The organism is Chryseobacterium pennae (genome assembly GCF_003385515.1).
GTDB classification, from domain to species: Bacteria; Bacteroidota; Bacteroidia; order Flavobacteriales; family Weeksellaceae; genus Chryseobacterium; species Chryseobacterium pennae.
In genome coordinates, this window is the sequence record NZ_QNVT01000020.1 from 57,672 (window position 1) to 115,342 (window position 57,671).

Annotated in this window: 51 protein-coding genes (2 of these 51 cut by a window edge); 17 read left to right on the forward strand and 34 right to left on the reverse strand. The window is 36.6% G+C overall.

Annotated features, from left to right (window positions below):
* The 7 genes from DRF65_RS18785 to DRF65_RS18815 form a co-directional block, all read right to left on the reverse strand.
* On the reverse strand, positions 1–1,532 hold the 5' portion of the coding sequence (locus DRF65_RS18785; RefSeq protein ID WP_115972283.1) for a S8 family serine peptidase. It extends 1,240 nt beyond the left edge of the window; the window shows 1,532 of its 2,772 coding nt (coding positions 1–1,532); its start codon is at positions 1,530–1,532; its stop codon lies off the left edge, out of view.
* 382 nt (positions 1,533–1,914) lie between these two features.
* Positions 1,915–2,289: a hypothetical protein gene (locus DRF65_RS18790; protein ID WP_115972284.1), complete on the reverse strand. Its 375-nt coding sequence runs from the start codon at positions 2,287–2,289 to the stop codon at positions 1,915–1,917.
* A gap of 87 nt (positions 2,290–2,376) precedes the next feature.
* A complete protein-coding gene (locus tag DRF65_RS18795; RefSeq protein WP_115972285.1) occupies positions 2,377–2,820 on the reverse strand; it encodes a hypothetical protein in 444 nt (147 codons plus the stop codon).
* 118 nt (positions 2,821–2,938) lie between these two features.
* A complete protein-coding gene (carB, locus tag DRF65_RS18800) occupies positions 2,939–6,121 on the reverse strand; it encodes a carbamoyl-phosphate synthase large subunit (protein WP_115972286.1) in 3,183 nt (1,060 codons plus the stop codon).
* A 58-nt stretch (positions 6,122–6,179) separates the two neighbouring features.
* Entirely contained in the window at positions 6,180–6,533 is a 354-nt protein-coding gene (locus tag DRF65_RS18805) for a four helix bundle protein (RefSeq protein ID WP_115972287.1), read from the reverse strand.
* Positions 6,534–6,573: 40 nt separating this feature from the next.
* On the reverse strand, positions 6,574–7,647 hold the full coding sequence (locus tag DRF65_RS18810) for a carbamoyl phosphate synthase small subunit (RefSeq protein WP_115972288.1): 1,074 nt from the start codon (positions 7,645–7,647) through the stop codon (positions 6,574–6,576).
* A gap of 217 nt (positions 7,648–7,864) precedes the next feature.
* Positions 7,865–8,755: an aspartate carbamoyltransferase catalytic subunit gene (locus DRF65_RS18815; RefSeq protein ID WP_115972289.1), complete on the reverse strand. Its 891-nt coding sequence runs from the start codon at positions 8,753–8,755 to the stop codon at positions 7,865–7,867.
* A 239-nt stretch (positions 8,756–8,994) separates the two neighbouring features.
* On the opposite strand from DRF65_RS18815, the gene DRF65_RS18820 reads away from it, so the two are divergent.
* A complete protein-coding gene (locus DRF65_RS18820; RefSeq protein ID WP_045495405.1) occupies positions 8,995–9,456 on the forward strand; it encodes an Lrp/AsnC family transcriptional regulator in 462 nt (153 codons plus the stop codon).
* Between the two features lie 292 nt (positions 9,457–9,748).
* Here DRF65_RS18820 and argH read toward each other — a convergent pair whose 3' ends face one another.
* The 8 genes from argH to DRF65_RS18860 all read right to left on the reverse strand — a co-directional run bounded on the left by argH (position 9,749) and on the right by DRF65_RS18860 (position 18,629).
* Positions 9,749–11,053, reverse strand: a complete 1,305-nt coding sequence (gene argH, locus DRF65_RS18825) for an argininosuccinate lyase (protein ID WP_115972290.1) — start codon at positions 11,051–11,053, stop codon at positions 9,749–9,751.
* 315 nt (positions 11,054–11,368) lie between these two features.
* A complete protein-coding gene (locus tag DRF65_RS18830) occupies positions 11,369–12,451 on the reverse strand; it encodes a M20 family metallo-hydrolase (RefSeq protein WP_115972291.1) in 1,083 nt (360 codons plus the stop codon).
* Positions 12,426–13,220 (reverse strand): acetylglutamate kinase, encoded by a 795-nt coding sequence (gene argB / locus DRF65_RS18835; RefSeq protein WP_115972337.1) that lies wholly within the window; start codon positions 13,218–13,220, stop codon positions 12,426–12,428. Before argB ends, DRF65_RS18830 begins: the two co-directional genes overlap by 26 nt.
* A gap of 179 nt (positions 13,221–13,399) precedes the next feature.
* Positions 13,400–14,359: an N-acetylornithine carbamoyltransferase gene (locus DRF65_RS18840; protein ID WP_115972292.1), complete on the reverse strand. Its 960-nt coding sequence runs from the start codon at positions 14,357–14,359 to the stop codon at positions 13,400–13,402.
* 32 nt (positions 14,360–14,391) lie between these two features.
* Positions 14,392–15,531, reverse strand: coding sequence for an aspartate aminotransferase family protein (locus tag DRF65_RS18845; protein WP_115972293.1), 1,140 nt, complete (start codon positions 15,529–15,531; stop codon positions 14,392–14,394).
* A 274-nt stretch (positions 15,532–15,805) separates the two neighbouring features.
* Complete coding sequence (argC, locus tag DRF65_RS18850) at positions 15,806–16,771, reverse strand: N-acetyl-gamma-glutamyl-phosphate reductase (protein WP_115972294.1); 966 nt, start codon at positions 16,769–16,771, stop codon at positions 15,806–15,808.
* Positions 16,772–16,825: 54 nt separating this feature from the next.
* Positions 16,826–18,022 (reverse strand): argininosuccinate synthase, encoded by a 1,197-nt coding sequence (gene argG, locus DRF65_RS18855; RefSeq protein WP_115972295.1) that lies wholly within the window; start codon positions 18,020–18,022, stop codon positions 16,826–16,828.
* The gene (locus DRF65_RS18860; protein WP_228438794.1) at positions 17,994–18,629 is read right to left on the reverse strand and encodes a GNAT family N-acetyltransferase; all 636 of its coding nucleotides are present in this window, start codon (positions 18,627–18,629) and stop codon (positions 17,994–17,996) included. The genes argG and DRF65_RS18860 overlap by 29 nt, the downstream gene beginning before the upstream one ends.
* A gap of 160 nt (positions 18,630–18,789) precedes the next feature.
* Between DRF65_RS18860 and DRF65_RS18865 the strand changes: the two genes are divergently transcribed.
* From DRF65_RS18865 to nhaA, 12 genes are all read left to right on the forward strand, one after another.
* On the forward strand, positions 18,790–19,206 hold the full coding sequence (locus DRF65_RS18865) for an IS1/IS1595 family N-terminal zinc-binding domain-containing protein (protein WP_115972296.1): 417 nt from the start codon (positions 18,790–18,792) through the stop codon (positions 19,204–19,206).
* A 171-nt stretch (positions 19,207–19,377) separates the two neighbouring features.
* On the forward strand, positions 19,378–20,757 hold the full coding sequence (locus tag DRF65_RS18870; protein ID WP_115972297.1) for a porin: 1,380 nt from the start codon (positions 19,378–19,380) through the stop codon (positions 20,755–20,757).
* Between the two features lie 104 nt (positions 20,758–20,861).
* Positions 20,862–22,442: an MFS transporter gene (locus DRF65_RS18875; RefSeq protein WP_115972298.1), complete on the forward strand. Its 1,581-nt coding sequence runs from the start codon at positions 20,862–20,864 to the stop codon at positions 22,440–22,442.
* Positions 22,443–22,485: 43 nt separating this feature from the next.
* Positions 22,486–22,713, forward strand: coding sequence for a DUF6814 family protein (locus tag DRF65_RS18880; RefSeq protein ID WP_115972299.1), 228 nt, complete (start codon positions 22,486–22,488; stop codon positions 22,711–22,713).
* A gap of 65 nt (positions 22,714–22,778) precedes the next feature.
* Complete coding sequence (locus tag DRF65_RS18885; protein ID WP_115972300.1) at positions 22,779–22,973, forward strand: hypothetical protein; 195 nt, start codon at positions 22,779–22,781, stop codon at positions 22,971–22,973.
* A complete protein-coding gene (locus tag DRF65_RS18890; protein ID WP_115972301.1) occupies positions 22,966–25,668 on the forward strand; it encodes an ATP-binding protein in 2,703 nt (900 codons plus the stop codon). Before DRF65_RS18885 ends, DRF65_RS18890 begins: the two co-directional genes overlap by 8 nt.
* A 9-nt stretch (positions 25,669–25,677) precedes the next feature.
* Complete coding sequence (locus tag DRF65_RS18895) at positions 25,678–26,037, forward strand: response regulator transcription factor (protein WP_115972302.1); 360 nt, start codon at positions 25,678–25,680, stop codon at positions 26,035–26,037.
* A gap of 77 nt (positions 26,038–26,114) precedes the next feature.
* Positions 26,115–28,001: an AMP-binding protein gene (locus tag DRF65_RS18900; RefSeq protein ID WP_115972303.1), complete on the forward strand. Its 1,887-nt coding sequence runs from the start codon at positions 26,115–26,117 to the stop codon at positions 27,999–28,001.
* 57 nt (positions 28,002–28,058) lie between these two features.
* The gene (gene acs, locus DRF65_RS18905; protein WP_115972304.1) at positions 28,059–29,966 is read left to right on the forward strand and encodes an acetate--CoA ligase; all 1,908 of its coding nucleotides are present in this window, start codon (positions 28,059–28,061) and stop codon (positions 29,964–29,966) included.
* Positions 29,967–30,368: 402 nt separating this feature from the next.
* The gene (locus DRF65_RS18910) at positions 30,369–30,734 is read left to right on the forward strand and encodes a hypothetical protein (RefSeq protein WP_115972305.1); all 366 of its coding nucleotides are present in this window, start codon (positions 30,369–30,371) and stop codon (positions 30,732–30,734) included.
* Positions 30,735–30,843: 109 nt separating this feature from the next.
* On the forward strand, positions 30,844–33,054 hold the full coding sequence (locus DRF65_RS18915; RefSeq protein ID WP_115972306.1) for a RelA/SpoT family protein: 2,211 nt from the start codon (positions 30,844–30,846) through the stop codon (positions 33,052–33,054).
* Positions 33,055–33,056: 2 nt separating this feature from the next.
* Positions 33,057–34,235 carry a Na+/H+ antiporter NhaA gene (gene nhaA, locus DRF65_RS18920; protein ID WP_115972307.1) on the forward strand — a complete coding sequence of 393 codons (1,179 nt, stop codon included), beginning with the start codon at positions 33,057–33,059 and terminating at the stop codon, positions 34,233–34,235.
* On the opposite strand, the gene DRF65_RS18925 is transcribed toward nhaA, so the two are convergent.
* Positions 34,232–35,245, reverse strand: coding sequence for a YihY/virulence factor BrkB family protein (locus DRF65_RS18925; RefSeq protein ID WP_115972308.1), 1,014 nt, complete (start codon positions 35,243–35,245; stop codon positions 34,232–34,234). The genes nhaA and DRF65_RS18925 overlap by 4 nt on opposite strands.
* Before the next feature lie 323 nt (positions 35,246–35,568).
* Positions 35,569–35,787 carry a hypothetical protein gene (locus DRF65_RS18930; RefSeq protein WP_228438795.1) on the reverse strand — a complete coding sequence of 73 codons (219 nt, stop codon included), beginning with the start codon at positions 35,785–35,787 and terminating at the stop codon, positions 35,569–35,571.
* Positions 35,788–35,938: 151 nt separating this feature from the next.
* Here DRF65_RS18930 and DRF65_RS18935 point away from each other — a divergent pair, with 151 nt between their 5' ends.
* Positions 35,939–36,412, forward strand: coding sequence for a 23S rRNA (pseudouridine(1915)-N(3))-methyltransferase RlmH (locus tag DRF65_RS18935; RefSeq protein WP_115972309.1), 474 nt, complete (start codon positions 35,939–35,941; stop codon positions 36,410–36,412).
* Positions 36,413–36,435: 23 nt separating this feature from the next.
* On the opposite strand, the gene DRF65_RS18940 is transcribed toward DRF65_RS18935, so the two are convergent.
* The 4 genes from DRF65_RS18940 to DRF65_RS18955 all read right to left on the reverse strand — a co-directional run bounded on the left by DRF65_RS18940 (position 36,436) and on the right by DRF65_RS18955 (position 38,759).
* Positions 36,436–36,891: a tRNA (cytidine(34)-2'-O)-methyltransferase gene (locus tag DRF65_RS18940; protein WP_115972310.1), complete on the reverse strand. Its 456-nt coding sequence runs from the start codon at positions 36,889–36,891 to the stop codon at positions 36,436–36,438.
* 150 nt (positions 36,892–37,041) lie between these two features.
* The gene (locus DRF65_RS18945; protein ID WP_115972311.1) at positions 37,042–37,854 is read right to left on the reverse strand and encodes a tetratricopeptide repeat protein; all 813 of its coding nucleotides are present in this window, start codon (positions 37,852–37,854) and stop codon (positions 37,042–37,044) included.
* A complete protein-coding gene (locus tag DRF65_RS18950; RefSeq protein WP_115972312.1) occupies positions 37,851–38,417 on the reverse strand; it encodes a phosphatase PAP2 family protein in 567 nt (188 codons plus the stop codon). The genes DRF65_RS18945 and DRF65_RS18950 overlap by 4 nt, the downstream gene beginning before the upstream one ends.
* A 3-nt stretch (positions 38,418–38,420) precedes the next feature.
* Positions 38,421–38,759, reverse strand: a complete 339-nt coding sequence (locus DRF65_RS18955; protein WP_115972313.1) for a Sec-independent protein translocase subunit TatA/TatB — start codon at positions 38,757–38,759, stop codon at positions 38,421–38,423.
* Positions 38,760–39,092: 333 nt separating this feature from the next.
* On the opposite strand from DRF65_RS18955, the gene DRF65_RS18960 reads away from it, so the two are divergent.
* Both DRF65_RS18960 and DRF65_RS18965 read left to right on the forward strand, forming a co-directional pair.
* Positions 39,093–40,040: a hypothetical protein gene (locus DRF65_RS18960; RefSeq protein ID WP_115972314.1), complete on the forward strand. Its 948-nt coding sequence runs from the start codon at positions 39,093–39,095 to the stop codon at positions 40,038–40,040.
* Positions 40,041–40,149: 109 nt separating this feature from the next.
* Positions 40,150–40,833, forward strand: coding sequence for an alpha/beta hydrolase (locus DRF65_RS18965; RefSeq protein WP_115972315.1), 684 nt, complete (start codon positions 40,150–40,152; stop codon positions 40,831–40,833).
* Positions 40,834–40,927: 94 nt separating this feature from the next.
* Here DRF65_RS18965 and DRF65_RS18970 read toward each other — a convergent pair whose 3' ends face one another.
* The 8 genes from DRF65_RS18970 to secD form a co-directional block, all read right to left on the reverse strand.
* Positions 40,928–41,725 (reverse strand): arylamine N-acetyltransferase family protein, encoded by a 798-nt coding sequence (locus tag DRF65_RS18970; RefSeq protein ID WP_165852271.1) that lies wholly within the window; start codon positions 41,723–41,725, stop codon positions 40,928–40,930.
* Between the two features lie 9 nt (positions 41,726–41,734).
* Positions 41,735–42,199, reverse strand: coding sequence for a DoxX family protein (locus DRF65_RS18975; RefSeq protein ID WP_115972317.1), 465 nt, complete (start codon positions 42,197–42,199; stop codon positions 41,735–41,737).
* 41 nt (positions 42,200–42,240) lie between these two features.
* Positions 42,241–42,897, reverse strand: coding sequence for a hypothetical protein (locus DRF65_RS18980; RefSeq protein WP_228438796.1), 657 nt, complete (start codon positions 42,895–42,897; stop codon positions 42,241–42,243).
* A gap of 72 nt (positions 42,898–42,969) precedes the next feature.
* Positions 42,970–43,872 carry a helix-turn-helix domain-containing protein gene (locus DRF65_RS18985; protein WP_115972318.1) on the reverse strand — a complete coding sequence of 301 codons (903 nt, stop codon included), beginning with the start codon at positions 43,870–43,872 and terminating at the stop codon, positions 42,970–42,972.
* 50 nt (positions 43,873–43,922) lie between these two features.
* Complete coding sequence (locus DRF65_RS18990; RefSeq protein WP_115972319.1) at positions 43,923–45,143, reverse strand: TCR/Tet family MFS transporter; 1,221 nt, start codon at positions 45,141–45,143, stop codon at positions 43,923–43,925.
* Between the two features lie 225 nt (positions 45,144–45,368).
* Positions 45,369–46,640 (reverse strand): hypothetical protein, encoded by a 1,272-nt coding sequence (locus DRF65_RS18995; RefSeq protein ID WP_123947389.1) that lies wholly within the window; start codon positions 46,638–46,640, stop codon positions 45,369–45,371.
* Between the two features lie 88 nt (positions 46,641–46,728).
* A complete protein-coding gene (locus DRF65_RS19000; protein ID WP_228438799.1) occupies positions 46,729–47,115 on the reverse strand; it encodes a hypothetical protein in 387 nt (128 codons plus the stop codon).
* 627 nt (positions 47,116–47,742) lie between these two features.
* Positions 47,743–50,637: a protein translocase subunit SecD gene (gene secD, locus DRF65_RS19005; RefSeq protein WP_115972322.1), complete on the reverse strand. Its 2,895-nt coding sequence runs from the start codon at positions 50,635–50,637 to the stop codon at positions 47,743–47,745.
* 216 nt (positions 50,638–50,853) lie between these two features.
* On the opposite strand from secD, the gene DRF65_RS19010 reads away from it, so the two are divergent.
* Positions 50,854–52,230, forward strand: coding sequence for a PQQ-dependent sugar dehydrogenase (locus DRF65_RS19010; protein ID WP_115972323.1), 1,377 nt, complete (start codon positions 50,854–50,856; stop codon positions 52,228–52,230).
* Between the two features lie 21 nt (positions 52,231–52,251).
* Here DRF65_RS19010 and DRF65_RS19015 read toward each other — a convergent pair whose 3' ends face one another.
* From DRF65_RS19015 to DRF65_RS19035, 5 genes are all read right to left on the reverse strand, one after another.
* A complete protein-coding gene (locus DRF65_RS19015) occupies positions 52,252–53,451 on the reverse strand; it encodes a hypothetical protein (protein ID WP_115972324.1) in 1,200 nt (399 codons plus the stop codon).
* Between the two features lie 3 nt (positions 53,452–53,454).
* On the reverse strand, positions 53,455–54,813 hold the full coding sequence (gene hemN / locus DRF65_RS19020) for an oxygen-independent coproporphyrinogen III oxidase (protein WP_115972325.1): 1,359 nt from the start codon (positions 54,811–54,813) through the stop codon (positions 53,455–53,457).
* 219 nt (positions 54,814–55,032) lie between these two features.
* Positions 55,033–55,401: a hypothetical protein gene (locus DRF65_RS19025; protein ID WP_115972326.1), complete on the reverse strand. Its 369-nt coding sequence runs from the start codon at positions 55,399–55,401 to the stop codon at positions 55,033–55,035.
* Between the two features lie 6 nt (positions 55,402–55,407).
* Entirely contained in the window at positions 55,408–56,418 is a 1,011-nt protein-coding gene (locus tag DRF65_RS19030) for a WD40/YVTN/BNR-like repeat-containing protein (protein ID WP_115972327.1), read from the reverse strand.
* Between the two features lie 56 nt (positions 56,419–56,474).
* Positions 56,475–57,671: the 3' portion of an amino acid permease gene (locus tag DRF65_RS19035; RefSeq protein ID WP_115972328.1), read on the reverse strand. Its footprint extends 318 nt past the window's final position; the window shows 1,197 of its 1,515 coding nt (coding positions 319–1,515); its start codon lies off the right edge, out of view; its stop codon occupies positions 56,475–56,477.

Genomic DNA, 57,671 nt, shown 5'->3' on the forward strand with positions numbered 1-57,671 from the left:
CCTTTTACATATTTACTGGACTGACTATATAATTCAAGAAAATGCTTCTCATTGTTAAAATCTTTTGAACCTGAGCTCTCGAAAGCTTTAAACTCATCATCATAAGCCACTTCCATATTGAGATAAATTTCACTGTCATATTCTGCATGAATAATTTCTTCTAATGAAAGTAATTCTCTTGCAAATTCGTTTGGATTCTTACTTTCGGCAGAAATATTCAGTACAAATAATTCTTCCTCATCTTCTTTTGCGGAAACCGGAGTAGCAAGATAAAGATCGAAGTCTTTTCCATAATTCAGTGTAAGCTCTGTTTCAAGGTTATTAAAATTTTCCGGGTTATTTTTCGCCAGAATAATGAATGGAAACTTTTTTGAGCCATCGGCAGTATCTACAACATTTTTTGTATTCAGCTCCTGATTATCAATTACAGAAACAGGATTTTTCAGTTTTTTTGCTTCATCCTTTACTTGGGTAAGAGAAATCTCCGGCTGATTCTTAACGACTTCTTTGAGTTCTTTTTTGATCTTATTGGTTCTTGCAAGGATTTCGCTTTTCTTTACATTGTGAGCAGGATCATCAAAATTTTTCTTTTGCAGAAATTCCAATATTCTACTGATACGAATTCCGGCATTGGCCACCCATTCAATTTCATCATCCGGTGTATCTAAACTGGCAATGGCCCCTGATTTTGTAAGAGGTCTTTTATTTTCATCCATTTTAGGTACTCCAGTCTGATGCAGAGCAACTATTTCACAAGTACCTAATGCTGTAACCGGAGCGCCTGAGGAACCCGACAAAGAATCTGTTTCATACATAATCAGATCCTGAGTCTCGGAAAAAAAAGAATTATTATTAAGCGAGGTCTTTTTAGGCTGGCCATTAGGATGCTGAATAATAATACACGTTCCTCCTTTAGTTATTTTACCAGCATTACCATCTATTTCTAAAGAAGGAATATCTGCAATTTTTTTTCCTCTGGCATTAAGTTCTTCTAATGCAACCATTGTAAAGTCTAATCCGGAAAATTCATCTTCCGTCTTTTTTTGAATATCTGAAGTAAAAAAGAATGTTTCCGGCTCCAGTCTGAATTGGATGGGATTCAAAATTCTTCCTTCTTCGTCAATTTCATAAAAAAATTCAGCTTTAATACTTGTACATTCTTCCACACTTGAAATCACATGATTATTGGTCATTAAAATATTTCCATTGATTAAAAAGCCAGATCCAAGGGGTTGATTATTATACAAAATCCTGCATACTGATTTGGAAATCTGTAGTACTTTTGAGAGATTTACAATATCTACCAGATCATTTTCTCCGGTTATTTTTTCAATTCCTAAACGGAAATTAAGATCCTCACGGGCAATTCTGGTCTCAAAACGCTTCTGATCATCCTCCAGGTTTATGAGAGGATAATTTAACAAACGTACTTTTTCCAGCTTTTTTTGATCCCTGATCATTTGATCATACTGATTCGCCAGCTTGTCAACAATGACTGCTTTTGTTTCCCCAGAATTTAAAGAATTAAACATAATATTAAGTTTTTAAGGTTATTAATTCAAAACCAGAGAAACTGAAACAACACTAAACTTATCCTAAATAAACTGTAAAGTATATCAGCAACTAACAATTACTCCGATAAATAATATTATTAAAGAAAGCGATAAAAAATTACTGAACAATGCTCAATAAGCTGTAATACCACTATTTCTCAGAATATTTTATTCAAAGTTATCATGAATCATTATAATAAAAAATAGCACTTTTGTGTAATAATCAGGATATAAAAAAACCTAACAGGTTTTTGAAATCTGTTAGGTTTAAGATATTTTAGACACTCAATAAATTAACTTCAATTAAGTGAACTATTTAAAGTACTTTTTTAATTAAATTTCCACTCAAATTCAAAACCTGCTAATCCAATTTTTCATAATAGTGATTTAAATCCGCATTCAGAATGATCCTTGGCTTTCTAAAAATTTTATTTGAAAAATAGGTTTTATAGATAGCTGGTTTGTCAAGTTCCTTATAATGTAGTTCTATTTCAGGATTTATTCCATTCTCAATATGGTATGTTCCAACACTATAAAATTTACTTTTAAATGTACCATTTCTATATAAAATTAGAGTATCTGCTACATGAGGAGCCTCCACACAACAAGTTAGATTATCAAAATTTTTATTGAGGTATTTTCCATATATACTTTGATCATTTAATGGAAAATCGATATTAAAAATAATAATACATGCGATTCCTAATACAGTGAATATTAGAAGTATTTTTTTCATGGAATTTTAGATATGTTAAAATTAAAACGTTCAATCATAGTGCCCAATAGTCTTTTGAACAGATTTGATTTATATTCCACAACACGCTTAGTTAATTTTTAAAATATAATCATTACTAATAAACTTCGTTTTATTTTTTAATTCTGCCGGAGTAAATACCTTCCCATCCATCTCAACACTTTTAATCTTCTCCCTCCAATGTCCATTATGACTTTTATCAATTCTTGTTGTTGAATTGGGATAAATTTCCAGAACAATGGCAGAATCACCCACCACCTTTTTTTCAAGAGACTTTAGGCTTTTGATTTTTTGAAAAGACCGGGGTGTCAATATTTCATTCTCATAATTAAACTCAAAGCTGCCAGGATCATTGGCAATTGCTTTTGAGATCGGATAATTATAATTGATCTTTATTATTTTTTTAGTTGCAGTCAGGTTTTGAATGTAAAAATCTGTCAAATAAGAACATCCAAAAAACACTAGGACGAAAATAAGACTTAAAAATCCTCTGGTAATTACCTTTATACTCATTTTAACATAGTTTAGATGGTTTTTGTAAAAATAAAAAAATATTTTGATTCATAAACTTATCCAATAAAAAAGCCCTACAAGTTTTCTTGCAGGGCTTATCATATTTATTTTTTCGAAATTACATGGTCTCCATTTTGAAGCTCATGCTTTCGATTACTTTTAGAATAGCTTCTACTGTATCCATTGAAGTTAAACAAGGAACACCGTTTTCCACGCTCATTCTTCTGATCTGGAATCCGTCTCTTTCTGCTTGTTTTCCTTTTGTAGTAGTGTTTACTACATACTGAACTTTTCCTTTCTGGATCAGGTCGATAAGGTTTACACTTTCTTCTCCAATCTTGTACCCTATTTTGCAAGGGATTCCTTTTTCTTCGAAGAATTTTGCTGTTCCTTCTGTAGCCCAGATTCTGAACCCTACTTCATGGAATCTTGCTGCCAAATCAGCAGCTTCTTCCTTGTGCTTATCTGCTACTGTGAACAAGATAGAACCGTGCATTGGAACTTTTCTTCCTGCTGCGACCAATCCTTTGTAAAGGGCTTTCTCTAACGTAGTATCTTTCCCCATAACTTCTCCTGTAGACTTCATTTCAGGGCCTAAAGAGATGTCAACCTTTGTCAGTTTTGAGAATGAGAATACCGGTACTTTTACAAAGACTCCTTCTTTATTCGGAACCAATCCGTTTTTGTAACCAAGATCAACCAATTTCTGGCCTAGGATCGCTTTCGTTGCAAGGTTCGCCATTGGAACTTCAGTAATTTTAGATAAGAAAGGAACTGTTCTTGAAGAACGTGGATTTACTTCGATCACATATACGTTTCCTTCGAAAAGTACGTACTGGATGTTCATTAATCCGATCACTTTCAGTCCTTTTGCCAGTCTTTGGGTATAATCTACTAAAGTCTCAATTTCGCTTTGTGAAATATTCTGTGGCGGGTATACTGCGATAGAGTCTCCGGAGTGAACCCCTGCTCTTTCGATATGCTCCATAATTCCTGGAATGACCACTGTTTCACCGTCGCAGATTGCATCTACTTCAATTTCCTTTCCTACCATGTATTTGTCAACCAAAACAGGGTGTTCAGGACTTGCATCTACTGCATGTTCCATGTAGTGAGCTAATTCTGCTTCTGCGTATACAATTTCCATTGCTCTACCTCCTAGAACGTAGCTTGGACGCACTAATACCGGGTAACCGATTTCATTGGCAATTTCTATCGCTTCTTCTTTTGAAGTGGAAGTTCTTCCTTTTGGCTGAGGAATTCCCATCTCCTGAAGTGCTTTTTCAAATTTATCTCTGTTTTCAGCTCTGTCAAGGTCTTCTAATGAAGTTCCTAAGATCTGTACTCCGTGAGAAGCTAACTTATCTGCAAGGTTGATAGCAGTCTGTCCTCCGAACTGTACCACTACTCCTTTAGGTTTTTCAAGCTCAATGATATTCATTACATCTTCTTCCGTTAATGGCTCGAAGTATAATTTATCTGAGATAGAGAAGTCTGTAGAAACAGTTTCAGGATTGTTGTTGATGATGATCGCCTCGTAACCCATTTCTTTGATTGCCCAAACTGAATGTACTGTTGCATAGTCGAATTCTACTCCCTGTCCGATTCTGATAGGTCCTGACCCTAAAACGATGATCTTTTCTTTATCAGAAACTACACTTTCGTTTTCTTCTTCATAAGTTCCGTAGAAATAAGGGGTTTCAGATTCAAACTCAGCGGCACAAGTATCTACCATTTTGTAAACCGGCATTATTCCGTTTTCTTTTCTGAAGTTGAAAATCTCACGTTCTTTTACATCCCAAAGTACTGCAATATTGACATCTGCGAAACCTAATCTTTTAGCTTCAATTAATGTTTCTTTATCAAATTTATTTTCAGCAATAACTTTTTCGAAATCAACCAGCTTTTTCAGTTTCCAGATGAAGAACTTGTCGATTTTGCTCCATTCTACTATTTGTTCCCAATCATATCCTCTTCTTAAGGCATCTCCGATGATGAATAATCTCTCATCATCACACACTCTGATTCTTCTTTCGATTTCCTCAGCTGTAAGTGCCTCAGCCTGCTTAGTTTTTAATCCTAAATGCTTGATTCCTGTTTCTAATGAACGGATTGCTTTCTGTAAAGATTCCTCAAGGTTTCTTCCGATTGCCATTACTTCCCCAGTTGCTTTCATCTGAGTAGAAAGTCTTCTGTCTGCAGTTTCGAATTTATCGAATGGGAATCTTGGGAATTTAGTCACCACATAGTCCAGAGCAGGTTCGAAACATGCGTATGTTTTTCCTGTTACCGGGTTCATGATTTCATCCAGTGTTAATCCTACCGCAATCTTTGCAGCGATTTTTGCAATCGGATATCCTGTTGCCTTACTTGCTAAAGCTGATGAACGGGATACTCTAGGGTTTACTTCGATGATATAGTATTCGAATGAATGTGGATCTAGCGCTAACTGTACGTTACATCCACCTTCAATTCCTAATGCTCTGATGATCTTTAAGGAAGCATTTCTCAATAATTGGTACTCTCTGTCTGAAAGCGTTTGAGAAGGTGCTACTACGATGGAGTCCCCTGTGTGAACTCCAACCGGATCTATATTTTCCATGTTACAAACCACAATGGCATTGTCGTTTGCATCACGCATTACTTCGTATTCAATTTCTTTGAAACCTGCAATAGATTTCTCGATAAGACACTGTGTAACCGGGCTGTGTTTTAGTCCCAGTTCAGCGATCTCTTTTAATTCTACTTCAGTGGAAGCGATACCTCCACCTGTTCCTCCCATAGTAAAGGCAGGACGAACAATTACAGGATATCCGATCTCATTAGCAAAGGCAATTGCTCCTTCTACTGTGTTTACAATATCAGATTCCGGAACCGGCTCATTCAATTCTCTCATCAGCTCACGGAAAAGGTCTCTGTCTTCTGCTCTGTTGATGGCAGAAAGTTTAGTTCCCAATACTTCCACTTTGCATTCTTCAAGAATTCCTGATTTTTCAAGTTCTACCGCCATGTTAAGACCAGTCTGCCCTCCAAGCGTTGGTAATAATGCATCCGGACGCTCTTTTCTGATGATGTGGCTTACAAACTGTAATGAAATCGGCTCGATATATACTTTATCTGCGATCTCCACATCTGTCATGATTGTTGCAGGATTTGAGTTTATCAAAATTACTTTGTAGCCTTCTTCTTTCAAAGACAGACAAGCCTGCGTTCCTGCGTAATCAAATTCAGCTGCCTGCCCGATGATGATAGGTCCTGAACCGATTACTAAAATTGTTTTTATATCTGTACGTTTTGCCATTTTTCTTTTTTTAGATACAAGATGTCAGATGTCAGATTTCAGACATCCAACAGATGTTTTACTTTTTTAAATTAGATTTGAATGTATAAATCATTCTTTGAATTTCATTCAGATTTGATATTAAACCATTGACTTTTTCTGCTTCGAGCAAATTTAACTCTCTCGTTAAAATTAACTGTGTCTGCAATTCAAAAGAGGAAGCATTTGCAATTCCAAGAAAGTGATAAAATTCTTTATCATTATTTCTTCCTGCCCCTTCTGCTATATTTGAAGGAATAGAGATTACAGATCTTTTAATTTGAGAAATCAAACCAAACTTTTCATCTTTAGGTAATTCTACACAAATGATATAAACCTGTTTTGCAAGCTCAATCGATTTCTGCCAAAAAACCAGTTTTTCAAAATTATGCATGATCAAGTCTGTTATCTGATGTCTAATATCTGAAATCTTATTACTTTTTAAAGTCTTCCATCATTTGGATAAACTCATCAAATAAGTAGTTTGCATCTTCAGGGCCTGGGCTTGCTTCAGGGTGATACTGAACGGAGAAACAAGGGTGGATTTTGTGTTTCAAACCTTCGTTTGTTCTGTCGTTCAGAGCGATGTGCGTTTCTACAAGGTCTGTTCCTTTTAAACTTTCCTGATCTACTGCATATCCATGGTTCTGAGATGTGATCGCTACTGTATTTTTTGCTAAATCAAGTACAGGGTGGTTTCCTCCTCTGTGTCCGAACTTCAGTTTGAAAGTTTTTGCTCCACAAGCAAGACCAATTAACTGATGTCCTAAACAGATTCCGAAGATTGGAACTTTTCCTAATAATCCGCGGATCATATCCAGTGCATGTGGAACATCTTCAGGGTCACCAGGACCGTTGGAAAGCATAATTCCATCCGGATTCATCAACAGGATATCTTCTGCTGTTGTATCATGAGAAACTACAATGATATCACAGTTTCTTTGAGATAATTCTCTGATAATTCCCAGTTTGGCACCAAAGTCTACCAATACTACTTTGAAACCTCTGTTAGGATTTGCATAAGGTGTTTTTGTAGAAACTTCTTCTACCTGGTTGATTGGGAAAGTAGTTGTTTTCAACTCTGCAGCTGTAGCTGCTTCATCCGCATCTGCATTCACAATTTTTCCTTTCACTACTCCGGAGTTACGAAGAATCCTTGTCAGTCTTCTTGTATCAATTCCTGAAATTCCAGATAGGTTTTTCTTTTTAAATAATTCATCTAAAGTGATATGAGTACGGAAGTTAGAAGGAAGATCGCAAAGTTCTTTTACGATAAGTCCTTTAATTGCCGGCTCAATACTTTCATAATCATCACGGTTAATACCATAATTCCCGATAAGCGGATAGGTCATACAAACTATCTGACCACAGTATGATGGGTCAGAGATCAATTCCTGATACCCTGTCATTCCGGTATTGAAAACTACTTCACCCGCAGTTTCCAATTCTGCTCCGAAACCTTCTCCATGAAACACTTCACCGGACTCCAGTATTAATTTTTTCTTCATTTTTTCTATTTAGATTTTCTTTTTTATTAACAGGCTGCCTCTATGAGGCTATTTTTCATTATTCCCCAAGGGCTTCGCCCATGGTTATTAATAGGTCGCCCCTACAGGGCTCGTATTATTATTGTCTTTATTTATTTTCCAGGGGTTTCCGCCCATGGCTATTAACAGGTCGCTCCTACGGAGCTCACTATACTTTTTACTTTTATCCTGGCTCTTTTTACTTAAAAGTAAACCCTTTTTCTTGCAGTGCATCTTTTAAGATGGCCATTCTGGCAAAAACACCGTTTTCCATTTGTCTGAAGACTCTTGAACGTTCGCATTCTACCAGGTCTGAGTCTATTTCCACTCCTCTGTTGATAGGTGCCGGGTGCATGATGATTGCTTCTTTTTTCATAGCCTTCTCTCTTTCTTTGGTCAGTCCATATTTTTTATGATAGTCTGATGCTGTAAAACTCATGGCAGCATCATGTCTTTCATGTTGGATTCTTAATAACATCAGAACGTCTACTTCAGCGATCAGTTCATCTACTGAAAGATAAGTTCCGTTGATTAATGCTCCTTCGTCAAACCATTGTTCAGGTCCGGAGAAATATACTTTAGCGCCTAATCTTCTTAAAGCTTCAGCGTTTGAATTGGCAACACGGCTGTGTTTTACATCTCCCACAATTCCTACTTTTAATCCTTCAAACTTTCCGAATTCCTGATAGATGGTCATCAGATCCAGCATACATTGTGAAGGATGGTTTCCTGTTCCGTCTCCTCCATTGATGACAGGGATCTTAATATTTTCCAGTTCCTCGAAATATCTGTCTTTCTTATCCCGGATCACTACTAAATTTACTCCCAGACTTTCAATTGTCCTTACCGTATCGTAGAGACTCTCTCCTTTATTTACAGAACTGTGTGAAGCATCAAAGGGAACCACCTGCAATCCTAATTTTCTTTCTGCAATATCAAAGCTTGTTTTTGTTCTTGTACTGTCTTCAAAGAAAAGATTGGAGCAAAAAACTTCGCCTTCAATTTTAGCAGTTTTTCCGTTTCTAAAAGCCATTGCTTCTGTCAGTATACTGTTGATTTTCTCGGTACTTAGTTCTGTAATCGTAAACATAATCTTAATTTTTAAGCATAAAAAAAGCGAAGACAACAATCTTCGCTAATAACAATAAATATCGTAAAGGGCGCTTTCGCCCGGTAAATCTAATGATATAAATGCTTTTTTATTCATTAGGTGCAAAGATATAACAATTTTATGAACCTACAAAAATTAAGTTTGAAATAAATTAAAAACTTCAGTACTTCTTATTCTCATTTAAAATTGATATTTTTGTTAACATTCAAATATATTCTATGGATTTAAAAGACAAAATGATTCTCAGCATTATACAGGAAGACTCCACTTTATCTGTTAAAGAAATTTCAGAAAAGATAGGTCTTACCTTCACTCCGACGTATGAAAGAATCAAACAACTGGAGAAGCAGGGGATCATTCAGAAGTATGTAGGTCTTTTAAACCGTGAGAAACTGGGTCTGAATATTGTAGTCTACTGTAATGTACGTCTTAAAGAGCAATCCAAGAAGGTATTGGAAACCTTTGAGAAGCATATTGGAAAGTATGATGAAGTACAGGAAATCATCAGTCTTTCCGGGGAGTATGACTATATGTTGAAGATTATTGCCAAAGACATCAATTCTTATAATGAATTTGCGGTCAATGTTATTTCAAACATTCCTAATATCGGACAGTATCACAGTTCTATTGTACTTCATGAAGTGAAAAAGTCTACTAAATTCAAGATTGACCTTGAATAGTTTTCAATTTTAAAACCATTAAGAAACTTTAAGTGATGAAGAATAGTTAAGGATATCCGCAAGCTAATTATAAAGCTATGCAGAAAATTCAAACTTTTCTTAACTCATCTTATCTTAAAGAACCTTAAATGGTTCAATCATCAAATTCAAAGATCAAAATAAAATCCAACCATTAAGACAGCTTAAGCAATTAAGATTTAAGGATTTCACAACGATAAAACATAAGGCGATTCTAAAGTAATTTTAGATTTTTATGTCTGCCTAAGCTTTTATTATCTTAATGGTTTAGATTTTAACCTAATAATTTATTCTTCAGTTTATTGAACTGGTATTCTATTTTATCCAGGCAAAGGTTTCCTATACTTCCCTGGTGTGAATGATTCAAAGTGCCCGGCTCGAATTCAAACTCATTATTTTCAATTTCCTGCCCTACTTTCACATAAGCATCACGGAAAGAACTTCCGTTTTTCACTTCTTCATTAATTTTCTCTACGCTGAACAGGTATTTATATTTTTCATCTTCCAGAATTCCGTCTTTCACCTGAATATTTGGTAAAGTATAGCTTAGAATCTCCAGACATTCCTTTAATGAATCAATTGCAGGGAAGAGAATTTCCTTCGTCAACTGTACATCTCTGTGGTATCCTGACGGAAGATTATTCGTTAGCAAAATCAACTCATTTGGTAACGCCTGAATTCTGTTGCATCGTGCACGAACCAGCTCAAAGATATCCGGATTCTTTTTATGCGGCATAATACTGCTTCCTGTTGTAAATTCTTTCGGAAAGCTGATGAAATTGAAGTTCTGATTCAGATACAGACACACATCATAGGCAAATTTCCCAAGAGTTCCTGCCAGAGTTGCCATTGCCATGGCTAATAATTTCTCTGATTTTCCACGAGTCATCTGAGCATAGACTGAATTATAGTTCATAGACTGGAATCCCAGATTATAAGTGGTGCTTTCACGGTTGATCGGGAAAGATGAACCATAGCCTGCCGCTGATCCCAATGGGTTTTTATTAATGATATTTTTAGTTGAAAACAACATTTCAACATCATCCAAAAGTGCTTCAGCATAAGCTCCAAACCACAATCCGAAAGAAGAAGGCATAGCAATCTGCAAATGGGTATATCCTGGAAGCAACACATTTTTATGCTGATCTGCCAATTGGATCAAAATCTGGAAAAACTCATCGGTCAATGCTGTGATTTCACGAATCTCATCTAATAAATACAGTTTTATATCCAATAAAACCTGATCATTTCTTGATCTTGCCGTGTGAATTTTCTTTCCGGTGTCTCCTAATTTTGTAATCAGGATTGCTTCTACCTGAGAATGGATATCCTCAGCTTCTTTATCAATTTCAAAATTACCATTTTCAATTTGCTGTAAAATATCATTTAATACTGCCAGCATCTGCCCGGATTCTTCCTGAGAAATAATTCCGGTTTCTGCAAGCATTGTACAGTGTGCCATAGAACCTTTAACATCATATTTTGCTAAACGTTCATCAAAGTCAAGGTCCTTTCCTACTGTAAAGTTATTGACTAATATATTGGTGGCCAGGTCATCCTTTTGCCATATTTTTTTCATAAGTACTGATTGATTTTCTAAGACTGCAGGTTATCATATACTGATTTCATCACAGTCCGATTTAAAATATTTGATTGATTTTGACAAGCCCAGCAAGACTATCCTTATTATTACTATTAACTATAAAAAACATTTCCTTAATATGTAAAGTCACTTTTAATCGTATTGTTTGCATAAATCCTTATTAAAACGTGAACTTTATTGCCTGCTGAGCATTTGTCAAAATATATGTTAAGCTGGAAGTCTGAAGCTAGAACTGGAAGTTAATAGTAAACCACAATAACTTCCTTTCTTCCTTCTTCCCGCTCCCATCTTTTATAACACTTTTTCCAAAATCCTGATGTAGATCTCTATACCTTCTTCTATTTCATTGATATAGATAAATTCATCCGCTGTATGAGAGCGCCTACTGTCTCCAGGCCCCATTTTTACAGATGTACATGGAATAATCGCCTGATCTGAAGATGTTGGTGAACCATAGGTTGTCCTTCCTATTTCCAATCCTGCTTTTACAAACGGGTGATCCATTTCTATTTTTGATGAATTTAACCTGAAAGACCTTGCGGTAAGCTTTGATTTCATCTGCGACTGAATGATATCAAAGGCTTCTTTATTGGAATATTCATCCGTCACCCTTACATCTAATGTAAAATGGCAGGACTCCGGTACTACGTTATGCTGCACTCCGGCATTCATTCCCGAAAGAGTAACTTTCACTTCGCCCAGATAATCTGAAACCTTCGGAAATTTAAAATTTAAAATTCCCTGAAGATCCTCCATACATTTAATAATGGAGTTATCGTCATTAGGATGAGCAGCATGAGAAGGAGTTTCTTTCATCTCTCCGTCAATCACCAACAGTCCCTTTTCCGCTATTGCCAAATTCATCTGCGTGGGTTCTCCTACAATGGCAAGCTCGATATTAGGTAACTGTGGAAACAGAGCCTCGATTCCGTCAAAACCTGAAATCTCCTCCTCTGCTGTCAACGCAATCACTAAATTATATTCTAAATCTTCTTTATCATAAAAATGTAAAAAAACCTGCGCCATGGAAACCAGAGAGGCTCCGGCATCATTGCTTCCCAATCCGAACAGCTTCCCATCCTTTTCAATCGGTACAAACGGATCCAGCGTGTATGCTTTGTTTGGTTTTACCGTATCATGATGCGTATTGAGTAAAACTGAAGGTTTAAATACATCAAAGTTTTTATTGACCGCCCAGATATTGTTTTTAAAACGCTTCGTCGGGATCTGGTGCTTTTTGAAAAAGTTTTCAATTTCCACTGACGTATTGAATTCATCTTTGCTGAATGAAGGAATTTCAATCAAATTTTTAAGCAATTCAACAGCATTGTTTAGCAATTCTTCTTTATTATAAACAGATTTCGGTTCCTGCATGATGATTCTCTATATGGTTTTTCAATTCTGTTTCTTTAATCAGAAACACTTTGTTTACATTATTTTTTATTGCTCCAAGAGCATTTTCAAGTTTGGGTAAAATCCCTTTATGAAGCTTTCCTTCATCTTTCAACGTTGTAAAATCTTCTTCAGAAATACTTTTGATGAGAGATTCCGGGTCATCCACATTTTCCAACACTCCTTTTTTATCAAAACAATACAGCAGCTCCACTTCATATTTCTCAGACAAAGCCTGAGCGATTACAGAAGCAATAGTGTCTGCATTGGTGTTAAAAAGATTTCCTTTTTTATCGTGGGTAATGGCAGAAAATACAGGAATAAGATCCAGCTTAATGAACTTTGAAACGAGTTTCTTATTCACACTCTTCTTATTGATATCTCCTACAAAGCCGAAATCTATTTCAGGATGTTCTCTTTTTTTAGCTTTAATAAGATTCCCATCTGCTCCGGAAAACCCTATGGCATTGCATTTTTTATGTTGTAGTTTCTCAACAATATTCTTATTGATTCCCCCTGCATATACCATCGTTACAATATCCAATGTTTCTTTATCAGTAATCCTCCTTCCATTAATCATCTTCTGCTCGATTCCCAGTTTATCAGCAAGCGTTGTGGCTAACTTACCACCACCATGCACAAGGATTTTCTTTTCTTTAATTTCGGAAAACTGATCTAAAAACTGATCCAGTAATCGTTCATCATCAATGAGCGCACCGCCTATTTTTATGATGTATATTTTCTGTTTCATTTTCTTATGTTTATTGTATTGATAGAATTTCCATTCTATCTGGGGTTTTAAATTGATTGGAATGTATTCCAACCCTAGATTAAATTGTCACTTCAGGACTCTGTTTGGATTAATTATGTCTTGTTGAATTTTCAATCCTTGGCAAGGTTTAGAACCTTGGCAATGGGTTTGCAAAAGAATTATTCAACGTTCAAGCCATCCAAAATTTCACTGAAGACTGCCTGTGCTGAGAAAATACGGTTCTTTGCCTGTTGGTAGATAATGGAATTTTCTCCATCCATTACCTCATCACTTAATTCTACATTACGGCGAACCGGAAGACAGTGCATTACTTTTGCCTGATTGGTATTCGCCAGTTTTTCATTGGTAAGCATCCAGTTTTCTTTTACTTCAGGCATTGCTGCATAGTCTTCAAAAGAAGACCAGTTTTTCACGTAGATAAAATCAGCTTCTTTTAATGCTTCATCCTGATCATGAACAATCTTTACGTCTTTTGTGAAAGCAGGGTCCAGATCGTATCCTTCCGGATTAGCGATCACCAACTCAACGTCCATTTCCTGCATCCATTCTGCAAAAGAATTTCCTACTGCATGAGCAATCGGTTTGATATGCGGAGCCCAGGTTAAAACTACTTTTGGCTTATAGTCTTTTTTCCAGTTTTCTGTAATCGTAATACAGTCTGCCAGACTTTGTAAAGGATGGCGGGTTGCTGATTCCAAAGAAATAACAGGAACTTTTGCATGTTTTTCGAATTGGCTCAGAATACTTTCGTTTACATCGTCTTCTTTGCTCTTCATTCCGGCAAAACAACGTACAGCAATGATGTCACAATATTGGTTTAAAACTTCAATAGCATCTTTGATATGTTCTACGGTATCTCCATTCATCACAGCTCCGTCAGCAAATTCAAGATTCCAGGCTTCCTGAGCTGCATTTAGAGTTAATACATTCAATCCCAGGTTTTGCGCTGCAATCTGGCTGCTTAAACGGGTTCTTAAACTTGAGTTTAAGAATACAAGACCAATTGTTTTTCCTTTTCCTTTTTCTGTTTCAGAAAGTGGGTTTGCTTTAATTTCTAAAGCTTTTTTTATAATTTCCTGCAAGTTTTTTACATCACTTACAGTAGTGAATTTTTTCATTTTGAATTGATTTTAAAGATTTTTAATACCTATTAAATATTTCCCAACACCTCTTTCAAAGCGCTGATAAAAAGATCTGTTTCCTCTTTTTTGATATTCAGTGCCGGAAGAATCCTTAAAACACTTTTATCATTAGAGTTTCCAGTGAAAATATGATGATCGAACAGTAAGCTTTTCCTTACGTCTGAACAGTCTCTGTCGAGTTCTATTCCGATCATCAGTCCTTTCCTTCGGATTGATTTAATATGGGATAAATCTTTAATTTCATTTTCAATATACTCACCCATTTGCTGAGTATTTTCGATAAGATTTTCATCTTTCATGACATCCAGAACTGCAATCGAAGCTACACAGGCTAAGTGATTTCCTCCAAATGTTGTTCCTAACAAACCATTACTAGCCTGAAACTTGGGACTAATCAAAACTCCGCCAACAGGAAATCCGTTCCCCATTCCCTTAGCTGTTGTAATGATATCCGCTTCAATTCCGAATTCCTGATGGGCAAAGAAATATCCGCTTCTTCCATATCCTGACTGTACTTCATCCAGAATCAAAACAGTGTCATATTTTTCACACAATTCTTTAATTTTAGATAAAAACTCCGGTGTTGGGATCATGATTCCACCTACCCCTTGAATTCCTTCAATAATGACTGATGAAATCTCATTTCCATATGCGGCAAAAGTTTCTTCAAGTTGCTTAATGTCATTCCATTCAGATTTGATAAATCGTTCTGAAAAGTTAACCGGAGCAACAATTTTCGGATTATCCGTTACAGAAACTGCAGCAGAAGTTCTTCCGTGAAATGATCCCGAGAAATAAAGCACTTTACTTTTTCCATTGTGAAAAGAAGCAAGCTTCAATGCATTTTCATTAGCTTCTGCTCCTGAATTACATAAGAAAAGGCTATAATCTTCATATCCTGAAAGTTTCCCAAGTTTATCAGCCAGCTCTACTTGTAATTCATTCTGAACAGAATTAGAATAGAAAGAAATTTTTTCCAACTGCTCTTTCAGCTTGTTTTGATAATGCGGATGGTTGTGACCGATAGAGATTACAGCATGTCCACCGTAAAAATCAAGGTATTTCTCTCCTTTATCATCCCAAAGGAAAGATCCCTGAGCTTTAATTGGATTTATGTTGAATAATGGATATACGTTGAATAAATTCATTTTTTTGTTTTTAATTAATTTCTTTCGTCTTGACACAAAAGAAACAAAAGTTCAAGACCTGGAAACTTCCGCTAAAAATTAGTTCTATTCTCTAAAAATTCTAAAACTTGTGCGAATTCTAAACGAGTTCTTCGATTTTATATACACCTCGTACTTAGAACAGTAGAATTTTCTTAACGTTCACAGAATTAATTTTCTTAATGCTCCATTTTCCTAAGTCGGATTTGATGTTAGTTTTTAAAACATACGATTGACTTATTTTAATCAATTGAATTTAAAATGCTATTGGTTTTAAATTCAAGCCTGTATTTTCTTCCCAGCCCATCGCTATATTCATGTTTTGCACAGCTTGCCCTGAAGCTCCTTTTAACAAATTGTCAATCGCTGAGTGAATAACGGCAACATTTCCACTCTTTTCGATCTGGATCACACAGCGATTGGTATTGACAACCTGCTTTAAATCAATTGCTTTTTCACTTACCGTAACAAACGGCGCTTCTGCATAAAAATCCTGATACAATTGATAGAGGTCAGAAAGTCCCAAATCTGTTTTCACTGTAGAACTTGTAAAAATTCCTCTCGCAAAATCCCCTCTCCATGGTACAAAATTCAGGCTGACTTCTTTATGATTAAACAAAACTATTTGTTGTAAAATTTCATCTACATGCTGATGAGCCAAAGTTTTATAAGCTGATACATTATCATTCCTCCAGGTAAAATGAGTGGTTGCCTGTAAAGACTGTCCAGCTCCTGTAGAGCCTGTGATTCCGGTAGTATAAACCTCATCCAAGGCCTCTTTCCCAGCCAATGGCAATAATGCTAACTGAATGGCCGTAGCAAAACATCCGGGATTCGCAATACTTTTTGATCCTGAAAGTTGTTTTTTATTGATTTCCGGCAATCCGTAGATAAAATTTCTCTTTTCAAAATTTCCGTCCAAACGGAAATCATTTCCCAGATCAATCACCAATGTTTCTTCTTTAACCGGATTTTGGGTTAACCAGTTCTGACTTTCCTTGTGCGGAAGACATAAAAAAAGAATATCTACTTCTTCAGGCTGGTCCGTCAGTACCTGCTCACAAACCGTCGTTAAATCCGGGTACAGATCTGAAATTCTTGTTCCCGAATTCGAACGACTATATAAAAAACTCAATGTCACATGGGGATGGAAAGCCAGTAAACGTATTAACTCGCTTCCTGTATATCCGTTGGCACCAACTATTCCTACTGTCTTTTTCATATTTTAATCGATAGGATTCTATCCTATCTTTTGTTAAATCGTTCCTTCGGAACTTTAGTTGATATTTTGATTAATCTGGTGATATATATTTAAGGAATTGCTTACAATTTTTGTATATCCTTTTACATCTTCTCCCGTCCATGCTCTGTTGGCTTCTCCGTAACTTCCGAATTTATCAGACATTAAATCGTGATCAGATTCAATTCCATTTAAGATAAATCTGTATGGATGAAGGGTTACAAATACTTTCCCACTCACTGTTTTCTGAGAATCCGTTAAGAAAGATTCAATATTTCTCATTACCGGATCTAAGAAAAGCGCTTCATGAAGCCAGTTTCCATACCAATCAGATAACTGAGATTTCATCATCTGCTGATATTTTGAAAGGGTATGTTTTTCCAATAAATGATGTGCTTTGATAATCACCGAGGCTGCCGCTGCTTCAAACCCTACTCTTCCTTTGATTCCTACGATAGTATCACCAACATGAATATCACGTCCAATTCCATAAGCAGAAGCCAGTTTTTCTATTTTTTGAATAGCGTATACAGAATGCTCAAAACTTTCTCCATTTACCGCTACCACTTCTCCATTTTTAAATTCAATTTCCAGTTCTGAAGGTTGAGTTTCCTGAACCTGAGATGGAAAAGCTTCTTCCGGCAGATAACTTCTTGATGTTAAAGTCTCTTTTCCACCTACGGAAGTTCCCCAAAGTCCTTTATTTACGGAATATTGTGCTTTATGGAATTCCATTTCATACCCATGATTCTTCAAAAACTCAATTTCTTCTTCACGGGACAATGCCATGTCACGAATTGGCGTAACAACCTCAATATCAGAACACATTACCTGGAAAATCAAATCAAAACGAACCTGATCGTTTCCGGCACCGGTACTTCCATGAGCAATAGCATCTGCTCCTACTTCAATAGCATATTTTGCAATTTCCTGCGCCTGAATGGTACGTTCAGCACTTACAGAAAGAGGATAGGTGTTATTTTTTAATACATTTCCAAAAATCAAATACTTTACACAAGAGTTATAATAATCTTCCTGAGCATCTACGCACCTGTACTCTTTTACTCCTAGGTTTAAAGCTTTTCTTTCTAATTCTTTTTCTTCTTCTTTAGAAAAACCTCCGGTATTTACAGTAACCGCATACACATCATACCCCAGTGTTTCACTAAGATATTTTGCACAGTAGGAAGTATCTAAACCTCCACTAAACGCTAAGATGACTTTCTTGTTCATTGTTATATTTAATTTCTGGTTGTGTATTCACAACACTGTTTACTTTATTTTGATCAGGCTGATTTACAACCTCATTTTTTTTCATATTTTCCGGAACAAATAACATGGCTGTACATAAGCAGTTTTTACGTTCCTTTTTCATTAAAATTTCATAATTCACACAGTTCTTACAGCCGCTCCAAAACTCCTCATCCTGAGTCAGTTCAGAATAAATCACCGGCTTATATCCTAAATCACTGTTGATTTTCATTACCGCAAGACCTGTTGTTAATCCGAATACCTTTGCTTCCGGATATTTTTCTCTAGATAACTGGAAAACTTTATGCTTAATCTGAGTAGCCACTCCGCCATGCCTGAATTTGGGAGATACAATCAATCCCGAATTAGCCACAAACTTCCCATGCGACCAGGTCTCTATATAACAGAAACCTACCCACTCACCGTTTTCAGTAGCAACCACAGCATTGCCTTCTGAAATCTTCTTACTCAAATATTCGATGGAACGTTTTGCGATTCCCGTTCCTCTACGCTGTGCAGAATCATACATTTCCTGCTGTATTTCACTCACATACATTAGATGTTCGCATGAGGAAACTTCTATTTCCATTTATTTATCTAATTTTTTTGGCAAATTTAAAATATATTTTCTTTAAAAACCAAATTAAAAAGATATTTTTTTTGTTTTAAAAATTTACACAGGTAAAATTATCTTTATTGAAAAATATATTTTTGCTAATTTATTATATATTTGCTAAAATAATATAGCTATGGAAAATACATGTCCCAAATGCAAGGGGAATAAAGTGGTTAAAAGCGGAATTATCAATGAGAAACAGAGATTTCTCTGTAAAAACTGCAACTATTATTTTACCGTAAAAAAGCTAGGAAAACAGATTGATGACTATTATGTAACCAAAGCCTTACAACTCTATCTGGAAGGCTTAAGCTACCGTGAAATTGAAAGAATTATTGGGGTTTCTCATGTTACGATAAGTTCATGGATCAAGAAATATAATATTACAAGGCCATCCCATTCTGAATTCCATCCTGTGTATAAAATATTAAAACAGAATGAATTGATTGAATACATTGCTAAAGAAGACAACATTAAAAATTCCGGGATTATTATTACTCAGTTTGCTGATAAGTATATGTTGATTAAATGGGAAAGGTTTAAGAAATAGAAGGTGGAATAAAGAGAATAGATTGATAGATAATAGACTTTGCAGCCTGAATTTTATACTTTCAATTCTATATAACTATAGTATTACCAATAGTATATATTAAATTTTCATAAATAAATTATTAATTCCAATTTGGCTTTCACAAAAAACAACGCCAAAAATTGATAATTTATGAAGAAATTACTTACATTTATTGGAATAGCCTTAATTAGCGGTTCTATGTATTCGCAGGGTTCTCCTGATTATGGCAGCGGATTAAAAATTAACCTCAATCCTGAGGGAGACAAATTCATCAGATTTATTTTATGGGATCAGCTTTGGCTAAGAAACAGCGCAATGAATCCCGGAAGCATGGTTGGAAATGAACCAACAGACAACACGTGGAATCTGGGAAACAGACGATTACGTGCTCTAACGTATGCGCAGATCTCTAAAAGATATATGATTCTCCTTCATTTTGGAATCAACAATCAGACTTTCATCAATGGCGGCGGATCAGGAACCTCAGGAACAGGAGGTTACGGAAACGGAAAGAAAACCCAGATGTTTTTCCATGATGCCTGGAATGAATATGCAGTTATTTTACCTGGAGAAGCAGGAAAATTCAGTTTATCTTTAGGGGCAGGCCTTCATTACTACATGGGACTTTCCCGTATGACTATGGCCTCTACCCTAAACTTTCTTACAGTAGATTCTCCGGTATTCTCATGGCCACTGATAGACAATTCGGATCAGTTTGGAAGACAAATCGGAATGTTTGCTAAGGGTAAATACGGAAAACTGGAATATCGTTTCAGCTTAAACAAACCTTTTGCTACAGACCTTGCTCCTGCGAATGTGACCGATCCGTCAAAAGCCGTAGCAGTAGACAATAACGGAAATCCAAGTTTTTCAAAAGCAGGATATGTTGAATATCAATTCTTAGATGAGGAATCCAACACCTTACCTTTCAAAGTAGGATCTTATCTTGGGACAAAAAAAGTATTCAATGTAGGAGCCGGATTTTACCACCAGGCAGACGGAACCAGAACTTCAGTGAATTCAAATGTAGAAAAACATGACATAACTCTTTTTGCGGTAGATGCTTTTGCAGATATCCCATTGGGAGAAGCCAAAAACAAAATGGCAGTTTCAGCCTACGCCGGATATTATAACTACAATTTCGGTCCAAATTATGTAAGAAATCTGGGAACAATGAATATTGCAGCTACCGACCCTAATTTCATTGGCAATAAAGCTATCGCAGGACCGGGAAATTTACAGCCTACCATCGGAACAGGTAATATTATCTACGCACAGGCCGGTTTGCTATTACCAAGTCAGGCAGAAAAGCCGAAAATCAGAATACAACCCTTTGCAGCGTATACTCACAAAAACTTTGAAGCATTTGACAAATCATCTTCTCAGTTTGATGTTGGAGCTAACTGGTTTATTGACGGACATCATGCAAAAATCACAACCCAGTATTCAACAAGACCAGTTTACACCAATCCTACTGAGAAACCTTCTTCAAAAGGAGAATTCATCGTACAGTTCCAGATCTACTTATAATCTAAACACATTAAGGCAATATAAAATATAAAATGTAAGATGAGCTAAGTTCTATTAAGAATAAAACATTTTACTCTTTCCATTAACATCAAAAACCAATCAATATGAGCGAAAACCATCACGAAAGCTACGAAAATATGACCGAAAAGCAGAAAAACCGCACCATCTGGAGTGTTATCACTGCTTCATCCCTCGGAACATTGATAGAGTGGTATGACTTCTACATCTTCGGAAGTTTGGCCATTGTTTTAGCGACCAAATTTTTCCCTGCAGATAATCCGACAGCGGCATTTTTATCTACGCTAGCCACTTTTGCAGCTGGATTTGTGGTAAGACCCTTTGGAGCTTTATTCTTCGGAAGACTGGGTGACATTATCGGAAGAAAATACACTTTCCTTGTCACTCTGCTCATTATGGGATTTTCCACTTTTCTTATCGGATGTATCCCAAGTTATGAAACCATCGGGTTCCTGGCTCCGGTTTTGGTTTTAATCCTTAGATTATTACAAGGTCTTGCTCTTGGGGGTGAATATGGAGGGGCAGCAACTTATGTAGCGGAATATGCACAACCTCATCGAAGAGGCTATTGGACTTCATGGATTCAAACAACAGCTACAGCAGGACTTTTCATTTCGCTGATTGTTATTTTAATTACAAAAAATACACTTTCTCCCGAAGAATTCGATGGCTGGGGATGGAGGGTTCCTTTCTGGATCTCAATCTTAATGGTGGGAGTTTCTTATATTATCAGAAAAAACATGAAGGAATCTCCGCTTTTTGCCAAGGCGAAAAGTGAAGGAAAAACTTCTAAAAATCCTTTAAAAGAGAGTTTTGGTAATAAATTCAACTTTAAATTCGTATTGCTTGCCCTTTTTGGAGCAGCAATGGGACAAGGGGTAATCTGGTACACAGGACAGTTCTACGCTATGAGCTTCATGCAGAAAGTAATGAATATTGATTCTACCCAGGTAGATTATTTAATGGCGACTGCTTTATTTTTAGGGACTCCTTTCTTCGTATTTTTTGGTTGGTTATCTGATAAAATAGGAAGAAAAGCTGTAATGATGACCGGAATGCTGGTGGCAATTTTAGCGTACAGACCTATTTATGACAGCATGTTCAAAAGCGTCAGTCTTGAAAATAAAACGGTAGCCACTAGTGGAATTACCGAAAAAAGAACCGCTAAAATCCACAAAGACATTGCTACAGACAGCCTTGTAACCTTCCATAAAGAAACACTTTATACCGATGGAACTTTAATTAAAAAAGACAGTATTGTTCACTGGTCACCAGGTGGTCCTGTTATAAAAGACGGAAAAGCTGAAGAACCTAAGATTTCACAATCTGTAACGGTGAGTGACAGCACAAAATGGTATCTGGTTTTCTTAGTATTCATCCAGGTGATCTTCGTAACTATGGTTTATGGGCCTATTGCAGCGTTCCTTGTTGAAATGTTCCCGGTGAGAATCCGTTACACTTCGATGTCTTTGCCCTATCATATTGGAAATGGTGTATTTGGAGGACTTCTTCCGGCCGTAGCTACTTATCTGGTGACTACAGGAAAAGAAGCGGGACATGCCACATGGTATCTTGAGGGATTATGGTATCCGATTGGAGTGGCTACAGTCTGCTTGATTATCGGATTAATTTATCTTAAAAATAAGAACAATAATCTTCACGATTAATCACTGAATCACTCAAATTTTTATTAATTTTAAAACTACTAAAATGAACGCAATAAAAAAAATATTAGGCATACTCTGGATCGCAATAGCTGTGGTCGTAGGATATTTTGCAATTACAGTAATGGGAATTCCAAAAATAACTTCCGGAAAACAGGAAGACCTGGTTTTCGGGATCATCATCCTGTTTGTACTGATGCCGATTGTTTCAGGCGGAATGGCTGTGTTTGGCTATTACGCTTTAACAGGAGAATATTCTGACGAAAAATTATAATTAAACAGATAATGATAATTGATGAATGCTCATATTCATCAATTATCTTTTATCCATCATCATTTATGAAAAAAAGACACGAACAAAAACTGGTTATCCTGAGCATCGGACTGATGATTGCTTTCAGTATTCCTATTTCACTGCTTTTCAATAATGAGCGGGAGGTTTTCGGATATCCTATGATTCTGATTTACCTGTTTGTTGTCTGGATGATCTCCATTGTAATTTCCTTTGTAATTGTAAAAAAGCACAATGAGTAGCTTCGCATTATTTTCTGTGGTTATGTTTTATCTGGCTCTCCTGTTCTTAGTTGCCCATCTGGCAGAGAAGAAAAGAAGCAAGTTCTGGATCAACAATCCTTACATTTATGCATTGTCATTGGCTGTGTATTGTACAGCATGGACGTATTACGGGAGCATCGGAGTGGCCGCTACAAGCGGATTAAACTATTTACCGATTTATATTGGCCCTGCAATGATAATTCCTGCCTGGATTTATATTAACACAAGAATTGTAAGAATTGCCAGGGTTAATAAAATAAGCAGCCTCGCAGATTTCATCTCGTTACGATATGGAAACAGCAGAAGTCTGAGTGCCATTATCACGATTGTCTGTCTTCTAGCGATTGTTCCTTACATCGGATTACAGATCAAAGCCATATCAGAAACCTTCCATCTGGTAACAGAAACTCCGATGTCGAAGAATATACTGACTGACAATGCCACATTTGTTGTGATTTTAATCGCTTTATTTTCTTCCTATTATGGAACAAGATATGTAGACGCTTCGGAAAAACGACTGGGAATTATCTCCGCTATTGCACTGGAAAGCTTTCTAAAACTATTCTTCATTATTATTCTTGGTCTTTTTGTGATCTACTATGTTTTTGACGGATTTACAGACATCTACCAAAAAGCTAGTCGTTTTGAAGATTTTAAAGAAAAAAATACTTTCAACGGCATTGAGGGTGCCATGAACTGGATGGTTTTATGCATGATCTCAGCAACAGCTATCTGTATATTACCACGACAGTTTCATACCGCGATCGTTGAAAACAGACAGGAAAAGCACATCAGAACAGCAATATGGTTTTTTCCGCTTTATTTATTAATCTTCACCATATTTATTTTCCCGATTGCATGGGGCGGAAGGCTGATCTTTGATGGCGAGAAAGTAAATCCTGAGTTCTACTCTATTTTAATTCCGCAGCATTTTGGTAATACTTTAATCACCGTTTTGGTTTTCCTTGGCGGATTGAGTTCATGTATTTCCATGATTATCATCTCTGCTATTACTTTATCCATCATGCTTTCCAACAACCTGATCATTCCTTACGGTTTGCTTGGAAAACTGAAATCTGAAAATGAGGAACAAAATACAAGAAGCATTACCAACATCAGAAAATTCAGCATTTTCGCCCTGATTATCATGGCTTTTGTATTCTACAAATATTTTATTTTAAAAACATCGCTGGATTCCGTAGGATTAATCTCTTTTGTTGTGATTGCACAGCTCGCTCCGGCATTTTTTGGAGCTATATTCTGGAGAAGAGGAAGCTATAAAGGCGCTGTTATCGGGCTTGCTGCCGGGTTGGCGATCTGCTATTTCGGATTAATCATTCCACAGTATTATTTTTCGTACAACCAAGAACTCAAAGGGGTTTTAAGGGATATGTATAATTCTTTCGACTTCTTTACCATTCCTTATCTGGCCAGGATTCCTCAGATTTTTTTCTGGTCAATTCTTGTGAATACTGGCTTGTTTACGATTGTTTCAGTGAGCACCAAAGGAAATTACCGTGAAAGAAACTTTGCTGAATTATATGTAGACATCGATAAATACATTCAAAATCACGAAAATGCATTTATTTGGAGAGGAACAGCTTATATTTCTGATATTCAGAATATCCTCGAAAGATTTTTAGGTAAAAATAAGACCGAACAGGCGTTGAGAATATTCAATTTAAAATATAATATTGATTCTAAAACAGAGACCGCTGATTCAAGATTCATTAAGTTTTCGGAAAACCTTCTGGCAGGAAGAATCGGAACCGCTTCAGCTAAAATTCTGATTGAAGGAGTCACCAAAGAAGATAAAATATCACTGAAAGAAGTTTTGAATATCCTTGAAGAATCCAAAGAAAACATTAGTTTAAACAAAAAACTTACGGAGCAGTCTGAAGAATTACAGAAACTTTCTGATGACCTTAGAAATGCCAATGAAAATCTGATTGTTAAAGACCGCCAAAAAGATGACTTTCTGGATTCTGTTGCCCATGAACTGAGAACTCCAATTACTGCGATACGTTCAGCAGGAGAAATCTTAGCTGACGATGATGATATTCCTTTTGAAATAAAGCAAGAGTTTTTAAATAATATCATCACAGAATCTGACCGGTTAAGTGAGATCATCAACGATATTCTTTATCTTGATAAACTTCAGCATGGTGAAATCTCGTTAAACATTCAACAAAACAACATTCTTGAGACCTATAAAAAAGCATTAAGCCCCCTATTGCACCTGATACAGCAGAAAAATATTCATTTAAGTGAGGTTAATCTCCTGAACCGGGTTATATTTGAATATGATGAAGCCAGAATGATTCAACTGCTTCAGAATATATGGGGAAATGCCTTAAAATTCACAGATGAACAGGGAACGATACAAACTAAATTGTTTGAAAGAGAAAATCAGTTGATGATTACTATTTTCAATACAGGAAAGCACATTCCGGAAGAGGATCTGGAAATGATTTTTGACAAGTTTTATCAGTCTAAAAATCAGAACATTTTAAAACCTACAGGAAGCGGACTTGGCCTGGCTATTTCCAAGAAAATAATACAGGCCCACAACGGAAGTATAAAAGCTGAAAACAGCGGTCTTGGAGTAACTTTTACCATCAGTCTTCCTGACAGAATAATAAACGAGATTAAAAATGAAGTTGAACCCTTTTAAAAAGCCTTTATGAAAAAGATAATCATTGCAGATGACGAACACAAAATATTAATGTCCCTGGAATACAGTTTTAAAAAGAACGGTTACGATGTTTACATTGCCCGTGACGGAACCGAGGTTCTGGAGTTTTTAAAAACAATGGTTCCGGATGTAATCCTGCTCGACATTATGATGCCGAATCTTGACGGCTACAGCACCTTAGACCTTATCAAACAGGATGAAAAACTAAAGGACACAAAAGTGATATTTCTCAGCGCCAAAAACAATCCGAGAGATATAGAAAAAGGCCTTGAAATGGGAGCGGATGCTTACGTTACAAAACCCTATTCTATTAAGAAACTGATACAACAGATTGAAGAGCTGTTTTAAAGACAGTTATCATTATCCTTGTCAAGGTTTAAAACCTTGACAAGGATAGAAAAAACACCAAACACAAGATTATTGATATGGATACAGATACTCTATTTAAACAAAGCATAGAAGACAAAGAAAAATTCTGGAAAGAACAGGCTGAAGCTATACAATGGTTTGATTTTCCACAACAGATCCTTTCAAATGATTCCAATGGCTATCCTCAGTGGTTTGCTGACGGGAAACTTAATATATGCCATTTATGTATTGACAAACATATTGAAGATGGTTTCGGAGATCAGAATGCTGTTGTTTATGATTCACCGGTAACAGGGCAGAAAAAAACATACACCTTCAATCAGGCTAAAGAAGAAATATCAAAATTTGCAGGCGGACTGGCTTCTTTAGGATTAAAAAAAGGAGATACAGCAGTTATTTACATGCCAATGATCCCACAAACTCTTTTTGCCATGCTTGCCTGTGCAAGAATTGGAGTTATTCATAATGTAGTTTTCGGAGGATTTGCCCCACATGAACTGGTGGTAAGAATTGATGACTGCAAACCTAAAGTTTTAATCACAGCCACAGCAGGAATAGAGATTGCTAAAAGAATCCCTTATCTTCCATTAGTAGAAAAAGCAATTGAACTTGCTCAGGATAAAGTCGATAATATTATTGTTTACAACAGAAAATTAGTAGACAACCAACACGAAATGTTTGACGGACTTATTGATTATGAAGAATTGGTTCAAAAATCAAATCCTGCCGATTGCATTCCGGTAGAATCCACTCACCCACTCTATCTGCTTTATACTTCAGGAACTACAGGAAAACCAAAGGGAATTGTTCGCGATACCGGCGGATATGCTACTGCATTAAAGTTTTCCATGCAATATATATACGGTGTTGAACCGGGTGAAACTTATTGGGCAGCCTCTGATTTCGGCTGGGCCGTTGGACATAGCTATTCAGTTTACGGACCGTTACTCAACAGAAATACAACGGTAGTTTTTGAAGGAAAACCTATTATGACACCTGACGCAGGAACTTTCTGGAGAATTATCTCAGAGTATAAAGTTTCCGTGATGTTTACCGCTCCTACAGCCATCAGAGCGATAAAAAAAGAAGATCCCAATGGTGAATTGGTAAAAAAATATGATCTTTCGCACTTCAAAAAACAATTTCTTGCCGGTGAAAGATGTGATGTCGCCACTTTGGACTGGTTTGCTGAACACATTGGAGTTCCCGCTATCGATCACTGGTGGCAGACAGAATCCGGGTGGCCGATGCTTGGTTTATTAACCTTTGATGAAAGTTACAATATCAAAAGAGCTTCCGCAGGAAAACCTATTCCCGGATATGACATCAAAATTTTTGATGAAAACGGACTGCAGCTGGATCCTCATCATGAAGGTTATTTAGTCATTAAACTCCCTCTTCCTCCGGGAGCACTTCTGGGCATCTGGAAAGACCATGAACGTTTTGAAAACAGCTATTTATCGCAATACTACGGGTATTATTTTTCTGGTGACGGAGCTATACAGGATGAAGATGGTTATATTTTCATCACAGGAAGAGTGGATGATGTCATCAATGTAGCCGGCCACCGACTTTCCACCTCAGAAATGGAAGAAATTGTCTCGTCACACCCTGATGTTGCAGAATGTGCTGTTGTAGGAATTGACGATGATTTAAAAGGCCAGGTTCCTTTTGCAACGGTTGTTTTAAAAAATGGTTCCACCATTACCGAAGAAGAAATTGAAAAGAATATCATTCAAATGGTTCGGGAAAAGATTGGCGCTGTAGCTTTTTTAAAAAATGCCTTAGTTGTCAAAAGATTACCTAAAACACGATCCGGAAAGATCTTAAGAAAGCTTATCAGAACCTTGCTTGATGGAAAAGATTTCCAGATTCCACCAACCATTGATGATGAAAAAATCATTGAAGAAATTCAGGAAAAGATCGGAGAATACAGAGCTTAAACGAAAAATTAAACATATATTTAAAATACGATTCAAATTTCAAAAAACGAAAGGGATATGAGAAATTACTTAATAGAAGATTTACCACAATACTTTGAAGATTACAAAAAATCCATCAAGAATCCGAAGAAATTCTGGGACAAAGTAGCCGATCAGAACTTTGTATGGTATCAGAGATGGAGCAAGGTTGTTAAGTACGATATGAATGAAGCTAAAATTGAATGGTTCAAAAACGCCAAGCTCAATATCACCAAAAATTGCTTGGACAGACATCTAGCCATCAGAGGCGACAAGACTGCGATCATCTGGGAACCCAATGATCCAAAAGAGGAAGCTCAACACATCTCCTACAACGAACTATATACCCGTGTCAATAAAACAGCTAATGTTTTAAAGGATATGGGCATTGAAAAAGGAGACAGAGTCTGTATCTATCTTCCTATGATCCCAGAATTGGCAATTACCATGCTGGCATGTGCTAAGCTAGGCGCTGTGCATTCCGTTATTTTTGCCGGATTTTCTGCTTCTGCCGTATCTTCAAGAGTGAATGACTGTGAAGCTAAAATGGTCATCACTTCAGACGGAAGCTACAGAGGAAATAAAGTGCTGGATCTGAAAAGCATTGTTGATGAAGCTGTAGAAAAAACACCAACGGTTGAAAACATTCTTGTAGTTAAAAGGACCCACAATGAAATCAAAATGAAAGAAGGAAGAGATCACTGGTTGTCTGACCTGTACGAAAAAGCTTCTCCTGATTTTGTAACCATTATTATGGATTCTGAAAATCCGCTTTTCATCCTTTACACTTCCGGTTCTACGGGAAAACCAAAAGGAATGCTTCATACCTGTGCCGGATATATGGTGTATACGGCTTACACCTTCAAAAACGTATTTAACTATAAAGAAAATGATATTTACTGGTGTACAGCAGATATTGGCTGGATCACAGGCCACTCTTACATTCTTTACGGACCATTGCTGAATGGAGCTACCACTGTTATTTTTGAAGGAGTTCCAACGTATCCTGAACCGGACCGTTTCTGGGAAGTGATTGAAAAGCATAAGATCACGCAGTTCTATACCGCTCCTACCGCCATCCGTTCTTTAGCTAAAGAAAGCACAGAATGGGTAGACAAGCATGACCTGAGCTCTCTGAAAGTCATCGGATCTGTAGGGGAACCTATTAATGATGAAGCATGGCACTGGTTTAATGATCATGTTGGAAAGAAAAAATGCCCAATTGTTGACACCTGGTGGCAAACCGAAACCGGAGGAATTATGATTTCACCTCTTCCTTTCGTCACCCCTACCAAACCTACTTATGCAACTCTTCCTTTACCGGGAATCCAGCCTGTTTTAATGGATGACAAGCGTAATGAAATTACAGGCAATCAGGTAACCGGAAATCTTTGTATCCGTTTTCCATGGCCGGGCATTGCAAGAACCATCTGGGGAGACCACCAAAGATATAAGGAAACCTACTTTACGGCTTTCCCTGGGAAATATTTTACAGGTGACGGAGCTCTGAGAGATGAAGTAGGCTATTACAGAATTACAGGGCGTGTAGACGATGTTATCATCGTTTCAGGTCATAATCTGGGAACCGCTCCTATTGAAGACAGCATCAACCAGCATCCTGCTGTTGCAGAGTCTGCCATTGTAGGCTATCCACATGATATCAAAGGAAACGCATTGTATGGTTATGTTATGCTTAAAGAATCCGGAGAAGGCCGTGATAAGGAAAATCTTAAGAAGGAAATCAATCAGTTGATCGCTGACCAGATAGGGCCTATTGCCAAGCTGGATAAGATACAGTTTGTTTCAGGTCTTCCAAAAACACGTTCCGGTAAAATCATGCGTAGAATCCTTAGAAAAATTGCGGAGGGAGACTTCAGCAATTTCGGAGACATCAGCACCTTACTGAACCCGGAAATTGTAGAGGAAATTAAAAACGAAAGAATTTAATTGAATTTAAAATAGTAAAACAAAGAGATCATTTCTATATGAAGTGATCTCTTTTTATGTATAAGCTTCTCATTATCTTTTTATATAACCTCTCGCTGATTTCGCAAATTACTTAGAAATCTGCATGAGCAATAAATTAATTCATATCCAAAAATTAGAGTTAAATAACAGGAAAATTTTAGATCCTTCTTTTAGCAGGGGAATTGATGAAACCTTAATTCCTGTATAGAATTTAAAAAAATTATTAAGTTGACAAATTCAAACACCTGTTCAATAGATATTTCCAAACATTTTAACATTATATTATAGATAAAATAATAATAGATAAATTTTATTGACTTTACATTAAAAAAATAGAAAAATTATTATTAACTTTAATCACAACTTTAAAACCCATTAATTATGTCAAATATATTAGCTGGGCTATTTGAGCACCATAGTGATTATAAGAAGCTTGAGAGTGATCTGGAAAATTCAGGAATTCCTAGTTCTGATTACATCATATACCTTAGCAGTGAAACAACTAACGCCCAATATCTGGCAAGTGTGGCGGTAAAGGATAGCAGCCAGACGGATAATGTCCGGAGTATTTTCACGCAGCATGCAGTGATAAAAACTTATTTATTTGAAAATATGAGTATTGATCAGGCCAATTATGATACCATTAAAAAGTACATTGATGCCAGAAACAGGGCTGAGATTCACAATAGCCCGGACATTAGAATTAAAACATCAACCGAGGGTATCAATTCAGAAGTGAAATCCTAATCGATATAAAACCTAATAACCAGAAATCCGTAGTACATACTACGGATTTTTTATGTTTGAAAAAAGTAAAATTTTTCGTATTTTCGTCTAAATATAGGCATCTGCACAAATGAGTTACGATTTAGAACAAGAGAATAAAGAGATCCTTGCCAGATATAAGGACCTGATTTCTAACACATACAGAACTTTAGATGAGGAAAATAACAAACTCATCCGGAAAGCATTCGATATTGCATTGGATGCTCATAAAGACCAAAGGAGAAAATCCGGAGAGCCTTACATCTATCACCCTATCGCTGTAGCCAAAATTGTAGCGACAGAAATTGGTTTGGGGGCAACGTCTATTGCCTGTGCATTACTGCATGATGTTATTGAAGATTCTGATTACACTTATGAGGATCTGAAAAAGATCTTTGGAGAGAAAATCGCCAATATCGTGAATGGATTAACCAAAATATCCATCATGAACCATCAGAATATTTCTGTACAGTCAGAAAATTACAGAAAACTGTTGCTGACACTGTCTGAAGATTTCAGGGTTATCCTGATCAAAATCGCAGACCGTCTTCATAATATGCGGACACTGGAAAGCATGGCTCCGGACAAGCAGAAAAAAATCGCCTCAGAAACGGTTTACATTTATGCTCCCATGGCACACCGCCTTGGATTATACAACATCAAATCTGAGCTGGAAGATCTTTCCTTAAAATACAATAATCCGGAAGTATACAATGAAATCACGGAAAAGTTGGAATTGGCCAAGGAAAGCCGTGAAAGATACATTGAGGAATTTAAAACCGAAGTTTCTGAGAGACTTAAGGAAGAAGGTTTAAATTTTACCATCAAAGGCCGCGCAAAGGCTATTTCTTCCATTTACAGAAAAATGCTGAAGCAGGGAGTTTCTTTTGAAGAAGTTTTTGATAACTATGCGATCAGGATTATCTATAAATCGGATGCTAAAAACGAAAAATTCTTGGCCTGGAAAATTTACTCCATTGTTACGGATGTTTATCACAGTAACCCGTCAAGAATGCGTGACTGGATCACCCAACCCCGTTCCACAGGATATGAAAGTCTTCACCTTACCGTTCTGGGCCCTGATAGAAAATGGATTGAAGTACAGATCCGTTCAGAAAGGATGGACGAAATTGCTGAAAAAGGAGTTGCCGCCCACTATAAATATAAGGAAGGCTATAAACAAAGCTCCGATGACCGTAATTTTGAAAAATGGGTTACGGAAATCCGTGAAGTCCTTGAGCAACAGCAGAACCTTTCTACTTCTGAACTTTTGGATAACATCAAGCTGAATCTTTATTCAAAAGAGGTGTTTGTATTTACTCCAAAAGGTGAAATTAAGATCTTACCAACCAACGCAACTGCTTTAGATTTTGCCTTCTCCGTTCACTCAGACCTGGGAATGAAATGTTTAGGGGCTAAAATCAACGGAAAACTGGTTCCGATTTCTTATGTCCTTCAAAATGGAGATCAGGTAGATATCCTTTCTTCTCAGAACCAGAAACCGAAGTCTGACTGGCTGGAATTTGTAGTGACTTCAAAAGCAAAATCCAAAATTAAAAGTTACCTGAATTCCCAGAAAAACCAACTGGTGGAAGAAGGTAAAGAAACTCTGCAGAGAAAGCTTCGTCATGCCAAAATCAATTTCAATGATGAGGAGATCAATAAATTACAAAAATTCTTTAATCTAAAATCATCACAGGAACTATTTCTTAAATTTCAGACCAACGAACTGGATGCAAGCAGTTTAAGAAAATATATTGAAAGTAAAAACGTATTCAATAATTTACTTTCCAGATTCAGAAAATCTCCATCCAAAAATGTTCATTTCGAGGAACCGAAAGAGCAAAACCTTGACATGATTATCTTTGGAAAAGATGAGGAAAAACTGAACTACAGCTATGCAAAATGCTGTACGGTAATCCCGGGGGACAAAATTTTCGGATTCATCACCATTTCCGATGGAATCAAAGTACACAGTGACAACTGTCCGAATGCCATTAACCTGAGAGCACAGTATGATTATCGTGTCATCCCTGCCAAATGGGTCAATGCAGAAAGCTTCAAGAACAGAGTGAAGATCGAAATCGAAGGCCTTGACAGAATGGGTATGATCAACGATATTACAACGGTCATCAGTGGAAGTATGGGTATGGATATGAAAAGTATGTCTATTGAATCCAACAACGGAGTTTTCACAGGAAACATCAATCTTGAAGTCAAGAATAAGGGGCAATTGGAGGAGACCTTCAAGAAGCTCAAGAATATTAATGGAGTCTCAAGAGTGAGACGACTACAATCGTAAACATGAATTTATCACTTTATTTTAAAAGATTTTTCAACAACAGTCAAGCCTCAGGAATTATCCTTATTTTCTGCGTGCTTATTTCATTACTTATTGCCAATTCATCTCTTGCTGAAAGTTTTCAGAACTTTTTAGACAAGGAGATAGGAACTCATCAGTTTCAGCTGAAGTATCCTGTCAGTATCTGGATCAATGACGGTCTGATGGCTGTATTCTTCCTTCTGGTAGGACTGGAAATCAAAAGAGAGCTTGTAGAAGGTGAACTTTCTTCTTTTAAGAATGCTTCACTGCCTATTTTTGCAGCAGTGGGTGGAATGCTTGTTCCGGCGGTTATTTACAGTATTTTCAATTACGGAACGGAATACAGCAATGGCTGGGGAATTCCCATGGCTACAGATATTGCTTTTTCTCTTGCCATTATTTCTATGCTTGGGAAAAAAATCCCAAACTCAATTAAGATATTTTTAGCCGCACTGGCTATCGTAGATGATCTGGGAGCGATTCTTGTGATTGCTATTTTTTATACAGATCAGATTCATTGGACCTATCTTCTACTCTCTTTCGGAGTTACTGCTTTATTGTTTGCTTTAAACTTTTTAAAGGTTACCAAAACAATATTTTATATTATTCCGGGACTGTTTTTATGGTATTTCCTTCATCACTCCGGAATTCATGCAACGATTGCAGGTGTTGTACTGGCATTTTCAATTCCTACCAATGCTTCCAATGTTGAAATTTCACCGTTGGAAAAACTGGAGCATCAGCTTCACATTCCTGTAAGCTTTCTGATCATGCCTATTTTTGCTTTAACCAATACCAATATTACATTTTCCAATGATATGGTTGCAGGGGCTACAAGCACATTAGGATTAGGAATTATCTGTGGATTGATTCTTGGAAAACTGATCGGGATCAATCTATTTTCTTTGATTGCTATTAAATTAAAGCTCAGTTCTCTGCCTCAAAACAGCAACTGGACTCAGATGATCGGAGTAGGTTTGCTGGCAGGAATAGGATTTACCATGTCTATTTTTATTGCTTTATTGTCCTTTAAAGGGGAAATTCTGATCCAGGACGAGGCTAAATTTGCTATTCTGATCGCTTCCTTTATTGCGGCCATTTTAGGATTTACTATTTTAAGCATCAGCTCTAAAAGAAATATGGAACCGGAAGAAGATTAATTCTTTTTCTGGTTTTCCAGCTTTCTGCGATGTTCTTCATCACTTTCAAAATTGGGTTCTGTAACCTTTGCATGATACTGAACCGTTTCTTTCTGAATCTCATCCGAAAGCAGCTTTTCTATTCTGAGTTTTCTGATAGCCATATTCAATTCATTCCCGAAAAGTAAAAGATATACATTTACATTCACCCAAACCATCAAAAGGATCATACTTCCAATAGACCCGTAAAGAACGTTATACCGGGCAATATCCTTTACATAAATAGCAAAAATATAGGTCGTCACCAGAAACAGTATTGTGGTGAGAATCGCTCCGGGAATCGCCTGTCTGAACCTTGTAATTTTCACTGTCCCCAACCAATAGAATAAGGTTAAAAGAATAAAATAGAACAAAGGAAAGGAAACAAAACCAATGATACTGGAAAGGTTATCCACCAGCCATGTTACGTCATAAGCAGGGGTAAAAAGCTTCATTACAACCTCCACATAATAGACTCCGAAAAGTGTTAGAAAAACCATGGTAATGAAACCTATTGTGATAAAGAATGAAAGGATAAACTCTTTTACATCACTGAGTTTTTCTTCTGTATTTTCATTAAACCCATTAATCAGGGAAAAAGTACCATTTGTTGCAAATATGAGCGCCAATACAATTGTCAGGTTACTGATCCCTTTCATATTGGGAATAATATTGGTTTCGATATAGCCTCTCACATCGCCTTCCATATTGGATGGGAACACATTATGCATCAGTACATCAAAAATATAGAACTGCAGCTTGTCATAATGCGGCATATATGGCAGCACGGAAAGCAGGAACAGAATAAAAGGAAATAGACTCATGGTAAAACTCCAGGAAATAGCGGCTGCCTTTCGCCCTATCTTTCCTTTAAAAATCCCGGAGATATAGATCTGAAACATCTGCCAAAGCGATATTCCCAAAACTGGAATATGGATGTCATCAAAAAACTCCTGAACTTTCAGGATAAATCTGGGAACCTTTACACTCATCTATTGCTGCAATTTCGTGATTAGTCAAAAGATTAAATACCAACTCACCCAAATGATGCGTGTTTTTTGAAGATATTTTCTCGATCTCTCTTACAAATATAAACATTTTCCCTCTCCTGTTTCTCAATGTGAATTATATAGAATTGAGACTTATGGACATTCACCACAAAAATCCGGATAATTTCTCTTTTATAGATGTGATCCTTTTTACATTAACTGCAGACTATTAAAATAATTAAAATTGTATTCAGCCCCCTACACATTAAATTGCCGTAAATGATGATCCATATGTTTATAAACAAAAATACCGATTTCTTCTTTTGTCATCTTTCCAAAGAACCATTTTCCCAAAGATCTTTCCTAAAAAAACCCTGCTCATATGTGTATTGACTGCTTCCCAATACCCAATCATTCCAGTCCGTACAATGCTTTACCATCTGATAGAGGTTCATCTTTCCCCATTGCGCGGTATTCTTTTGAGAAAGTGTATCAATCCTGCCGATGAGTTCTTCTCTTGCATTACTATCAAATATTGTTTTCATAATAAATCTTTCTGTAAAATTATTACAGTTCAGAAAGATCACTGTTTCGCAAAAATCTCAGAGAATAATGTTCAAACAGTCAATCTGAAGCATTTTCTCTACATTTCAACCGTTAAAAAATCACTATCTTTGCCGACTGAAAATTTTATCAATGCGAATCAGCTTACTTTGTATCGGAAAGACAGACGACAAGGAAATTACCTCTCTGATCACTTACTATCTTAACCGTCTTCCCAAGCACTGGAATTTTGAAATTACAGAGATTCCTGATGTTAAAAATGCTAAAAACTTATCTCCGGATCTTCTTAAAAAAGAAGAAGCTAAACTATTTCTGAATCATATTGATAAAAATGACCTGGTTGCGATTCTTGATGAAAAAGGAAAACAGTTTACCAGCCGTGAGTTTTCCCAGAAAATTGACAACTGGATGAATTCTTCTGTAAAAAAGGTGCATATCCTGATTGGCGGTGCTTATGGCTTTTCAGAGGATATTTACAGCAGGGCAAATGAAAAAATGTCATTATCAAAAATGACCTTTACTCATCAGATGATCCGTCTATTCATTGTTGAACAGCTTTATCGCGCAGATCAGATCCTTCAGGGGAAACCCTATCATAATGACTAAAAAAAGCCCTATCAATAATAAGGCTATATTTTTAATCCGATCTGTCTGTTAGCTTCTCCTACAACAAAAGCAACAGAATTGGCTATATTAAAACTTCGAATGAGTTTTGACATTGGAATGGTTAAATGGTGCTCAAACTTATCTAAGACTTCTTTACTCAGTCCTACACTCTCCTTTCCGAAAACCAGCCAATCCCCATCCTGGAAAGTATTATCCAGATATGACTTTTCTGCATGGGAACTCATTAAGAATACCCGTGACGGATCTGGGATACTTTTTACCCATTCCTCTACATTAGCATATTCAGAGACATCAAGATGTACCCAATAATCAAGGCCGGACCGCTTCAGGTTTTTATCATTAATTACAAATCCGAAGGGATGAACCAAGTGCAGTCTGCAGCCTGTTCCCACACACAAACGACCAATATTTCCCGTATTATTAGGTATTTCAGGTTCTACAAGAACAATATTTAACATGTATTATCTTTTAAATGAATAAAAAACTGCTAAAGCTAAGCGTTTGCTATATTCAGCTGTTCTTTATGTATGATTAAAATAATGATTTTCTACAACCTGTATATTCAAGTTGTCTTTTAGTCGCAGAAAAAAGTATAGCTTATGGTGATATTATTTTCTATCACATTTAGTATAATAATCAGCTAATATCGCTTTTTCATACCCATATTTTACAGCTTTATCCAGGTTTTCACAAGCTTCTTTAGGCTTGGCTGTATTAAACAGGATCAATGCTTTTGTTACATATGACTGAGCGAACTTAGGATCAATGGCAAGGGCTTTATTGACGTCTGCAAGAGCATCCTTATTTTTTCTCATTTTCAAATAAACATCTGCCCGTCCGTTATACAGCAATGATTCTGGCTTTTCGGCAATGAGTTGATTATAGTCTTTCAGCGCATCCTCCAGCTCACCATTATTTTTTTTCAGATTAGCCAACCCTGTTTTAGCAAAAATATTATCCGGTGCAAAGCTCAGGATCTGATTAAGGTCCTTCTTGGCCAGATCTTTTTTTTCCTGACTTTCATAAATCTTGGAACGTGTAAGATAGAGATCAGTACTTTTATCATCTACTTTGAGCCCCTTTTCAATATAATCCAATGCTCTTCTTTTATCTCCTTTCTGGCTGTATAGAGAAGCAAGGTTCTCATAGACAGATACTGACATCGGGTTGGTCTTTAAGGCATTATCATACGATTTAAAAGCAGACTCTGTTTTACCCAGTCTTCTTTGTGCTGTTCCCAGATTATTATAATATTCGGATTGAATTTTTCGGATCTGTTCTTTATCTGCCAGTTTGGAATACTGTTCTTCAGCACATTTATAATCTGCTTTTTTAAAACATTCTTCGGCCATTTTTTTATCCTGGGCAAAGACATGGAATGAAAAGCTAACGAAAACTAAAAGTAATAAAGATTTTTTCATGAGGATATATTTTGTTTGTTGATTACTTTCCTGGCAAGTGCACCAAATATCACTCCCAATAAAGATCCAACAAACGCTCCCACCAAAATATCAATTGGAAAATGCACTCCTAAATATATTCGGCTGTAAGAAACCACTATAGCCCATACAAATATAGCATAAGGAAACCATTTAAGTTTATTTTTAAGCAAAATACTTAAAAAAGCGGCTAAAAAGAAGGTATTCGACGCATGGGCAGAATAAAAACCAAACTGTCCGCCACATTTCACAATTCTCATGTAGTGCTCCAGAGTGGGATCATGGCATGGTCTTAATCTTGCCACTCCATATTTGAATACGCTGGCAAGCTGATCAGAAACTGTTGCTCCCAATGCTAAGAATATAAGAATAAAAACTAAAGATTTTAGCTTATAATTTTTGTACAAAAAATAAAGGAATATAATATAAAGGGGTACCCAGATCCAGGTACTGGATATCAGCATCCAAAACTGATCAAAAGCCGGATCGCCCAAATTGTTAAGGTATAGAAACACCTGCTTATCTTCCTGAATGATTTCTTCCATACGTTATCTGCTTACTGGCCCTTCGTAGGTTTCATCATCGGCTGGCTTTGGTTTTGGAGGCTCCTGAGTGGCAGAGGTAGGCTCTGTAAGAATGTCTTTCTCGATATCCTTCATCGGGTTGAAGTCTTTAGCTGCATCTTTCACCTTCTCAATTTCACGTTTGATCTCAGAAACAGGATTATCCGTTTCCTTCATGATCTCGGTTTTAATATCTTCCACAGCGCCACGCATTTTTCTAACGCCTGCACCTAGGTCACGCGCGATCTGAGGCAGCTTATCAGGTCCGAATAATACAACGATTGCAATGGCAATCAATGCCATTTCTCCAATGCTTAATTCCATGCTGTAAAATTACGAAAGATTATACATTTATTGATGATAAACTAAAAATTTAAACAAATTTTAAGATTTTGACTGCGAGGCTGGTTTTAAGTCCTAGGTTTATGGTTTAATATTTAAGGTTTATAGTTGTACCTCTGGTATCCTGATTTACTTTCTCCCATCCCCATTCATCATCTATCTGTCTGTTATCTCTTCATTCCAACCCCTCTCCTTTTTTTAAATAGCACCTCAAACAGTAATTACATTCAAATTAACAAATAATTAATTCAAATGATTGAGAATTAATTAACATTTTATTACATTTACTATACACAATCTTAAATACATTTTATTATGAAAAAACTAGTTACTTCTTTTAAATTTATCGCTGTATTATCGGTATTAACCTTCAGCAGCTGTAGTGATGATAACAACGAAATTACAAAACAGGAAACCGTTCAGGCTAAAATCACCACTGCTGATCTTAAAAAAGAAACCACTCCTACTTCACAGGCTGTTCCTGATGTTGTACAGATTCAACTGAGCGAATCTCAAAAGAACCTTGAAAAATACCTGAACAATGACCTTCAGATTGCCGGTGTGAATGTAATCGGAAAAATCTCAACTCAAAAAGGAATCGAACTGTCTCAACATCTTATTTCTGATAAAGATCAGTTTATTGCTGTGGGAAACCTTATGGATCTTTCTACTGTAAAATTGGGAAGAATTGGTGATCTGTATACAGGAGATGATCTTAGCACTGCCCAAACCGGATTAAAAGAAATGGTAACTGAAGAAATAAAAACAGGAACCAACGTTATGGAAGTAATCTGGAGCAATAAAAATGGAAAGTTCACAACGCTTTGCTTTTATAATGAATCAGGAATAATCTGGGATAATGTCCTTGGAAGCCTTACCATAATGGATACAAGAGGTACCGCCGAAGACTCTAATGCAGGAGCAACAGCAAAAGTGGCCTCTAAATGGTACAAGGAATGGTGGACTGCAAAATGGCTTTGGGGATCTAAAAGAGGTGAAGCAGGATATCAAATCACCATTTATTATACAGGCTCAAGTGTTTCCAATGCTGATGTAAATGACTGGTCCAACATCAGTTTAGGAAAGGCAAAAAGCGAAAGCAAGATCACTAAAAGAACAGGAGCTTACGGACAATGTCAGTATGCACTGGGTCTCTGTACTCCAACTGGTTCTTTAAGCTTTAATGCAAGTAAATTTTCAGTATCATTTTCAGGACTTGGAAGCAATATTGTAGCTAATGGCACAAAATCCCTCTATCCTTAAGCTATCAAAACATAATCCTACTATACTCATTACATTAATAATACAATCTAAACAATAAGATTATATCTCAGAAGGATTATAAAATTCATATTTAATCTTAAAAAATACAATGAAAAAAGCAAACATTATTTTCGTACACGGACTTTGGGCTGACGGCTCTGGTTGGAACAAACTTATTCCCACTTTATTAAAGGATGGCCACAAAGTAATTTCCGTACAAAATCCATTAACAACTCTAGAGGATGACGTATTAGCTACCCAAAAGGCGTTGGCAAGAGTGGAAGGCCCAACAATCTTAATAGGTCACTCATGGGGCGGAGCAGTAATCACTGCGGCAGGAAACGATCCAAAAGTAAAAGGACTGGTTTACGTTGCCGCACTAGCGCCTGACGAAGGGGAAAGTTTAGGGGAGCTTTCAGAAAAGTATCCCGCCGAAGCGTCAAATCACCTTGAAATTGCAGATGGCTTAATATGGATGGGACTTGAGGGAATGCAAAAGCACTTTGCAGGTGACCTTCCACAGGAGGAAACAGCATTGATGTACGCTACTCAAGGGCCTGCCTCCATAGCTTTATTTGGAGCACAGATAACAACAACACCTGCATGGAAAGAAAAACCAAACTGGTATATTATAGCAAAAAACGATCATACCATCAACCCTGAATTGGAACATTTTTTTGCTGACAGAATGAAAGCTACTACAATTGAATTGGAAAGCAGCCATGTTCCTATGATCTCACAACCGGATGCTGTATTAAAAGTGATTAGAGATGCAGCTACTTCTATACAATAGATCATTAAATTTCGCTAGAATTCAAATTATTAAAAAACCAAAGGGAGCGTGCTTCCTTTGGTTTTTATTTTTTTTAAAATTCTTTAAAATATTATTACTCTATTTTCTGCTTTAATAGATCAACTGCATTTTTTTTCAGCCCAAAAGTTTCTCTTAATATTTGGTATAACTGCTCGTTGTTTTCTACTATAACCGTTTCTTTTTCTCCAGCTCCCCGTCGTATATTTAATGTGTGGCCAGCGAGGGTATAACGTGCATTTTCATCTACTTTTGAAAGAATAAGGTTCTTTTTAAAATTGGATTCCGGGTAAGTAGAAAGATACCAATTGGAAATATCCAGATCCAGAGGTTCTACACGCTCAAGTTCAAACCGATATACTGGCAGCCAGTTTTCTCTTTGAGTCCAAAGTGTATAAGCTCCGTTTTTCTGTGAAATTTTAAATTGTTCATTAGGGGTCTGTTGAGGCTTTTCCTCATTCAGAAGTAAAGGTCCGGTAAGTGTCGCTGTTCCAAAGCCACAGTCTACAAGGTATTTCTGAGCATTTAGTTCTACAATCAGTAATAAGTGTGTTCTGGCGGAGCTGCTGTTTTCGTCTTTTCGCCACAACACTCTGCCCAACTGCAATTCTACTGTAAAGCCGATATATTTCAAGATTTCACTCAAAATCAGGTTCTGTTCATAGCAATAACCGCCCCTGGATTCAACGATTAATTTCTGAAAAATATCTTCGGGATCCAATGACGGCACTGTTCCTGTATAAGAATCTATATTTTCAAATGGAATATACTGAGGATGCAACTGATGAATATTTTTTAAAACCTCTATATTCATTTCCAAATTTCCCGAATAGTGAATTCTTTTAAGGTATTTTTCTAATTTTAATTGGTTCATAATATTCATTTATAATTCTTTTTTTAAGATATTTTTGGTGAAAACCCAACGGTCTACTGATAATTTTCCTCCACCTTCCATAAGCAAAGTTACAACTATTCCAATCGCAAGAATATCAAACTGACATCCCTCTCCTTTTTGGGTACCCAGCCAATTCATAAAAAAACCGTTATCCAGATGAGAAGAAAACATAATTCCAATCAGTAACCCTATAAATGATAAAGCCCAGAATCTGGTTGCCCAGCCCAATAACAGTGATATTGATCCCAAAAATTCTACCAAAATTACTGTACTTGCAACCATATAGGGAAGCTGCAAATTTTCTGTGAAAAATTTCATTGTTCCATCCCAACCCATTCCTCCAAATAACCCCAACGTTTTTTGAAGCCCATGAGGTATAAATACAATACCTACCGTCCACCTTAGTAAGGTTCCGGTCCAGGTATTATTCGTTTGAAAAATTAAATGTTTCATGTTAATTAAAAGAATAAAAAATTATAGTAAAAATGTATATTTCAATGAAACAGCCTGATCGCAGCAAATACTCCAAAATTCTGTTTACTTTCATTAAAAGGTCCATAACGATCCCAATTGGCACCAAGCCCAAAAGTGAGAGGCTTATAACTTACCCCAAGCCGAAGCATCAGATAACTGCGTGCGTGTGCTCCATCTTTTATAGTTTCTGAGTAAAGAGCCTGAATTCGGGAATATCCTTTCCAATTTTCGTTGATTGAGGGTTTATATTCCAATAGCATCATACCTTCTGCTATACTTTTTTCAGAAAACCCAATAAATCTGGGATTGACAATGAGTAAAAATTCAGGGGTACTTAATGAATATAATATTCCTGCTGTAGGCCTAAGTCCTGTAGTAGGAGTATAATGCATTCCACCCAATACCCGGATATTCTTAATCACCTCAAAAGTTAGATTTGCCTGAATCATGGCATCATTGGAATGCTCTTCATTCCATTTTGAAGAAATGTTGGCAGCACTAAAAAAACCCAACCCTCTAATATCCTGAAAACCTTTATTGATAGTCATCTGGGTAGCAATTCCTTTATTCCCTGCTAAAGCTTCAAAGGCAATAGGAGAATTGGGAACCCGTTTATTATTTTGAGAGAAAAATAATAAGGGCATTAAGCCAATACTGAAAAGTAATATTTGTTTCATTTTCTAAGCCATCATAATTGTATTTGCAAAATTCTCAAATACAACAAGATCAGGTTAGAACATATGCATCCATTACCAGGATAAATCAATCTTTTTTTTATAATCTGACGGACTGAGACCCGTATGCTTTTTAAAAAGACGAGAAAAATAAGAAGCATCGTCTATACCTAAGGCCACTGCAACTTCAGAAACAGTATATTGAGGTAAGGACAGCAAAGCTCTAGCCTCCATCACAAGAGCTTCAATAATAATTTCGGAAGCCCTTTTTCCAGTTGCTTTTTTTATTGTTTTATTCAAATGATTAGGGGAAACATTAAGCAGATCAGCATATTCTTTTACAGCATGTAAATTCTGAATCCGACTTGTAATTAACCTCCTAAATTTCAGCACAACAGTTTCATTAGCTGAGAGATACTCTTTCGGCAGCTTTTCTATAAAATGCCTGATCTCACCCAATACAGTAAAAAGATAAAGTCTAACCAGTTCCATACTATCATTGGTTATATACAAGCTCTCCATCTGCTTCAGGATCAGAAAAATCCTCTTCTCATGTTGCTCATCCAGATAAAGTGTAGGATTGTTTTTAATCTCTGCATAACTCAGAATATCCTGCAAATATTTCAATCCTGGGCCTTCTGCAATAAAATCGTCGGAAAAATGACAATAGAAACCCTCAATATCCGGTGTGTTTTTAATGAATGTACGGATCTTATACGGAGGAAGAAGAATGATCATATTTTCCTGTACGGTAAACGTATCTGAACAAACCATTTTTTCAAGAAATCCTCTTTTGATAAACACAAAATCGTTTACCGTTTTGCGGTGTGGCTGAGAGGGAGTTTTTGCTTCACTAAGCACCTGAAGTGGCTCTATAAAGAATTCATTCAACCCTTTTTTCTGCATAGCCTTTCCTGCCCAATCCAGATTAAGGATCGTATTAAATTCATCCGGTTGGTATTGAGGAATACGTTTCACATCTTAAAAATAATGATTTTCATCCCTCCTTCCGTTAAAAGTGAGGTTTATTAAATCTTTCCATTTTTCTTAAAAGCAGAATATGTAATCACCACACTAATGGTCATTAAGATAAATGCCAGGAAGAATGGCGCTCCTGAAAATTTGAATGGTGCTTCATCATGGGTGAAGAAATAGAACAGATTGGTCATCATAGGCGGGCCAATAATAGAAGTTGCACTCATTAAGCTGGTTAATGCTCCCTGAAGCTCCCCTTGTTCATTAGAAGGGACACTTTTTGTAATCACCGATTGTAAAGCCGGACCACAGATTCCACCCAGGCAGTAAGGAACTAAGAAAGCAAACATCATCCAGCCTTCCGAAGCAAAAGCAAATAATAACAGCCCTACAGCATACATCGCCAGGCCATAATAAATACTCTTCTGCTCTCCCAATCTTGGGGTTGTCCATCTGATCAGAAGTCCCTGTACCAAACCAACAAGCAGGCCAACAACCCCTAATGAAATCCCGACCATTCTTTCTGTCCAGTTAAATTTATACATCGTAAAAAAGCTCCAGTTACTCTGTACAGCATGCCCTGCAATATAGATCAAAATCAATGCAGTGATCAGACCTGAAATTTCTGGGTGCTTCCCTAAGAATTTAAAAGACCCTACCGGATTGGCACGTTTCCAATCAAACTCTCTTCTTTTATCTTTATCTAAACTTTCAGGAAGAATAAAATACCCATAAAGGAAATTAAGAAGACACAATACTGCTGCTGCATAGAAAGGAACTCTTGCACCATAATGCCCCAAAACTCCCCCCAGAACAGGTCCTATAATAAATCCGAGACCAAAAGCGGCTCCTATCAGTCCAAAGTTTTTAGCCCTGTCCTCATCAGTGGAAATATCAGCAATATAAGCGCTTGCCGTAGTTACACTTGCTCCGGTAATCCCAGCAATCACCCTTCCCAGGAAAAGCCACCAGATAGTTGGAGCTAACGCCAGGAAAATATAATCCACCGCAAATCCGAAAAGTGAGATCAGAATAATAGGCCTTCTCCCATATTTGTCGCTCAGATTACCTACCAACGGAGAAAAAATAAACTGTGTAAATGCATATGCAAACCCCAGCCAGCCTCCATATTTTGCGGCTTCACTGATATCTGCATGAATCAACTCTTCAATTAATTTGGGAACAACAGGAATAATGATCCCCCATCCTGTAATATCAATCAGTAAAGTAATAAATATAAAGCCTATAGCTGCTTTTTTCTTTGAATTTTCCATGATGATGCAAAATTAATCAAATCTTAAAAATAATGGTTCTAAATTTCACTACGTTAAAGAAGTATAATATTGAACAACAGAATCATATTAAAAGACCTGTTGTTTTTGTATTATTTTCAACAATCTAAAAGGCTGAAGATTAAAGATATGGCAACCATAAAATAAAAAGACCTGATTTCAAATGAACATGAAACAGGTCTTTTTTATTATTAAATTGATATATTACTAGTTACTATTAGGTTTTGCAGTGATCATACGGTTAGTGATGATGCATTTGATGAGGCAGCTCTTCTTCAAGGTAACCTTTACCACATTGCTATACTGATAAGCTGTAACATCTCCATTAAGAGTTGATCTTACTCCACGGCGGTAATAAGTGGTCTGTGTCACTGCCAGCGCATCATACGTCGCAGAAGTAGCATTAGTGATGTTTGTAAATGTTACATTATCTGTTGAGCTCTGCCACTGATAGCTTGCTGTTCCTGTTAACTGAGCGGCTGCAGTTTGTGTAAAGGCTGCCGGGTCACTGCTGATATCCAGACAAACTGTTTGATCAGCTCCAATGGTTCCGGGATCATTCACTGCATTTACAAAAAGTCTTCCGGTATTCGAGTTCGCCTGGAATGAACAGGTATGGAAGCTGGATTTAGCTACCACTCTGTACTGATTATTATTGAATCCTGCAGGGATATTATTAATGTTAAGCGTTGAACTGGTAACATTACTATAATTAACTCCATTGGTAAGATTCGTCCATGTAGAACCGTTTAATATCTGCCACTGGTAAGTAACATTCGCAGGAGTCTCATCAATATCTGTATTGCTTATAACTGCTGTCATCGTAGTGGATCCTCCCACAGGAACTGTTCTGTCTGAAGGTTGAGACAAATAAGTCATAGGATCTATATAATATTCTGAAAGGATATTGTAAACCCTCATTTCATTGAATGTAAAGCCAATTCCAAAGTCTGAATAAGACAGTCTGACTTCATCCCATGCAACAGTAGGCATTACTTTAATAATTTTTCTAGACTGGCTATCCCCAAAATCAAAGAAAAAGTGCCCTCCAACCGGAGTTGAATACACCTCCTGTCCGTTATTAAAGAATCTGAAACTAGCATCATTGAAACTGGCATTAAAATTAAAGCCTTCAGAAGAGAAATCTATATATACAGGCTTGTTTGCCGGAAAGTCACTTCCGGTTGTTCCCACACTGATATAAATAGGACATATCCCAGCTCCGATTCCAGGTTTAAGGGAAGCATATGAATTGACATCTATATCTGTCATATTATTGGCATTAGCTGCCACTGCTCCCACCTTTAAACAGGGGGGAAAGATAGTAATAAAATTAGCATACTGAGCGGAAGTATTAGTATCTAATAATCTCCCACAACCGCCCATAGGCAGGGAAACCATTTCCTGAGAAATCATTTTATTTGATACTAAGAGGCATAATGCCATAAAAATGTACCGTAGTATTGAATTTGTTTTCATCACGAATAATTTTAATCTGTTAATTGTACACGAAAGGATACTCATCCTTAATTGAAGGATGATGCTAATGACTGTATGTCACTTAAAATTATTTGATTACAAATACAATATTCACGAAGGAACAGGCTGTGGCTGTTCCTACCACATCATAGCGCAGGATTCCATTAGCATCAATGCTTACATTCCTTAAAACACTGCCGTCAAAATCTGTTACATAATAGTACAGATCGGTAGCATTTAGAAAGAAAGGAATGGCTGCAGGAGCTCCTGTACTGGTGACTTTCGGAGTTGAAAACTGTGTCTTGTATAATTGGTATAGATCCAATGTCCTACCCGTACCTAGCGTAGAAGTATCAATGCTGATAGAGGGCATGTAGAAGAACTTAACAATGTTTCCACTGATGGGAACCCAGTTTGGGGCAGCAGGTGTTCCGATGTTTTGGGTTAATGCCTGTCTTTTCAGATCATAAACCAACAGCCCATTTGCTGGAGTGGCTACTGTAGTAAGATCAGAAATTCTGGGGATTAATACACCTTTATTAGTGCTGGTAACATCTAAAGCAGAACTTTTATCCGGGTTAGATATCCCAATCCCTACCTGTGCAGAAATAGCGCTACCGACACAAAGTGCCGCAGCAACGAATAATTTTTCGAATTTTATTTTTGTTTTGTTTTTTGTAAATATATAATAATTTGCTACATAATTCCATATTTTTTTATTTTTTTTTAACTAAAATTATTATTTATGCATAAACATCAAAAAATGAGTATTATTAAGGTATTGCACGAAATTTTTAATCTCTAAAATTTGATTTATTCACGAATAATTCTACTTTATGTTAAATTCGATCACTTTTAACATGCAAAAATTGTTTAAAAATGTACAAGTTGGGAAATGTATTAAAAATAAGTAATGGACAATAAGAAGAATATTGATTCACAGCAAGGCAATAGTCTACTCACTTATACGGAACCATAAGAACAATATAATCTTACAGGTAAAGCTTCTTCAAATCAATGAAAAAACAAAATGCTCGAAACGAAAAGGAAATAAAAAAAGCCTTTCGAAAGAAAGGCTTTTACTAATTTATTGTAGTTTGTATTATTTTGAAGCAAGCACTTCTTTTTCGGAAGTTGTTTTTCCGTGTACCTCTTCTTCTTTTCCTTTCTTAAGGAAGTCATAGGCAATTGCCGATGCAACAAAGATAGATGAGTAAGTACCAAATCCAATACCGATTAACAGAGCAAACATGAATCCTCTCAGATTATCACCCCCGAAGATGAAGATCGCAAGGATCACCAAAATCGTAGTGAATGAAGTGTTGAATGTTCTACCCAACGTACTTGAAATAGAGTCATCAAATAATCCAGCTAATGTCAGAGATTTCTTCTCTCTCAGGTATTCTCTAATTCTGTCGAAGATAATCACCGTATCGTTGATTGAGTATCCTAATACCGTAAGGATCGCAGCAATGAAATCCTGGTTGATCTCCATGTTGAACGGCATATATTTGTGAAGTAATGAATACGTTCCTAAAATAATAACCGCATCGTGGAATAATGCTGCTACAGCACCTAAAGAGAACTGCCATTTTCTAAATCTGAATAAGATATATAAGAAAATACCTCCTAATGCAGCCACTACAGCAAGAATACCGTGCGTCTGAATATCATCAGCTACCGTAGGTCCTACTTTTTCAGATGAAATAATACCAGCGTGATCTTTGTCTGCAGATTTAAACTCATTTAAAGTAATTTTAGAAGGAAGATCTCCTTTTAATCCTTCAAATAGTTTCTGCTCAATTGTTTGGTCAGCTTTTAAAGATTCGTCTTCAATAAGGTAATCTGTAGAAATTTTCAACTGTTTAGAGTTTCCGAAAGTCTTAGCTTCTACAGAAGAGTTCTTACCATCTTCAGTTTTAAATAGTTTTACTAATTTTTCTTCAACATCATTAGCATTAACTTCTTTATCAAATCTTACTACATAGTTTCTACCTCCTGTAAAGTCGATACCGTATTTAAATCCGTGAGTAACCATAGATATAATACAGATTACCGTTAACACAGCAGAGATAATGTAAGCATATTTTCTCTTTCCAATGAAATCGATCCAGGTATTTCTGAATAAGTTCTTCGTAGGAGGAGTCCACACAGAAAGCTGTTTACCTTTGTTCAGTCTGCTGAAGATCATTACTCTTGATAATAATACAGAAGTGAACAATGTCATGATAATACCGATCATCAACGTCAATGCGAAACCTTTAATAGGCCCTGTTCCAAAGAAGAACAATACAACTGCAGTAAGTAACGTAGTAGAGTGACCGTCAATAATCGCACTTAATGCGTGTTTGAAACCGTCTTTATAAGCTTCTAAGATGCTTTTACCAGCAAATAATTCTTCTTTAGTTCTTTCATAGATAATTACGTTCGTATCTACCGCCATGGCCATCGTCAATACGATACCAGCGATACCAGGAAGCGTAAGAGTAAAGTCTCCGGAATCCATAATTCCGAAAATATAGAATAAATTAATTACCATTGCAATTACAGCGTACACTCCGGCACCACCGTAATAGAAAATGATATAAACAATGATAATTAGGAATGCGATTGCAAATGAAATCATACCCGCGTCGATAGATTCCTGTCCTAATGACGGACCTACCTGAGTAGCCTGAACTACTTTAGCACCAGCAGGTAATTTACCAGCACCTAACACGTCTACCAGTTCTTTAGCTTCCTCCTGAGAGAAGTTACCAGAAATCTGAGTTCTACCGTTAGGGATAGCATTTACAACGTTTGGAGCAGTATAGACTCTGTTATCAAGAGTTACAGCTACTGGCTTCCCAACGTTTTTCTCCGTTAAAGTTTTCCATTCTTTTGCTCCTTTAGAGTCCATCTGCATATCTACAACTACCCTGCTCAATTCGTCGTAGCTGATATTTGCAGTTTCTACCGCACCGTCTACCGGAGCTTTCTGGTTGATGTTACTTCTGATTGCATACAATACTAAATCATCAGGACTTGTAGCTTCAGGTTTGTAACCCCACATGAACTGTGTATATTTAATGTTTGCAGGACGTAAAGCCATTCCTACTTTGCTGTTCAAGATCTTGTTTACAGCAGCTGTATCAGACAATTTTACGTTAGCAACACCATTACTTCTTAATTTGTCAAGCTGTAAAAGGTTCATGAAGTTCACATTTTTTGCAACTCCCATAGAATCTCCTTTTGCAGCAACCATAGTTGTCAATGTCTGGAAATAAGGTGCTACTTCAGGAACCTGCTGTACTTCCCAGAACTGAAGTTTTGCAGAAGTCTGAAGCATTTTCTTTACCTTATCGATATCCTTCATACCAGGCATCTCTACAGAAATTCTAGCTGTACCAGGTACTCTCTGAACGTTTGGCTGGATCGCTCCAAGCTTATCAATTCTCGTTCTGATTACCTCGAAAGCTGTTCCTACAGAAAGATCAATTCTTCTTTTAACAATACTTTTTACCTGCTCATCAGTAGTGTTGTACTTGATTTCAGATAAAGTTGTGTTTCCGAAAAGTTCCGGGTCAGCAAGCTTTAAGTTCGTACCTTTTGCTTTGTTAATCGCATCGAACTGTTCAAAGAAATTGTCGATGTAAGATTTTGTTGAGTTTTTCTGAGCTTCATCAGTCTTATTTAAAGCTTCAATAAGAACAGGATTGGTAGAATAATTGGTTAAATCATTTACCAAATCTCTTTGGTTAATTTCCAATAGAACGTTGATCCCTCCTTTTAAGTCAAGACCCAATTTCATTTCCTTGTCTTTAGCTTTTGAATAATAAAGCTTTGTATACCCAAGATTAAGAGTATCTTCTTTGATTCGCTTGATCTCTTTCTCGTTTCCTTTCGCAGCTTCGATCTGCGATTCAATTTTGCTGGCGTACCAGGTTGGTAATAGCTCGTTTAAGCAAATCAACCCCAGGACAATAGCAACAATTGTAATAAGCCCTTTTCCTTGCATTTTGTTATAACTACGTTAAATTAAGTCGGCAAATATAATGATTTTCTTGTATTTTATGAATTTTTAACAACAGAAATGGTTTATTTTCAGATATATCAGCATTCTGATTTCTATTTAAGATTTAACAATTATTTCGTGGTATCTTAATGAAGTTTTCAAAATTTAATTGGTATAAAATTTTCATTCATCTTTCAACGCACTAACTATCAAAATATTATGAGAAATTTACTTTTTAGCCTAAGTATTGTTTCTTCCTTAATCGTTAATGCTCAAAGCATTAATTTGGAAGAATTTGCCACCGGATTAACCAGTCCGGTCGAGATTACGAATGCCAATGACAGTAGGTTATTCGTTGTTCAGCAGAATGGTATAATAAAGATTATCCAGCCTAATGGCTCCATTAATACCACCAATTTTCTGGATATTACCTCAAAAATTCTTTATGGAGGAGAAAGAGGGCTTTTAGGGCTCGCCTTCCATCCTCAATACCCAACTAATGGGTATTTTTTTGTGTATTATAACAACACTGCGGGAAATATTATCGTTGCCAGGTACAAAGTAAGTACCACCAATTCCAATGCAGCAGATCCCAGCTCTGAGAAAATCCTTCTGAACATTCCAAAGCCATTCGCTAACCATAATGGTGGAAGCATTCATTTTGCCCCTGACGGAAAACTCTGGATTGTAACAGGAGATGGTGGAAGTGGTGGCGATCCTAACAACAATGCACAAAACAAAAACTCACTTCTCGGAAAAATGTTGAGAATAGATGTGAATGCCACAGATCCGGTTCCATACAATATTCCTCCTGACAATCCTTTTGCCGGGGCTGGCGTTGACGGAGCAGATGAAGTGTGGGCTTACGGACTTCGGAATGCCTGGAAATTTTCATTTGATCTCAATGCAGGAAATACTATGATTGCAGATGTAGGCCAGGGAGCAATTGAAGAAATCAACAGAATGCCCGTCACACAGGCCGGAATCAATTACGGATGGCGTTGCTATGAAGGAAATACAGCCTATAATACTGCAGGATGTGCTGCTCAGTCTTCTATGACATTCCCTGTTGCCATCTATGATCATTCTGATGGAAAATGCTCTATCACCGGAGGCTACGTTTATGCAGGTTCTCAATATCCTTCACTTCAGGGAAAATATTTCTTTGCAGACTATTGTTCCGATCAAATAGGCATTCTGAGTACTGATAATTCGATCATATGGACCTCTGCTTACAGCGGAAACGGCTTCTCCTCCTTCGGTCAGGATTCACAAAAGGAATTGTATGTGGCAGCAGTCACCAGTGGAAAGATCTTTAAAATTACAACAGGAACTTTAGCTACTCAGGAAAATAACAGTTTAGACAAAATCAGCATTTATCCTAACCCAGCCACTGAAGAGATTTTCGTTCATGGCATCAGGGAGAAGAATTTAACACTGGAGATCATCAATACAGAAGGACGGAAAGTACTGGAATCTAAACAGGTTATCAATGGTAAAAGCATTAGTATTTCCAGAATTCCGGCAGGAGTTTATTTTATCAATCTGAAACTAGGAGACATGAAATCATATAGTCAGAAACTGATCATCAAATAATTTTTATTTTTAAATAAAAGTTTATGCCTCAATATTCTGTATTGGGGCATTTTTCATTAAATAAAATACTACAGAAAAGACAGGAATTAAAAAACATAATCTTTCAGGCTTTGAAAATCTTTCAATTTCCTGATCAAAAAGCATATTATTAAAAATGGAAACAGTGAGTACAGCTGACACAAAAAATAAAATCTCAAATCCGTTTACCTTCTGAAAATGTCTCACCGTTTTAAACTGAGTATCCAATATCTCAAAACCAAGAAACAGAATCATATACGAAAATGACCATATCCTGAAGGTATCCCAAGCAATAGCATGCAATAGCAGAGGAAATAGTGATATTATATACAGCAGGAGAATTGTATATTGATTCACTTTTCGGAATTGTTTATAGAGTACAAAGAACATAAAAGCTATTGGAATTCCAAATTTAACAGGAATTCCGAAAGAGTAAATTTTTAAAAAAAATGTTGGACTTTCCTGTTTCAGATAATTTAGAAAGCTTTCTGTATAGGCATCTGCAACCACACCTGAAACCCGATCACTTATCAATCCGGAATATTTTAAATACTGAAAAATCAGATCACGATTGTCTTTTCCGAAAAACTCCTGATATACAGAAATTAAAAAGGTAGCTCCCATCGGAATGATGAGAAAAAAAGCTGCTTTTTTCAATACTGCTGATGTAAAGACCGGCTTATGGCCTTTCCATTCACTTACCAATAAAGCAAAAAGGCAAATCGGAAGCATGATAAAGAATGTAATTTCGTGTATCATCACACTGACTGTACACAGCAAAGATGCCCACCAATATTTTTTATTCCGAATAAGAAACAGGGCCAGCATTGTCAACAGAAAAATCACATGATCCAAATACCCGATAAGATGTGCAGACAATATGGCATATTGAGACAGAAAAAAGACTACATAAAAAAGAACCTTATGAATGCTGTAATTTTGTAGAGTATGCTTAACTGCAGTAATGAGTATCGTCACATATAGTAAAAATAATATCACTGCAGATAATATCTGTATCTGGTACTCATTTTTTTCAAAAAAAAATCCGAAAATCTCACCAGCAAAGCCCCTCTTGATGAATCCAAACCTATAGTCCATCAGCCAATGCGACTGAGACCATTCATTGGGCCATCTTACCGTCTTAAAAAAACTGAAAGAAAGTGTATAAATATATAGAAATATGACTAGAGCTTTATGTCTCATTCTCTATATCGTCATCGAGAAGATTCTCGTCTCCGGCTTATTTCTCATCATCCTGAGGTCAAAAACCATCGCTACATTTCTGGTGAAAGCTCTTCCGGCTTCTGTAATCTTAATTTCCTTACCGGAAATTTCAACCAACCCGTCATTTTCCATTTCCTTCAGCATTTCTAAAGCGTTATCCAGCTCAGGGAAAGAGTTGTCTGCAGTAAAAGTAGTTTCAAGCTGGCACATCAGATTTAAAATATGTCTTCTCACTATCAGATCTTCTTCATTCAGAACATGGCCTTTTACAACAGGGATTTTACCTTCTTCTACCATCGTCTGATATTCTTCCACTGTTTTTACATTCTGGGCAAAAGCATACCATGAATCTGAAATAGCAGACATACCAAGTCCTACCATCAGCTGGGTATTGCTTGAAGTATAGCCCATAAAGTTTCTGTGAAGTTTTTTATGGATCAGAGACTGGTATAAATCATCATGTTCCAAGGAGAAGTGATCCATTCCCACTTCAATATATCCTAAATCCTGAAGCAGTTTTTTACCATCTTCATACAGACGGCGCTTTTCTTCTCCACTTGGAAGGTCATTTTCATCAAAACCTCTCTGCCCTACTCCTTTCACCCATGGAACATGTGCATAGGAATAGAATGCCAGTCTGTCCGGCTTCAGCTCCATTGTTTTTCTGATTGTATGTTCCATCGCTTCCCAACTCTGATGTGGAAGTCCAAATACTAAATCATGGCTGATTCCTCTATAACCAATTTCCTTAGCCCATTCGGTCACATTTTTCACGTTCTCAAAAGGCTGGATTCTGTTGATCGCTTTCTGTACTTTAGGATCGTAATCCTGAACACCGAAGCTTACTCTTCTGAAGCCCAGATCGTATAAGGTTTGAAGATGTTCTTTTGTTGTATTATTAGGGTGTCCTTCAAATGAAAACTCAGGATGTTCCGCAATCTCTACTGTGGAAAAGATTCCTTCCAGCAATGTTCTCAGGTTTTCAGGAGAGAAAAATGTAGGAGTACCACCACCAAGATGCAGTTCTTTTAACTTTGGTTTTTCATTAAAAAGCTCAAGATAAAGTTTCCATTCTTTTAAAACGCTTTCCAGATAAGGAACTTCAACGCTGTGCTGTTTGGTAATACGCTTATGACATGCGCAGAATGTACACAATGCCTCACAGAAAGGCAAATGGATGTAAATAGAAATTCCCTCCTCTGCATTGGTTTCATGAAAAGACCTGATTACGCTTTCCTTCCATCCTTCCGGTGAAAATGTAGAATCATCCCAATAAGGAACGGTAGGATAAGAGGTGTAACGGGGTCCGGGAATATTATACTTATCTATTAAAGAGTTCATTTTGAAAATAAAATTTTATAAGGTGGGGAAATTTAACATTATTAAAAATCCATCCTACAAAATTAACCATTAGTTATGAATTTTAACCTATGAATTATATTAGGTTGTATTTTATAATGAGTCTAAATACGCTAACAGAGCTGCTTACAGGGATAATGATAAATTCTATCAGTTTTATTTATTTTTTTGATCCTGATTTCCTATCTGTAAAATCTAATCTTACTTGTATAAAGGAACCTTAATCTGACCGGAATCTCTTTCAAGAAAATCAAGCCATGCTGTAGCAATAATCTTAAAATCTTTCAAAGGAACTACCCTATCCAGATCTTTTATACCAGGATACACAAATACAACTCCCTCAGGAGTCATTTCTATTGTACAGGTAAAAACCGTCCAGTCATTATCAACAGGAAAAGGATTACCATTCAGATAATGATCTGTCATTTCCAGTAAATCATTGATATCCATTGGTGACCTTAAAAAAGTAAACAGTTCTTCCATGGCCCCACCTCCTAAAAAAAATGGTGTTCCTAATTTAGAAACGATAAATTCTATATCATATATTTTTAAAACATCTTCTGTTTTCATCAAAAATCACTTCAGTTTCATCATCACAATCCTATCCTTCCCAGCAAAAACCACTCTGCTCCCATCAATCCACTGTCCAACATATAACCCTTTTTCATCAGAAATTTTCTTCCAGGTCTTTCCAAAATCTGAAGAATAGCTAATATGCTGATCTCCTACCGCAATAATCTCCTTTCCTTTTGATCCCGGCTTTATTTTCACACAGGTCGTATAGCCTGGATTCTGTCCTGAAGCCTGAATCTGCCAGGTTTCACCGCCATCGTGAGTCGTTGCAATATTATTGATATTAGCACTCTGTTTTGTATAATCACCTCCTGCTGCAATTCCGAATTGATCATCATTAAAATCAATAGAATACATTCCCTGTGATGACTCTCCCTGAATAAAAGGGGTTTTAAAAACCTCCAGCTTTTCATTTTTAAGGTTCAATCTTAAGATTCTTGAAGCTTTGCCTCCTGTTGCAATCCATACATGCTTTTTGGTAGAGGAAATATTGGTATTACTGGCAGCAAAAGCAGCTTCTCCTTCATTTAGTTTTAAATCATTCTTAAACATACCCCATTTCCCGTCTTTATAAACAGCCAATTTCAATACATTGTCACTGTCCGCATCACTGAAAGTATATGCCAGTTTATCATTCACAAAATGTAAAGCATCATAGAATGCTGTTTTTGCAGAATCTGTAAAAATAATCTGTGATTTCAAGTCTTTTTTATCAATTTTGAAAAATCGGGCCGGGCTCACAATATTGATCGCATAGAATGAAGTTTTATCCTGTGCAAGCGTTCTGAATTCAAGTTTTTCATCAGAAAGTTTGATTTGTTTTTGATTTTTGGTATCGTTAATATCTACAAAACCGAATTTGGAATCTGACCCGCTGTACCAGACTTTATTGTCATACAATTCAAGAGCTCTGATGCTTATTTTATCGTTAAGAATTGTTTCAATGCTTTCCACCTGTTGAGAAAATGCAGTCATTCCTACAGACAGGAATACAATGGAAAAAATATTTTTCATATATTATTTTGATTGGTTATTTGCAACAAAAAAACCGCCGAAGCGGTTTATATTATTTAATCTTTCTGATATTTTTCAGGATTGTTAAGTTTACTGTTAGATTTTCCATAAAGGAAATACACTAAACCACCTAAGAAAAGCCATACAGCAGAAAGTTCCAATGCATGAGCACTTAAGTTAAATATTAAATATATATTAATAAATACTCCTAATGCCACAACGATTTTATAAGCTGGAACTTTGAAAGGTCTGATCAAGTTAGGTTCTTTCTTTCTCATTACCCAAACAGCAATACAAACCAATGTAAATGCAAACAGGGTTCCGAAGCTAGTCATATCTGCCAGTGTAGAAATCGGTGTAAATGCAGCGATAAAAGCCACCACTACTCCTAATAAAATAATTCCTTTATAAGGCGTTTTTGTTTTTGGATGAAGCTCTCCAAAAAACTGAGGAATCAATCCATCCTTTGCCATTCCAATAAAGATTCTGGACTGTCCCATCATCATTACCATTACTACAGAGATCAATCCTACAGTAGCCGCAATGGTTACTACATTACTCGCCCAGTGTTTCCCTGCAATTTCGAATGCATAAGCTACTGGTGCTTTAATGGCATCAGGATATTTTCCTTCAGGATTAAAGTCTGAATAATGCATCATTCCTGTCAAAACAAGAGACACACAAATATATAATGCTGTACAAACTAATAATGAAACAATAATAGCAAAAGGCACATCTTTTTTAGGATTGATAGCCTCTCCTGCCTGTGTAGAAACGGCATCAAAACCAATATAAGCAAAAAAGATAGCTGCAGCCCCTGAAATAATTCCTTTAATACCATAGGCTGAAACCAAATCACCTTCAGAATTTTTAAGTTTTATCTGATCAGGAATAAAAGGTTTCCAATTTTTAACTCCATCAACTGCGTTGTAAAGATCAGTATTGGAAAAAATAATATAAACCCCTGCAATGATCACGAAAATAACAGCTGAAGTTTTCATCAAAACAATCAGGTTATTGGCGCCTGCTGCTTCTTTAGTTCCTTTTACCAATAAGGCTGTAATCAATAGAACTAGAATAAATGCAGGCAGGTTCATAGAAAACCCATCCCCTGTATAACTTGACGGATCCGATGTAAGATAAGCCGGTAAGTGAATATTAAATATCTTCAAAAATTTATTAAAATATCCGGACCAACTCACAGAAACGGCCATACTGGCCATGGCATACTCTAGGATGAGACACCATCCCAT

Bases quoted from the DNA above. Each gene is read 5' to 3' on its own strand.
- argC (WP_115972294.1), bottom strand. From the start codon at position 16,771: ATGAAAAAGACAGTAGGAATAGTTGGTGCCAACGGATATACAGGAAGC.
- DRF65_RS18930 (WP_228438795.1), bottom strand. From the start codon at position 35,787: ATGAAAACAATATTTGATAGTAATGCAAGAGAAGAACTCATCGGCAGG.
- DRF65_RS18810 (WP_115972288.1), bottom strand. From the start codon at position 7,647: ATGAAGAAAAAATTAATACTGGAGTCCGGTGAAGTGTTTCATGGAGAA.
- DRF65_RS18885 (WP_115972300.1), top strand. From the start codon at position 22,779: ATGAAAAAAAGACACGAACAAAAACTGGTTATCCTGAGCATCGGACTG.
- DRF65_RS18955 (WP_115972313.1), bottom strand. From the start codon at position 38,759: ATGGAATTAAGCATTGGAGAAATGGCATTGATTGCCATTGCAATCGTT.
- DRF65_RS18950 (WP_115972312.1), bottom strand. From the start codon at position 38,417: ATGGAAGAAATCATTCAGGAAGATAAGCAGGTGTTTCTATACCTTAAC.
- DRF65_RS18940 (WP_115972310.1), bottom strand. From the start codon at position 36,891: ATGTTAAATATTGTTCTTGTAGAACCTGAAATACCTAATAATACGGGA.
- DRF65_RS18970 (WP_165852271.1), bottom strand. From the start codon at position 41,725: ATGAACCAATTAAAATTAGAAAAATACCTTAAAAGAATTCACTATTCG.
- DRF65_RS19025 (WP_115972326.1), bottom strand. From the start codon at position 55,401: ATGAAAACAGAAGATGTTTTAAAAATATATGATATAGAATTTATCGTT.
- DRF65_RS18820 (WP_045495405.1), top strand. From the start codon at position 8,995: ATGGATTTAAAAGACAAAATGATTCTCAGCATTATACAGGAAGACTCC.
- DRF65_RS18880 (WP_115972299.1), top strand. From the start codon at position 22,486: ATGAACGCAATAAAAAAAATATTAGGCATACTCTGGATCGCAATAGCT.
- DRF65_RS18990 (WP_115972319.1), bottom strand. From the start codon at position 45,143: ATGGAAAATTCAAAGAAAAAAGCAGCTATAGGCTTTATATTTATTACT.
- argH (WP_115972290.1), bottom strand. From the start codon at position 11,053: ATGAAAAAAATATGGCAAAAGGATGACCTGGCCACCAATATATTAGTC.
- DRF65_RS18795 (WP_115972285.1), bottom strand. From the start codon at position 2,820: ATGAGTATAAAGGTAATTACCAGAGGATTTTTAAGTCTTATTTTCGTC.
- DRF65_RS18975 (WP_115972317.1), bottom strand. From the start codon at position 42,199: ATGAAACATTTAATTTTTCAAACGAATAATACCTGGACCGGAACCTTA.
- DRF65_RS18945 (WP_115972311.1), bottom strand. From the start codon at position 37,854: ATGAAAAAATCTTTATTACTTTTAGTTTTCGTTAGCTTTTCATTCCAT.
- DRF65_RS18830 (WP_115972291.1), bottom strand. From the start codon at position 12,451: ATGCAGGAACCGAAATCTGTTTATAATAAAGAAGAATTGCTAAACAAT.
- DRF65_RS19030 (WP_115972327.1), bottom strand. From the start codon at position 56,418: ATGAAAAATATTTTTTCCATTGTATTCCTGTCTGTAGGAATGACTGCA.
- DRF65_RS19015 (WP_115972324.1), bottom strand. From the start codon at position 53,451: ATGAGACATAAAGCTCTAGTCATATTTCTATATATTTATACACTTTCT.
- DRF65_RS18960 (WP_115972314.1), top strand. From the start codon at position 39,093: ATGAAAAAACTAGTTACTTCTTTTAAATTTATCGCTGTATTATCGGTA.
- DRF65_RS18900 (WP_115972303.1), top strand. From the start codon at position 26,115: ATGGATACAGATACTCTATTTAAACAAAGCATAGAAGACAAAGAAAAA.
- DRF65_RS18815 (WP_115972289.1), bottom strand. From the start codon at position 8,755: ATGTTTACGATTACAGAACTAAGTACCGAGAAAATCAACAGTATACTG.
- DRF65_RS18995 (WP_123947389.1), bottom strand. From the start codon at position 46,640: ATGAAAACAAATTCAATACTACGGTACATTTTTATGGCATTATGCCTC.
- DRF65_RS18935 (WP_115972309.1), top strand. From the start codon at position 35,939: ATGCGAATCAGCTTACTTTGTATCGGAAAGACAGACGACAAGGAAATT.
- carB (WP_115972286.1), bottom strand. From the start codon at position 6,121: ATGGCAAAACGTACAGATATAAAAACAATTTTAGTAATCGGTTCAGGA.
- DRF65_RS18865 (WP_115972296.1), top strand. From the start codon at position 18,790: ATGGAAAATACATGTCCCAAATGCAAGGGGAATAAAGTGGTTAAAAGC.
- DRF65_RS18980 (WP_228438796.1), bottom strand. From the start codon at position 42,897: ATGAAACAAATATTACTTTTCAGTATTGGCTTAATGCCCTTATTATTT.
- DRF65_RS18860 (WP_228438794.1), bottom strand. From the start codon at position 18,629: ATGGAAATAGAAGTTTCCTCATGCGAACATCTAATGTATGTGAGTGAA.
- acs (WP_115972304.1), top strand. From the start codon at position 28,059: ATGAGAAATTACTTAATAGAAGATTTACCACAATACTTTGAAGATTAC.
- DRF65_RS18895 (WP_115972302.1), top strand. From the start codon at position 25,678: ATGAAAAAGATAATCATTGCAGATGACGAACACAAAATATTAATGTCC.
- argG (WP_115972295.1), bottom strand. From the start codon at position 18,022: ATGAACAAGAAAGTCATCTTAGCGTTTAGTGGAGGTTTAGATACTTCC.
- DRF65_RS18915 (WP_115972306.1), top strand. From the start codon at position 30,844: ATGAGTTACGATTTAGAACAAGAGAATAAAGAGATCCTTGCCAGATAT.
- DRF65_RS18870 (WP_115972297.1), top strand. From the start codon at position 19,378: ATGAAGAAATTACTTACATTTATTGGAATAGCCTTAATTAGCGGTTCT.
- secD (WP_115972322.1), bottom strand. From the start codon at position 50,637: ATGCAAGGAAAAGGGCTTATTACAATTGTTGCTATTGTCCTGGGGTTG.
- hemN (WP_115972325.1), bottom strand. From the start codon at position 54,813: ATGAACTCTTTAATAGATAAGTATAATATTCCCGGACCCCGTTACACC.
- DRF65_RS18925 (WP_115972308.1), bottom strand. From the start codon at position 35,245: ATGAGTGTAAAGGTTCCCAGATTTATCCTGAAAGTTCAGGAGTTTTTT.
- DRF65_RS18890 (WP_115972301.1), top strand. From the start codon at position 22,966: ATGAGTAGCTTCGCATTATTTTCTGTGGTTATGTTTTATCTGGCTCTC.
- argB (WP_115972337.1), bottom strand. From the start codon at position 13,220: ATGAAACAGAAAATATACATCATAAAAATAGGCGGTGCGCTCATTGAT.
- DRF65_RS18875 (WP_115972298.1), top strand. From the start codon at position 20,862: ATGAGCGAAAACCATCACGAAAGCTACGAAAATATGACCGAAAAGCAG.
- DRF65_RS18840 (WP_115972292.1), bottom strand. From the start codon at position 14,359: ATGAAAAAATTCACTACTGTAAGTGATGTAAAAAACTTGCAGGAAATT.
- DRF65_RS18805 (WP_115972287.1), bottom strand. From the start codon at position 6,533: ATGCATAATTTTGAAAAACTGGTTTTTTGGCAGAAATCGATTGAGCTT.
- DRF65_RS18845 (WP_115972293.1), bottom strand. From the start codon at position 15,531: ATGAATTTATTCAACGTATATCCATTATTCAACATAAATCCAATTAAA.
- DRF65_RS18910 (WP_115972305.1), top strand. From the start codon at position 30,369: ATGTCAAATATATTAGCTGGGCTATTTGAGCACCATAGTGATTATAAG.
- DRF65_RS18790 (WP_115972284.1), bottom strand. From the start codon at position 2,289: ATGAAAAAAATACTTCTAATATTCACTGTATTAGGAATCGCATGTATT.
- DRF65_RS18965 (WP_115972315.1), top strand. From the start codon at position 40,150: ATGAAAAAAGCAAACATTATTTTCGTACACGGACTTTGGGCTGACGGC.
- DRF65_RS19010 (WP_115972323.1), top strand. From the start codon at position 50,854: ATGAGAAATTTACTTTTTAGCCTAAGTATTGTTTCTTCCTTAATCGTT.
- nhaA (WP_115972307.1), top strand. From the start codon at position 33,057: ATGAATTTATCACTTTATTTTAAAAGATTTTTCAACAACAGTCAAGCC.